The sequence below is a fragment of the Deinococcus aquaedulcis genome (genome assembly GCF_019693445.1).
Taxonomy (GTDB): domain Bacteria; phylum Deinococcota; class Deinococci; order Deinococcales; family Deinococcaceae; genus Deinococcus; species Deinococcus aquaedulcis.
Map to the genome: position 1 here is coordinate 57,672 of NZ_JAHRBL010000013.1, position 49,554 is coordinate 107,225.

General features: G+C 67.4%; 41 protein-coding genes and 1 pseudogene (1 of these 42 cut by a window edge). 26 read left to right on the forward strand and 16 right to left on the reverse strand.

Going from position 1 to position 49,554, the window contains the following annotated elements:
- Positions 1 to 1,018, reverse strand: the 5' portion of a protein-coding gene (locus KMW22_RS14275; protein ID WP_221090720.1) for a phage tail sheath family protein. The gene continues 611 nt to the left of window position 1, outside the view; 1,018 of the gene's 1,629 nt are visible here — the first part of the coding sequence; it begins with the start codon at positions 1,016 to 1,018; its stop codon lies off the left edge, out of view.
- A 283-nt stretch (positions 1,019 to 1,301) separates the two neighbouring features.
- Between KMW22_RS14275 and KMW22_RS14280 the strand changes: the two genes are divergently transcribed.
- The 10 genes from KMW22_RS14280 to KMW22_RS14325 all read left to right on the forward strand — a co-directional run bounded on the left by KMW22_RS14280 (position 1,302) and on the right by KMW22_RS14325 (position 17,768).
- Positions 1,302 to 2,126: a DUF4255 domain-containing protein gene (locus KMW22_RS14280; protein ID WP_221090721.1), complete on the forward strand. Its 825-nt coding sequence runs from the start codon at positions 1,302 to 1,304 to the stop codon at positions 2,124 to 2,126.
- Between the two features lie 52 nt (positions 2,127 to 2,178).
- Complete coding sequence (locus KMW22_RS14285) at positions 2,179 to 2,592, forward strand: GPW/gp25 family protein (protein ID WP_221090722.1); 414 nt, start codon at positions 2,179 to 2,181, stop codon at positions 2,590 to 2,592.
- 31 nt (positions 2,593 to 2,623) lie between these two features.
- The gene (locus KMW22_RS14290) at positions 2,624 to 4,726 is read left to right on the forward strand and encodes a putative baseplate assembly protein (protein WP_221090723.1); all 2,103 of its coding nucleotides are present in this window, start codon (positions 2,624 to 2,626) and stop codon (positions 4,724 to 4,726) included.
- Complete coding sequence (locus tag KMW22_RS14295; protein ID WP_221090724.1) at positions 4,726 to 5,688, forward strand: FHA domain-containing protein; 963 nt, start codon at positions 4,726 to 4,728, stop codon at positions 5,686 to 5,688. Before KMW22_RS14290 ends, KMW22_RS14295 begins: the two co-directional genes overlap by 1 nt.
- Entirely contained in the window at positions 5,685 to 10,541 is a 4,857-nt protein-coding gene (locus tag KMW22_RS14300) for a serine/threonine protein kinase (RefSeq protein WP_221090725.1), read from the forward strand. The genes KMW22_RS14295 and KMW22_RS14300 overlap by 4 nt, the downstream gene beginning before the upstream one ends.
- 21 nt (positions 10,542 to 10,562) lie before the next feature.
- The gene (locus tag KMW22_RS14305; RefSeq protein WP_221090726.1) at positions 10,563 to 11,207 is read left to right on the forward strand and encodes a CIS tube protein; all 645 of its coding nucleotides are present in this window, start codon (positions 10,563 to 10,565) and stop codon (positions 11,205 to 11,207) included.
- 3 nt (positions 11,208 to 11,210) lie between these two features.
- Positions 11,211 to 12,989, forward strand: a complete 1,779-nt coding sequence (locus KMW22_RS14310; RefSeq protein ID WP_221090727.1) for a VgrG-related protein — start codon at positions 11,211 to 11,213, stop codon at positions 12,987 to 12,989.
- Between the two features lie 122 nt (positions 12,990 to 13,111).
- A complete protein-coding gene (locus KMW22_RS14315) occupies positions 13,112 to 15,190 on the forward strand; it encodes a C39 family peptidase (protein WP_221090728.1) in 2,079 nt (692 codons plus the stop codon).
- 8 nt (positions 15,191 to 15,198) lie between these two features.
- Positions 15,199 to 15,810, forward strand: a complete 612-nt coding sequence (locus KMW22_RS14320) for a hypothetical protein (protein WP_221090729.1) — start codon at positions 15,199 to 15,201, stop codon at positions 15,808 to 15,810.
- Positions 15,810 to 17,768, forward strand: a complete 1,959-nt coding sequence (locus KMW22_RS14325; RefSeq protein ID WP_221090730.1) for an ATP-binding protein — start codon at positions 15,810 to 15,812, stop codon at positions 17,766 to 17,768. The genes KMW22_RS14320 and KMW22_RS14325 overlap by 1 nt, the downstream gene beginning before the upstream one ends.
- Before the next feature lie 59 nt (positions 17,769 to 17,827).
- Here KMW22_RS14325 and KMW22_RS14330 read toward each other — a convergent pair whose 3' ends face one another.
- On the reverse strand, positions 17,828 to 19,276 hold the full coding sequence (locus tag KMW22_RS14330) for an NAD-dependent succinate-semialdehyde dehydrogenase (RefSeq protein WP_221090731.1): 1,449 nt from the start codon (positions 19,274 to 19,276) through the stop codon (positions 17,828 to 17,830).
- Positions 19,277 to 19,457: 181 nt separating this feature from the next.
- Between KMW22_RS14330 and KMW22_RS14335 the strand changes: the two genes are divergently transcribed.
- The 10 genes from KMW22_RS14335 to KMW22_RS14380 are packed head-to-tail and all read left to right on the forward strand — an operon-like array spanning position 19,458 to position 26,413.
- Entirely contained in the window at positions 19,458 to 20,234 is a 777-nt protein-coding gene (locus KMW22_RS14335) for an SDR family oxidoreductase (RefSeq protein WP_221090732.1), read from the forward strand.
- A complete protein-coding gene (locus tag KMW22_RS14340) occupies positions 20,231 to 20,680 on the forward strand; it encodes a MaoC family dehydratase (protein ID WP_221090733.1) in 450 nt (149 codons plus the stop codon). The genes KMW22_RS14335 and KMW22_RS14340 overlap by 4 nt, the downstream gene beginning before the upstream one ends.
- The gene (locus KMW22_RS14345; RefSeq protein WP_221090734.1) at positions 20,677 to 21,267 is read left to right on the forward strand and encodes a hypothetical protein; all 591 of its coding nucleotides are present in this window, start codon (positions 20,677 to 20,679) and stop codon (positions 21,265 to 21,267) included. The genes KMW22_RS14340 and KMW22_RS14345 overlap by 4 nt, the downstream gene beginning before the upstream one ends.
- Complete coding sequence (locus KMW22_RS14350) at positions 21,264 to 21,761, forward strand: macro domain-containing protein (protein ID WP_221090735.1); 498 nt, start codon at positions 21,264 to 21,266, stop codon at positions 21,759 to 21,761. The genes KMW22_RS14345 and KMW22_RS14350 overlap by 4 nt, the downstream gene beginning before the upstream one ends.
- 26 nt (positions 21,762 to 21,787) lie before the next feature.
- Positions 21,788 to 22,102: a hypothetical protein gene (locus KMW22_RS14355; protein WP_235692982.1), complete on the forward strand. Its 315-nt coding sequence runs from the start codon at positions 21,788 to 21,790 to the stop codon at positions 22,100 to 22,102.
- 17 nt (positions 22,103 to 22,119) lie between these two features.
- Entirely contained in the window at positions 22,120 to 22,524 is a 405-nt protein-coding gene (locus KMW22_RS14360) for a DUF6210 family protein (RefSeq protein WP_221090737.1), read from the forward strand.
- 60 nt (positions 22,525 to 22,584) lie between these two features.
- Entirely contained in the window at positions 22,585 to 23,820 is a 1,236-nt protein-coding gene (locus KMW22_RS14365) for an acyl-CoA dehydrogenase family protein (protein WP_221090738.1), read from the forward strand.
- A 2-nt stretch (positions 23,821 to 23,822) separates the two neighbouring features.
- Entirely contained in the window at positions 23,823 to 24,590 is a 768-nt protein-coding gene (locus tag KMW22_RS14370) for an SDR family oxidoreductase (RefSeq protein ID WP_221090739.1), read from the forward strand.
- 31 nt (positions 24,591 to 24,621) lie between these two features.
- The gene (locus KMW22_RS14375; protein ID WP_221090740.1) at positions 24,622 to 25,716 is read left to right on the forward strand and encodes a phosphotransferase family protein; all 1,095 of its coding nucleotides are present in this window, start codon (positions 24,622 to 24,624) and stop codon (positions 25,714 to 25,716) included.
- Positions 25,709 to 26,413 carry a histidine phosphatase family protein gene (locus tag KMW22_RS14380; RefSeq protein ID WP_221090741.1) on the forward strand — a complete coding sequence of 235 codons (705 nt, stop codon included), beginning with the start codon at positions 25,709 to 25,711 and terminating at the stop codon, positions 26,411 to 26,413. The genes KMW22_RS14375 and KMW22_RS14380 overlap by 8 nt, the downstream gene beginning before the upstream one ends.
- A 22-nt stretch (positions 26,414 to 26,435) precedes the next feature.
- On the opposite strand, the gene KMW22_RS14385 is transcribed toward KMW22_RS14380, so the two are convergent.
- Positions 26,436 to 28,862, reverse strand: a complete 2,427-nt coding sequence (locus tag KMW22_RS14385) for an EAL domain-containing protein (protein ID WP_221090742.1) — start codon at positions 28,860 to 28,862, stop codon at positions 26,436 to 26,438.
- 195 nt (positions 28,863 to 29,057) lie between these two features.
- Positions 29,058 to 30,329 carry a S8 family serine peptidase gene (locus KMW22_RS14390; RefSeq protein WP_221090743.1) on the reverse strand — a complete coding sequence of 424 codons (1,272 nt, stop codon included), beginning with the start codon at positions 30,327 to 30,329 and terminating at the stop codon, positions 29,058 to 29,060.
- A gap of 315 nt (positions 30,330 to 30,644) precedes the next feature.
- Between KMW22_RS14390 and KMW22_RS14395 the strand changes: the two genes are divergently transcribed.
- Together KMW22_RS14395 and KMW22_RS14400 are read left to right on the forward strand one after the other, a co-directional pair.
- Positions 30,645 to 32,975, forward strand: coding sequence for a putative bifunctional diguanylate cyclase/phosphodiesterase (locus KMW22_RS14395; RefSeq protein WP_221090744.1), 2,331 nt, complete (start codon positions 30,645 to 30,647; stop codon positions 32,973 to 32,975).
- A 427-nt stretch (positions 32,976 to 33,402) separates the two neighbouring features.
- Entirely contained in the window at positions 33,403 to 34,143 is a 741-nt protein-coding gene (locus KMW22_RS14400) for a hypothetical protein (protein ID WP_221090745.1), read from the forward strand.
- Positions 34,144 to 34,403: 260 nt separating this feature from the next.
- Here the strand turns inward: KMW22_RS14400 and KMW22_RS14405 are convergent, their stop codons facing one another.
- The 9 genes and pseudogenes from KMW22_RS14405 to KMW22_RS14445 all read right to left on the reverse strand — a co-directional run bounded on the left by KMW22_RS14405 (position 34,404) and on the right by KMW22_RS14445 (position 41,589).
- Complete coding sequence (locus KMW22_RS14405) at positions 34,404 to 36,530, reverse strand: sensor histidine kinase (RefSeq protein WP_221090746.1); 2,127 nt, start codon at positions 36,528 to 36,530, stop codon at positions 34,404 to 34,406.
- A gap of 261 nt (positions 36,531 to 36,791) precedes the next feature.
- Positions 36,792 to 37,139, reverse strand: coding sequence for a hypothetical protein (locus KMW22_RS14410; RefSeq protein WP_221090747.1), 348 nt, complete (start codon positions 37,137 to 37,139; stop codon positions 36,792 to 36,794).
- Between the two features lie 103 nt (positions 37,140 to 37,242).
- Positions 37,243 to 37,716 (reverse strand): peroxiredoxin, encoded by a 474-nt coding sequence (locus KMW22_RS14415; RefSeq protein ID WP_221090748.1) that lies wholly within the window; start codon positions 37,714 to 37,716, stop codon positions 37,243 to 37,245.
- Between the two features lie 444 nt (positions 37,717 to 38,160).
- Positions 38,161 to 39,156, reverse strand: a complete 996-nt coding sequence (arsN2, locus tag KMW22_RS14420) for an arsenic resistance N-acetyltransferase ArsN2 (protein WP_328774713.1) — start codon at positions 39,154 to 39,156, stop codon at positions 38,161 to 38,163.
- Positions 39,150 to 39,629 (reverse strand): MarR family winged helix-turn-helix transcriptional regulator, encoded by a 480-nt coding sequence (locus KMW22_RS14425; protein WP_221090749.1) that lies wholly within the window; start codon positions 39,627 to 39,629, stop codon positions 39,150 to 39,152. The genes arsN2 and KMW22_RS14425 overlap by 7 nt, the downstream gene beginning before the upstream one ends.
- A 177-nt stretch (positions 39,630 to 39,806) precedes the next feature.
- Positions 39,807 to 39,965 carry a low molecular weight phosphatase family protein gene (locus tag KMW22_RS19400; RefSeq protein WP_235692983.1) on the reverse strand — a complete coding sequence of 53 codons (159 nt, stop codon included), beginning with the start codon at positions 39,963 to 39,965 and terminating at the stop codon, positions 39,807 to 39,809.
- Positions 39,966 to 40,118: 153 nt separating this feature from the next.
- Entirely contained in the window at positions 40,119 to 40,805 is a 687-nt protein-coding gene (locus tag KMW22_RS14435; protein ID WP_328774714.1) for an MIP/aquaporin family protein, read from the reverse strand.
- A gap of 2 nt (positions 40,806 to 40,807) precedes the next feature.
- Positions 40,808 to 41,259, reverse strand: a pseudogene (locus tag KMW22_RS14440) (arsenate reductase ArsC).
- A gap of 9 nt (positions 41,260 to 41,268) precedes the next feature.
- Entirely contained in the window at positions 41,269 to 41,589 is a 321-nt protein-coding gene (locus KMW22_RS14445) for an ArsR/SmtB family transcription factor (RefSeq protein ID WP_221090750.1), read from the reverse strand.
- Between the two features lie 589 nt (positions 41,590 to 42,178).
- Between KMW22_RS14445 and KMW22_RS14450 the strand changes: the two genes are divergently transcribed.
- Entirely contained in the window at positions 42,179 to 43,267 is a 1,089-nt protein-coding gene (locus tag KMW22_RS14450; protein ID WP_221090751.1) for a diguanylate cyclase, read from the forward strand.
- Between the two features lie 732 nt (positions 43,268 to 43,999).
- On the opposite strand, the gene KMW22_RS14455 is transcribed toward KMW22_RS14450, so the two are convergent.
- The gene (locus tag KMW22_RS14455; RefSeq protein ID WP_221090752.1) at positions 44,000 to 45,172 is read right to left on the reverse strand and encodes a PAS domain-containing sensor histidine kinase; all 1,173 of its coding nucleotides are present in this window, start codon (positions 45,170 to 45,172) and stop codon (positions 44,000 to 44,002) included.
- Positions 45,173 to 45,474: 302 nt separating this feature from the next.
- Here KMW22_RS14455 and KMW22_RS14460 point away from each other — a divergent pair, with 302 nt between their 5' ends.
- From KMW22_RS14460 to KMW22_RS19730, 3 genes are all read left to right on the forward strand, one after another.
- Entirely contained in the window at positions 45,475 to 45,939 is a 465-nt protein-coding gene (locus KMW22_RS14460) for a response regulator (RefSeq protein WP_221090753.1), read from the forward strand.
- Between the two features lie 386 nt (positions 45,940 to 46,325).
- Positions 46,326 to 46,538 (forward strand): IS3 family transposase, encoded by a 213-nt coding sequence (locus tag KMW22_RS19725; RefSeq protein ID WP_407928450.1) that lies wholly within the window; start codon positions 46,326 to 46,328, stop codon positions 46,536 to 46,538.
- Positions 46,539 to 46,747: 209 nt separating this feature from the next.
- The gene (locus KMW22_RS19730) at positions 46,748 to 46,873 is read left to right on the forward strand and encodes an integrase core domain-containing protein (protein WP_221090755.1); all 126 of its coding nucleotides are present in this window, start codon (positions 46,748 to 46,750) and stop codon (positions 46,871 to 46,873) included.
- Between the two features lie 160 nt (positions 46,874 to 47,033).
- On the opposite strand, the gene KMW22_RS14475 is transcribed toward KMW22_RS19730, so the two are convergent.
- Both KMW22_RS14475 and KMW22_RS14480 read right to left on the reverse strand, forming a co-directional pair.
- Positions 47,034 to 48,848 carry an ABC transporter ATP-binding protein gene (locus KMW22_RS14475; protein WP_221090756.1) on the reverse strand — a complete coding sequence of 605 codons (1,815 nt, stop codon included), beginning with the start codon at positions 48,846 to 48,848 and terminating at the stop codon, positions 47,034 to 47,036.
- Positions 48,849 to 48,916: 68 nt separating this feature from the next.
- A complete protein-coding gene (locus KMW22_RS14480) occupies positions 48,917 to 49,492 on the reverse strand; it encodes an MBL fold metallo-hydrolase (RefSeq protein ID WP_268906317.1) in 576 nt (191 codons plus the stop codon).
- Positions 49,493 to 49,554 lie beyond the last annotated feature (62 nt).

Sequence of the window (49,554 nt, forward strand, 5' to 3'; positions counted from 1 at the left end):
CGGCGTAGCTGGAGTCGAAGTTGGTGTCCACCGTGCGCCACTTCAGGGCCTGCTGCGGGGTCATGTCCGGCAGGGTATCCAGCAGGGCAATGCGGTTGGCGTTGCGCTCGCAGTGGTCAATCAGGGCGCGCTGCACGGCCTTGACGCCGTCGGCGTTGATCATGCCGGCCTGATAGGCGCTCATCAGGTCGGGCACGGCGATCATGCTCACTTCTTCGGCGATTTCCAGGCTCTCGATCCCGCTGCGGCCGTCCACGCTGCCCACGAAGTCCTGGCCCTTCATCTCGCGGCGCTGCTCGATGACGTTGCTGTCGGCCTGCAGCACGTAGCTGCCGGGCTCGGGGGCGCGCTCCACCAGGGGGCCGGCGCTGCTGGCTTCCTCAATGGTGATCAGGGTGCTTTCCTTGTTCACCACTTCGGCCACGGCGCGCGGGTGCTTCTTGCCGATGGACACGTTGGGGAAGGTTTCGGTGACGTCGTTGCGGGTAACTTTCAGGGTGAACAGGCCGTCCGGGCCCTCTTCGGGGTCCTGGGGGCCCTTGGCGTCCTTGCCCTTGGCAGCGCCGTCCTGGGCCTTGACCGGATCGGGCGCCAGCACTTCAATTTGAATGTCGCTCTGGCGGCCGTCCTTGGCCACGATGCTTAGGCTGGGCACGGCCTTGCTGGCGCGCGAGGGCAGCTGCAGCGGGCGGGCGGCTTCCACCGTGCGCTTGCCAGCGTCCCCCTGTTGGGGCACCAGACGCACCACGTAGCAGCGCGTGCCGCCGTTGTTGAAGAACGCATAGACGCTCTGGGCCAGGTACGCGCCGTCCATGAACGGGTTGCGCGTGCCGCTGGCATCCAGGGTGCCGAACGTTTCTTTGAACTGCTGCCAGTTGGCGATGAACACGGGCGTGTTGGCCGGGCCGTTGGGCGCGAAGCCCACAAAGGCCGCCGTGGTCGTGCTGATGCCCTCAATCGGCCGGGGACCGCTCTGGGACTCTTCGATGTAAACGCCTGGGGACAGATATTCAGCCATGGATTCCTCCGGGAAACATGCAGGGGTCGACAACACCCACGACCCGGGGGGGCCGGCGTGCGCGAAACACTGAGGCTTCCACCATGCCAGATGGAAACGCACATGTAAACCGCAAGTCAGCAGACGTGCGGGCAGAGGGGGGCTTATACTGACCAGTCACTCACGCCGTGCAGGTCACCCAAGCTCCCAGAACTATCGCTTCAGGACGTAAGAACGCCATGACAAACCTCACACGACTGGGGCTCCAAACGGGCCAGAGCTACCAGATGCCAGGAGTTCTGGCATGATTGCTGACGTTCAGCAGGCCCTGAAAGAACTCGTCTACACCGAAGCGGCGCTGCCCCGCGACGCGCTGGACATCCGCTTTGCGGCCCCTACCCCCAGCTGGGTGTCTGGGCTGACGCGGCCGACCCTGAACTTCTTCATGCACGACCTGCGCGAGAACGCGGGGCTGCGCTCCATGGAGTTCACGCAGGCGCCGGTACGCGGCGGCGTGCAGCGCACCCTGGCCCCCCGGCGCATTGACCTGCGTTTTCTAGTCACGGTCTTTTTCAAGGCCCAGCTGGATGAACTGGGCCGCGACGAATGGAACGTGCTGTGGCGGGTGCTGGCCGCGCTCATGCGCCAGAGCGACTGGGACGAGCAGTACTTGCCCGGGGAAGTCCGGCGCCTGAACATGGGCGTGCTGGGCGTGGTGGCTCCCGGCGAGGGCACCCAGAACGTGTTTTCCAGCCTGGGTCAGCCAGTGCGGCCCCACCTGAGCTACACCGTGACGGTGCCGCTGGACCTGAATGTCACGGCCCAGTCGCCGCTGGTGCTGGAGCGCGACCTCGCCTTCCACGACGGCCTGACGCGCGACACCCCGGCCGTCAGCACCCGCGTCCGCTCCAGCTGGCAGCTGCGCGACGAAGCCGGGCTGCCGCTGACCGACGCCCTGGTACGCACCGACAGCGGCGCGCGCGCCTTTACCGATACCCAGGGCGTGGTGCACCTGAACGTGCCGCGCGAGGCGGTGGGACGACTGGACATCCTGACCCTGGATGGCCGGCAGCTGACGCTGGCGCCCCACAGTCCCCAGGCGCAACCTCGCGTTCTGGAGGACGCGTGAGCGGGTACAGTGCGGCCGTGCGTGCCTGCCCCCTTTACCCCGGAGCCCACCCATGACCAAACCGTCTCCTCTGACGCCTGCGGCCGACGTGCTGGGCACGGGCGTGGCCTTTCCTGTGGGCGTGAACGCGCGTGGGCAGCTGAGCATGGTGTCCGGCGAGCGCGCCGTGACCCAGGCCATCCTGACCCTGTTGATGACCGCACGCGGCCAGCGCGTGATGCGCCCGGAGTATGGCTGCCGCATTCACGAACTGGTGTTTGCGCCCGGCGACGCCACCACCCTGGGTCTGGCCTCGTACTACGTGGACGAAGCCCTCAGAATGTGGGAGCCCCGCATCGAAGTGGAAAACGTTCAGGCCCGCCTGGACCCTGCCGACAGCTCCCGCATCATCGTGGACCTGCTCTACCGCCTCAAGGGCACCCCGGAACCGCGCTCACTGGTGTTTCCCTTCTACCGCACCCCCTAAGCCCTTCCCCTGCTTTCCCGGAGACCCTGCCTTGCCCCTACCGACCGTGAACCTGGACGACCGCCGCTTCGACGACATCATGGACGAGGCGCGGCGGCTCATTCCGCAGTTCTGCCCCGAATGGACCGACCACAACGCCTCTGATCCCGGCATGGCGATCCTGGAAGTGTTCGCCTGGATGACGGACTTGCTGCTCTACCGGGTCAATCAGGTCCCGGACAAGCTGCTGATCGCCTTTCTGGAGATGATCGGGGTGCAGCTCGCGCCGCCGCGCGCGGCCGGGGCGCCGGTCACCTTTTACCTCAGCGCGCCGCAGGACACCCCGCTGAGCATCGCGGCGGGCACCGAGATCGCCACCCTGCGCACCGAGGTGAACGAGGCCATCGTGTTCTCCACCGAGCGCGCCGGGCTGATCCGGCCGCCCACGCTGCGCGGGCTGTACACCGCCAACACGCTGGCGCAGGTGCGGCTGGACACCGAAGGGCAGGGCGGCGAGGGCCACAGCGACGCCACCCGCCACGACCTCGCCCACCTGGGGCTGCCGGGCTACCGTTTTCCCATCTTCCAGCCGCAGCCGCGTCCCGGCGACGCCCTGTTCATTCAGCTGGAGGGCGACCACAGCGAGCATGTGGTGGCGCTCACCTTCGGCGTGGAGCTCGCCGGGGGCGCCGGGGTCAACCCCAACCACCCGCCGTACGTGTGGGAAGCGTGGCAGGGCGGGGTCAGCCGCTGGGCCACCTGCGAGGTGGAGTACGACGGCACCCAGGCCTTCAACGTTTCCGGCGAACTGATTCTGCGCCTGCCCACCATGCGCGAGGGCACCTTCTTCGACCAGCACGGCTACTGGCTGCGCTGCCGCCTGACGAACGAGCAGATGCACGCGGGCTACAAGGTGAGCCCTGACCTGGAGACGCTGCTGGTGGACGCCCGGGGCATCACGGTGCCGGCCCGGCACGCCACCATCGTGCAGAACGAGCTGCTGGGGCAGAGCAACGGCACCCCGGGGCAGCGCTTCCGGCTGCTGCACGAGCCAGTGCTCCACCTGGACCCCGAGCGGGACGTGCTGGAAGTGGTGACTGCCGAGGGCGACATTCACCTGTACACCCCGGTGCCGGACTTCTCGACCTCGGCCCCCGAGGACCGGCACTTCACCCTGGACGCCACCACGGGCGAGGTGGCCTTTGGGCCCAGCATCCTGCAGGCCGACGGCAGCGTGTACCGCTTCGGCGCGGTGCCGCCGCAGGGCGCCACCATCCGCATGCGCCGCTACCAGTATGGCGGCGGTGCGGGCGGCAACGTCCCGGCCCGCGCCCTGAGCGTGCTGAAATCCAGCGTACCCTACGTGGCCCGCGTGACCAACCACGCGCCAGCGGCGGGCGGACGCAACGGCCAGTTGCTGGAAGACGCCGTGCAGCGCGTGCCCTACCTGCTGCGCCTGCGCAACCGCGCTGTGACCGCCGACGACTACGAATTGCTGGCCGCCCAGGTGCCCGGCGTGGCGCGCGCGCGCTGCGTGACCCCCAACATGGCGGTGCCCGGCCAGACCTACCCTGGGCAGATCCGCGCCCTGACGGTGCCGGCCGGACAGGTCACGTTGGCCCTGCTGCCGGACGTCTCGTTTGACGACCTGATTGGCCTGGACGACGTGAGCACCGACCCCCTGGCCCCCCTGACCGGCCGCATTGCCCCCGAGCGCCTGACCCTGAGCGCCGAACTGCGCGGCGCGGTGCAAGAAGAGCTGGACCTGCGCCGCCCGGTGGGGACCACCCTGGACCTGCGCGCCCCGCAGTACGTGTGGGTGAGCGTGACCGCCACCCTGCGCGCGGGTGCGGGCGCCAGCCGCCCGGTGCGCGAGGATGTGCGCCGCCGCGCCATGCAGGCGCTGTACGGCTACCTGAACCCCTTCACGGGCGGCCCCGACGGCAAGGGCTGGCCTTTCGGCCGCACCCTCAGCATCAGCGAGCTGTACGGCCTGCTGCGCGCGGTGCCCGGCGTGGAGGTGGCGGAAGACGTGCAGGTGGTCCTCACTGAGCCCGGCCAGCCGGAAACGCGCGAGACCATCACCGGCAGCCTGCCGCTGCCGCCCCAGGCCCTGATCGTGTCCGACGTGCACCACGTGCGGGTGGACCACTGATGGCCCAGCTGCAGGTCCGCGTACGCGGCGAGGTGCTGAGGGTGCTGACCCTCAGCCGTCAGCTGTCCATTGGCCGCACCCCCGACAACGGCCTGCCCCTGCGTGATCCCAGTGTGGCCATCCGCCACGCCGAGATTACCGCCGAAGCGGGCGCCCTGCTGCTAACCGATCTGACGGGCGGCGAGGGCGTGACCTTTGTCAACGGGCACCGCCTCTCGCCCAACCAGCCCCACCGTCTGGAACAGGGCGACGAGATTCAGATTGGCCCTTTTACCCTGGCCTTTCTGGCCGACCCGTCGGTCACCGCCGAGGCCGCGCGTCCCACTGGCCGCGTGGACGTGCAGGGCGAACTGGCCGCGCGCCCGGCCCGCCCGCCGCTGCCCACCTTCACCGCCGAGCGCCCGCCCCGCGACGGGCTGGCGCTGTACACCGAGTTCCTGCCGCCCTTTTTTCAGGAGTCCGAATTCCTGGGCCGCTACCTGAAGATCTTTGAGGCGATGTGGGAACCGCTGCAGCGGCGCCAGGACAGCATTGAGTTGCACTTTGATCCCCGGGTGGCGCCGCCGCAGGTGCTGGGCTGGATGGCCGGCTGGCTGGGGCTGCCCCTGGACCCCCACTGGCCCGAAGGCCGCCAGCGCGCCTGGATGCGCGAGGCCGTAACCCTGTACCGCTGGCGCGGCACCCGCTACGGCCTGAGCCGCGCCCTGGAAACGGTGTACGGCCTGACCCCCGTGCTGCGCGAAGACACCGCCCAGCCCCACACCCTGACCGTGCAGCTGCTGGACTCGCCAGACGGCGAGGACACCGCCAGCCGCGAGGCCATCACGCAGTTCATCTTCACCCATGCCCCGGCCCACGTGCAGGTCACCGTAGAGTTTGTGGAGGCCCCGGCCGTTTCCGCACCCCCCGATGACCCTGGCCGCCTGTCCTTAGAGGCCCCCGACACAGGACCCCGCGCATGACTGAGACCAAGATCTTCCACCACTATCAACTGGGCCGCCTGCTGGGCGGGGGCTGGCTGGGCCCTGTCCATGCCGCCACCGACCTTGACGAGGGCCGCGAAGTCGCGCTGCGCATTCTGGATGACGCCAGCAGTGGCCAGTCGTTCCTGATCATGCAGCTGGAGCGGCTGCTGCTGAAAGTCTCCTCGCTGCGCCACGCGCACATCCTGCCCACGGAAGCGCTGCAGCAGCGCGACCACCGCGCCTTTTACGCCATGGAACTGGGCCGCCAGGGCAGCGCCCGCCAGCTGCTGCAGGGCCAAGCGCGCGCCGCCCAGCCGCTGCCCATCGTGACAGCGGTGGAACTGGTGCGGCAGGCCGCCGCCGGCCTCGCCCACGCCCACGGCCACGGCCTGATGCACGGCAACCTGAAGCCGGAAAACCTGATTCTGCAACCCGGGCGGGCGCTGCTGGGCCACACGGGCTACGTCACGCAGCTCAGCGACTTCGGGCTGGCAGAACTGCGCGCGGGCAGCTACGGCACCCATGACCGCGCGGTGGTGAACGCCCTGGCCTACATGAGCCCCGAGCAGTGCCGGGGTGTGCGCAACGAACTGCGCACCGACCTGTACGCCCTGGGCCTGATTCTGTACGAACTGCTGACCGGCATGGTGCCCTTTGAAATCCGGGACGCCGCTGAGGCCCTGGAAAAGCACCAGCACGTGGCGCCGCGCCAGCCCAGCCGTCTGCGTCCCGACATGCCGGGGGCGCTGGAAGAGATTGTCCTGACCTGTCTGGCCAAGGACCCCGAGGACCGCTACCCGCACGCCCAGGCCCTGGAAGCCGCGCTGCAGGAGGTCCTGAACGCCCTGATGCCCGGCGGCCCCGAGCCCACGCTGCGCCTGTCGGCCCTGCCGGTGCTGCCGCCGCCGCCCCGCCTGGACAGCGTGACGCCCGGCCCCGAACTGCAACTGCTGGTGTTCAGTGAGCGTCACGAACTGGTGCGCGCCCAGCCGATTACCGTGCCCACCCTGACCATTGGCCGCGCGCCGGATAACGCGGTGGTGCTGGAACACGTTGGGGTCAGCCGCCACCACCTGAATGTGGAATTCAGTGGCGGACAGGCGCATGTCACCGAACTGACGGCCACCAACGGCACCGTCATGGACGGGCTGCCCCTGACCCCCATGACCCGGCTGCGCTGGCCCACCCGCACGCCGCTGTACCTGCGGCCCTACTGGCTGGTGCTGCTGGAACCGCAGGCGGCAGCCGTGCGCCCCCGCATCGTGGTGAGCCCCGAGCGCACCAGCATCAAGCTCTCGCCGGGCACGCCGTATGTGCTGGACATTGGGCTGGCGAACACCGGGCGCACGGTGGACCACTTCCGCGTGAGCCTGGAAGGCATTCCGCCCGAGTGGGTGCAGGATGCCCACGGCGAGGTGCAGCTGAACCCGGGCATGCAGGGCCAGACCAGCCTGACGCTGCTGGCCCCGCGTGACAGTCGCAGCCGCGCGGGCACCTACGAGGTCAAGGTGCGCGCCCGCTCGCGCGAGAACCCCGCCGAATACGGCGAGGCGCCCATGACCATCGAGGTCACGCCCTTTCATGACCTGGTTGCCACCCTGCTGCCCCCCGTGCGCCGCACATGGCGCCACACCACCTACACCCTGCGGGTGGAGAACAAAGGCAACACCCGCCAGGACGCGCTGACCAAGCTGCTGGACCACGAAGGGCAGATGCTGGCGGTGCCGCGCCCGCAGGATCTGCTGAACGCCAACATCCCGCAGACGACCATGATGACCGGGCGGGGCATTGACCCCACGCTGATGGCCCAGGAAGCCGCCCGGCAGGCCACCCAGCAGGCCCGCCACGCCGCGCTGATGGCGGCCCAGCGGCTGGTGGGCGGCCAGGGACGTATTCGTCTGGAAGGCCTGCCGGCCCTGCTGGAGCTGGAACCCGGCCAGAGCCAGGAAGAAACGCTGAAAGTGCGCGTGCCCCTGCGCTGGGTGGGGACGTCCTCGCACCACGAGATGCGGGTGGACCTGTACAGCGTGCCGCAGAGCGAGGACGACAGCGGCCACCTGATGACGCAGGCGCGCGCCACACTGCACCACAACCCCCTGATTCCCCTGTGGCTGATTCCCATTCTGCTGCTGCTACTGGGTATTCTGATCTGGTGGCTGACGCGCCCGCCGGTGATTACACAGTTCACATTGAACAGCAGTGATACCGCTGTGCGCCCTGGGCAGCCCTTCACGCTGCGCTGGGATACCAGCAATGCCCGCCGAGTCAGTATTTTGGAACTGGGAGCTGATGGTCAGAACCTGCCGCCCGACGGCACTTTCCAGGTGAAGAAGGGCATCACCAAGGACCAGCGCTACACCCTGGTGGCCCGGTCCCTGATTGGCCGCCGCGCCGAGAAGTTCGAGGTGGTGCAGTCGCGCTTTGACCGCCCGGTGATCGAGAAGTTCGACGTGTCGCCGGCCCGGGTGGCGGGCAACCAGAAGGTCACCGTGACCTGGAAGGTGCGCAACGCCGAAGAAGTGACCATCACCGAACTGGGCAAGGTGCCGGCCGAGGGCAAGCGCTCGTTCATTCCCGACAAGGACCTGAACATCACCCTGAGCGCCAGGAACGGCACCGAGAAGGAAAGCGACAGCCGCAGCGTCAGTGTGCTGGGCCCAGAGGTGGAAACCTTCAAGATTGACCCGCCTGAAATCCAGAAGGGCCAGAGTGCCGTGCTGAGCTGGGATATTCGCAACGCCACAACCGTCACGATTGACGGCTTGGGCACCGTGCCCGCCAAGGGCAAACGCACGGTGACGCCCAAGGACAGCACCACCTACACTGTGACGGCGGTGGGCGGCGGCAACCTCACCAAGAGCGCCAACGCCCGCCTGGAAATCACGCTGCCCAAGCCGGAATTCACCCTGTTCACGGTCTCGCCCAACCCGGTGAAGTCCAACGAGCAGATCACGATTACCTGGAAAACGAAGAATGCCAGCGGCGTGAATGTGAATTATGGCGAAGGGGCCGAAGACAGTGGGCCGGAAGGTAGCACCATCAAGCCTGTGCCTGATAAGTCGAGTGGCTTTACTGTGACGTTAACCGCCCGTAACGAGGCTGGCGATCAGGTGCCGGTGAGCAAGCAGGTTGCCGTCGAGTTCGTTGATGAAAAAGAGAAAGAAGAGGCTGAACAAGCAGAACGAGAGAAAAAAGAGCGAGAGCGCTTAGAGCGAGAAGCGCAGGCACAGGAAAAAGCCAATCTCCAGAAGATCACCTTTACCGCCGAACCCAAAGAAATTCTGGGCGAAGGCGACGTGACACTGACCTGGAACGCTCCAGGCTGGGAAACAGCCACCATCTCACCGTTGAAGGGGCCCATTAATGGCAAATTCGACGCCGAGGGCAGTGAAACCGACGAGAAGTTGAACAAGACACGCGTGTATACCCTTATTCTGCCGCTGCGGAACGGCAAGCTCTACAAGCTGGAGCGCAAGGTCGTGGTCAAGCCCCGTCCAGTGGAAATCCGTAACTTCAGCGTGTCCAGCAATAGCCTGCAGGCGCCAGGGCCCGTGACCCTGAAATGGGAGGTGGCGAACGCTAGCGCCGTGCGCATTGCGGGTGTGGCTGGCCCGCTGGCCGGCAGCAAGTGGCCACCCAAGGGCGAAACCACCGTGAACGTGGCGAAGACCCGCACCTTCGTGCTGAGTGTCGGTGCCCAGCAGAAGACGCAGACAGTGAATGTTCGCTTACCACAAGCCATCATCAGCAGCTTCAGCGTGCAGCCCACCCAGGTCACTGGCTCGGGAACGGCGGTGCTCACCTGGGATGTGAAGAACGCCTCCAGCGTCCGCATTGACGGCGTACGCGGTCCCAACAGCGATGGATCGTGGCCGGCAAGGAGTCGCACCTCGGTGCCGGTCAGTGCTACCCGCACCTTCGTGCTGCGCGCGGGCGAAAGCACGCAAAGCCAGACCATCACCGTGAAACCCGCGCCCCTGCCCCGCATCAACACCTTCAGGCCCTCGGCCACCTCGTTGAGCGCGCCGGGCAAGGTGACCCTCACCTGGGACGTGAGCAATGCCAGCGCCGTGCGTATCACCAATCTGGTGGGCAATCTGCCGGGTGGTCTGTGGAAGCCGCAGGGCAGCGCCACCGTGCAGCTGAACAAGACCACAAACTTCGTGCTGACGGCAGGTAACCAGCAGCGCAGCGTGACGGTGAATGTGACTCCTCGCATCAGCCCGCCTCCTTCAGTGGGTGGGCAGCAGACGAACCCAGGGCCAGGGGCGAATCCACCTCCCCCGCCCCCTGGTGTGTCTCCCCGCGTGACCTCCTTTCTCGCCACTCCCAGGAGCATCAAAGCTGGGTCCTCCACCACCCTCAGCTGGCGCAGTGTGGGTGTGACTAGTGTGCGCATCGAGGGCATTGACGGTACGTTCCGGCCCAATGACAGCGTGCGTGTGACCCCCACCCAGACCACCACCTATAACCTTGTGGCCACCACCAGCAGCGGTACTCTCCCGCGCAGCAGTACGACCGTGACCGTGACGGCCGCGACCAGTCCCTATGCCGATCTGGCCGGGCTGTGGAACCACCCCCTGGGCACCCTGACCATCTCCGGCATTGAGGGCCGTCGGGCCAGCGGGATCTTTGTGGGCGAAAATGACGCTCTGGCCAATGTGCCGCTGGACATTACCTTCACGGGCAACACCCTCACGGCCAGTTCTCCGCAACTCGAAGAGTTCAAACTGATCTTGACGATTAACACGGGACGCAAGACGATGACAGGGACCTACACCTTCCGAGGTGAAAGCGAACGCTGGTGCGCCTACCGTCCCAACACCCCGCCCCCCCAGGACTGCCGCTAATTTCACACCGGAGGTGACCCTATGCCTATCATTCCAACAGGTTCAGGTGGACAGTTTGCCCGTGCACAGATTGTTCCCGTTGAAGGCGACGGCAAGAGCCGCAAGTACGACAAGCCGATTCCGTGCATGTTCAACCCACGCGAATACTCCATTTCCCGCAGCCTGGAATGGAAGACGGCAAGCAACGACAACAGCGATACCGGCAACAAGATTTATGCCGGCGGCACCCCGGCCAAGCTGACGCTGGAACTGTTCTTCGACACCTATGCGTTTCGTGCGCAGCCGGGAGTCGTCGAAGACGTGCGCAAGCACACCGACCGCCTGTGGGCGATGACGCAGATGGACCCCTCTTCAACGGAAACGGCCAAGGGGGCCAGCATGAAAAAGCTGCGGCCGCCCAAGGTGCTGTTTCAGTGGGGCAGCACCTGGCACTTTGAAGCCGTGATCAAGGACATGGAGCAGCAGTTCACGCTGTTTATGCCCGATGGCACGCCCGTACGCTCAATCATCAAGGTGACGTTCGAGCAGGCCGACCGCAGCACCGCTTTTTACAACCCCAACTCTCCAGGCCCCAAGTCCGTTCATGTCAGTCAGGGCATTCGCAATGCTGCGGCCGACCGGGGGTTCTCCGGCGACCTGCGCCGCACAGCTTTCGGGAAGGGCTAAGGCATGACCCGTACTGTGCGCGACCCCCTGGAAGGGTCAGTCAGCAGCCTCTACATGAATGTGGACGGCCGGGACATGGACCGCGAGCTTTTCGAGGTGATTCACGAGATCACCGTGGACAGCAGCCTGCAACTCCCGGATGTGGCGACCATCACCCTGCGCGACATTGAGGGCATGCTGGTGGACGACGAGCGCTTCAAGCTGGGCGCCCGCATCAAGATTATTTCGCAGGTGCAAGACCACAAGGAGACGGTGTTCGACGGCGAGCTGGTGGAGATTGAGCCGCGCTACACCAAGTCCACCCAGCAACTGCGTCTGCGCGCCTTTGACCGGCTGCACCGGCTGGCGCGCGGCACCCACACCCGGTCCTTCCAGAACATCAGCGACCTGGACCTCGTGAAAAAACTGGCCGGCGAGGCGGGCATGACCGCCAAGACCGAAGGCAGCAGCGTGGTCCACCCCTACGTGCTGCAGCACAACCAGACCAATCTGGCCTTCCTGCGCGAGCGGGTCTCGCGCCTGGGCATGATTCTGTACGCCGACGGCACCACCCTGCACTGCGAACCGGTGCGCGGCCAGGACCGCATTGAGCTGACCTGGGGCGACAACCTCTCGGAGTTTCTGCCCCGCCTGACCAGCCTGCAGCAGACCAGCCAGAGCACCGTGCGCTCCTGGGATCCCAAGCAGAAACGCAGTGTGGTGGGGCAGGCCACCAGCGGCAAAGGCAAAGCGGAAGTGGCCGAGAGCACGAAGAGCGAGGGTGTGGCCCAGCAGGCCTTCAACATGAAAGCGCCCGCCACCTCCAGCACCCTGATCGTTCGCGACCAGGGCTACGCGGCGGCCATTGCCCAGGCCCAGCGCAACACGGTGGCTGAACATCTGCTGGAAGCGCGGGGCGTGACCGCTGGCTACCCGCGCCTGACGGCCGGCACCACCCTGGAAATCAAGAACGTGGGCCGGCGCTTTAGCGGCAAGTACATTGCCAGCAACGTGCGCCATGTCTACCGCAACGGCGAGGGCTACAGCACCGAATTCAGTGTGACTGGCAGCCGACCGGATTCCCTGGGCAGTCTGCTGCGTGCTGCCAGCAGTGGCGCGGGCGCCGACGCCCCCTATACCCCGGTGCAGGGCCTGATGATCGGGGTGGTCACCAACAACAACGACCCGGAGAACCAGGGCCGCGTGAAGCTGAAGCTGCCCGCCCTGACCGAGGACGACGAAACCGACTGGGCGCGCGTGGCGGGCCTGGGCAACGGCCCCAACCGGGGCTCGCACCACACCCCGGAAGTGAATGACGAGGTGTTGGTGGGCTTCGAGCACGGCGATATTCACCACCCCTACGTGATTGGGGGCCTGTGGAACGGCAAGGACAGCCCGCCGCGCCCGGTGAACAAGGTGGTCAAGAACGGCAAGGTGATTCAGCGGGTTTACCGCACCCGCCTGGGCCACGAGTTCATTTACGACGACCCCGACGCGCCCGATCCGCCCAAAATTACCCTGCAGAGCAGCAAGAATCACGCCCTGGAGCTGAACGACGACAAGAAAAAACCCTTTGTCGAACTGCGCTCCAAGGACGGCCACCGCCTCACGCTGACCGAGGGCAGCGGCCCCCAGGTGATTCTGCGCGACAAGAACGGCAACGAGGTGCTGCTGAACACCCGCAGCAACACGGTAACGATTACCAGCACGGGCAAGCTGGAGCTGAAAGCCCGCATGGGCATCAGTATTGACGGCGGCGGCGGCAACGTGGACGTGCGCGGCGTGATGATCAACCTGAACTGAGTGGCAGCGTTCAGCCCCCGTGTCCCCTCAATCTCGCTGAATCCTGGCCCCGTGCGCTTCAGCATAGATCGCGACCAAAGAGAAGCCCGCCCCTTCCGGCAGTTGTTTCCTCAGGAGCCCTTATGACACAGGCCAACTTGCAAAAACGTCCGCCCGGTCTTCTGGACACCCTGGAACAGAAAGTCGAGGAACTGGCCGACGGCGTGCTGGACGCCCTGGGCTGGGGCCAGTCCAAAGCGGCGCCCCAACCGGGGGGGCCCCGCCCGGGCGGGCAGACCTGGACGCGCGACTTCCGGCATGACAACGGCCAGCTGACCCTTCACCTGCACCTGAAACGTGCGGCTGACGGGCAGCTGAGCGGCCACTACGCGGTACAGCCCAAGGGCAAGGCGCGCGGGCAGAACTGGCCGCTGTCCGGCCGGGTGCTGGGCGACGACTCGTTTACCCTGCAGGGCACGGAAAATGGTGCCCGGTTTGCCGGGTCGCTGCGCGGCGGCATGCCCCAGGTGAGCGAGTTCAAGAACCGTAAATTCTCGCTGGAGAACTTCGCCTTCACCCGCCTGGCCGCCGCCGTGCCCCGACCCAAACCGGCGGCCAAACCGGTGTCAGCACCCCCGGCGGCAGGGGGCGGTCAGACCGCCAGCGGCCCCCGCACGGACGCCCTGCCTGACCTGCCAGCCCTGCGCGAGCCCGGCTTTCTGCCCCGGCTGCGGCAGGTGGCCGCAGCCGTAAACACCACCCCAGAAATCGTGCTGGCCTTTCTGAATCTGGAAAGCAACCTGGACCCCACCAGCAACAAGAACCGCAAGACGCAGTACAAGGGGCTGGGGCAGATTGGCCGCGACGCGCTGGCCGATATCAACGCGCATATCGCCAAGCGCAAGTTGCCCCTCCGGCCGCTGAACACCACCCAGGACCTGACCGCCCTGAGCGCCACCCAGCAGCTGGCCTACGTGGAAATCCACCTGAAGCTGCACATGCACGGCGTGGACAAGAAGGCCAAGGCCGCTGGGCGCACCACCTCGCTGGAAGAGGTGTACATGGGCCACCTGGGAGGCAGCGCCAAGTACGCCGAGAAGGATGTCTGGGTGAGTGAGGGCAGCGCCGCTTACCGCCAGAACCCCATGGACGCCGATCAAGACGGTCACAACACGCCGGCCGAAGCCGCCGACACGGTGCGCGGCCGTTTCACGGCCAACTTCAAGGCGAACCTGGATGAGCGCAGCCGGCACCTGAAGCCCACGCGGCGCAAGTTCGACGGCAAAACGCAGCTGTTCTACGTCTATGATCCCAACCACGACAACGGCCTGCCGCTGTTCAGCCTGGACCCAGCTGAGCGGACGCCCATTCCTGCGCCCGTGCTGCCCAAACCCCCAGCGGTAGAGATCCGTGAGGAAGAGGAACCGGCCGGCGAACCCGACGCCCTGGACCAGCTGATGAAACTCACCGAGGACACCCCGCAGTACACCTCCCAGCAGATCCGGGTGGCGCGGGAACTGATCAAGTTGCAGCCCCAGTCGCAGCGGGCCGAGCTGTACCTGATCTTGCAGGAAAAGACCCCGCACCACTCGCAGCGCAATAACGAAAGTCTGGGGCGCGCGGTGGACGGTGACCGACCCAACACCCGCATTGGCAACGTGATGTGCAACCTCACCAGCGCGGCGATGGTGCTGGAGCAGCTGGGCATTGAGAACCCCAACCCCGAGGACTTTCCCCAGTTCGAGGACTATCTGGAAGACCTGCGGCGCAAGTACGTGGACGCCCGCTACCAGGAGCTGCTGGCCGCCGGCCTCTCGCCGCAGAAGGCGCGCCAGGGCTCGTACCAGCGCTTTCACCGCACCACCATGGAAGGCTGGGGCAAGGTGCTGGGCCTGATGGGCGCCTCGTACGACACCATTCCGCCCCGCCGCGACCGGAAGTTCTGGGAAAGCACCGTGCGCAAGCACCTCGAAGACGGCGAAGCGGTGATGTTCAGCATTAACGGGCACATCGTGCGCCTGCAGGGCATGAATGAGCAGGGCCTGATCGTAGATGATCCGTATGGCAAGTCGGTGCTGAAGAAAAACACCGGACTGGCTGCCAAGGACAAGGACGGCCAGTACAAGCACGACGGCACCAAGAGCGGCAACGATACCGTCTGGTCCTGGGCCACGGTGGCCGAGCACGACATGCTCTGGATTGCGGCGGTGAAGAAGAAGTGAAGGCGGGCATGCGACGGCGGCTGGCCGGGGGGGTCCTGGCCACCGTGGGACTGGCGGGGGCGGCCACGACGGCGCCGCGTCCGCTGCTGGGGCAGGCCCTGTTCCGGTCCGTGTCCAGCGTGGAAGGGCCGGTGCCTGCCGCCGTGGGCATGGAGGGCGCGGCCTTTTGCCGGGCGTACCAGTGTGTGGGGTCCACCTCGGTGGGCACCACCACCAGCGGCACGCAGGGCTGGTACGTGGTGCCCCCATCCGCCCGGGCGGCCGAGGTGCTGCGGGGCCATGACGCCGGCCGTTTCTTTCCCGAAGCCACCGTGATGTATGAGGGGAATGTCGTCGTGTACACCGATCTGGCCTTTGACACGGCGGTGCGCCAGACCCTGCCGGCCGCCACCCTGAACCTGCTGGGCAACTTTACCCGGCTGGTGCTGGGGGCGCCTATCAGCGGCCAGAAGCTGAGTGCCTGCTACCGCGCCCTGCAGACGGGGGCGCGCTGCACGGTGGGCAGCGGCAAGGTGCGGCTGGCAAGCGGCGCCGTCAGAACCTATCAGGCCGCGTTCCGGATCGTGGATGATGGCGACGGCGACACCCGCGTGAAGTACGCGATTGGGCTGGACGACTGATGCCGCGCACCGCCCCCCGCCCCGCTGCCCAGGATCCCCGCCTACTGCGCGCCGTCTGCGACAGCCTGAGTGCCCAGGTGCTGGACGCCGCACTGAGTGAACAGGGTGACCCCGAAGCCGCCTACGAGGTGGTGCTGCCCGATGAGCTGGAACAGACCCGGTTGGGTGCACTGGCCCGGGGCCTGGAGCTGACCCCCTTTGAAACCGGCGTGGTGGCCCTGGCCCTGGCCACCGAGCTGTACCCCGAGCGCACCCTGGCTGCCTGCGCCACCGCGCTGCAGCTGGAAGGGCCCTACGCCGGCTTCCTGACCCCCTCGCTGTGCCGGCGCTGGCTGCCAGACCCTGCTGGGACAGAGGTGGCGGCTTTTCAGCCCGGCGGCGCGCTGTTCCGCTACCACCTGATCGAATTCGGCCAGAGTGTGAATGCCAGCGTGGTGGAGGCCCTGACCCCGTTGCGCCTGACGGCCGGCGCACTGGCCTACCTGCGCGGCGACGACGGCGCGGCCCTGGAACTGCGCGGCGTGGCGCAGCCGCTGCCCGCCGGGGGGCTGCTCAGCGACTCGCAGGAGGCGGCGCTACAAACCGCCCGCAAGCACCTGTCGCGCGGGGGCAACGAGCGGGCGGTGCTGCTCTACGGCACCCAGACCGCCGCTATGCGCTCGCTGGCCGGGCACCTGCTGGCTGACCCGGTGGGCCCGGCCCTGCTGGTGGACGTGGCGGCCCTGGCCACCCGCCCCGCCGAAGAGCTGAATGTGATTCTTCGGGCCCTGGAGCGCAGTGGGCGCGTGAACAGTACGCCGTTGGTGCTGGATGCCACCGGGGACGCCCCCGAAGGCCAGACTCTGGACGACCTGACCGGGCGCGTGCTGGAGGCGGCTACCGGCCTGTGCGTGATGCTGGCGCCCGATCCGCTGCCGCTGGAGTCGGCGCGCGCCATCCTGCCCCTGGAGGTGCAGGCCCCCACCCCTGCCGAGCAGCGCGAACGCTGGGCCCAGGCGCTGGGCGTGGGCGGCGAGTCCAGTCTGCTGCGCCAGCTGGGTGACCAGTACCAGCTGAGCCTGGACCGCATTGACACCCTGGCGCGCGAGGCGAGGGCCGCCCTGGCGGCCAATGCTTCGCACGCCGCCCGGCTGGAACGCGCCTGGGAAGCGGCCCGCACCGCCAACCGCCGCCTGATGGGCTCGCTGGCCCAGCGCATCGAAACCCGGGCAGGCTGGGACGACCTGATCCTGCCCGCCGCCGACCGCGCCGCCCTGGAACAGATCGCCGCGCATGTGCGCCACCGCTCGCAGGTGTACGAGGACATGGGCATGGCCCGCCCGGGGCGCGGCCGCTCTATTGCCGCCCTTTTCAGCGGCCCCAGCGGCACCGGCAAGACCCTCAGCGCCGAGGTGCTGGCGCGCGACCTGAACCTGGACCTGTACCGGGTGGACCTCAGCAGCACGGTCAGCAAGTACATCGGGGAAACCGAGAAGAACCTCAAGAAGATTTTCGATGCGGCCGACCAGGGCGGCTGCGTGCTGCTGTTCGACGAGGCCGACAGCGTGTTTGGCAAACGCGGTGAGGTGCGCGATTCCAATGACCGCTACGCCAACGTGCAGGTGAACTACCTCCTGCAGCGCCTGGAGAGCTTTAACGGGCTGGCGGTGCTAACCACCAACATGGAAAGCAGCATGGACATCGCCTTTATGCGCCGCCTGCAGTTCGTGATCAACTTCCGTGCGCCGCAGGCCCAGGAACGCGAGCGGCTGTGGCGCGGGGCCTTTCCCAAGACCCTGGACACCAGCGCCCTGGATTTCCCCAAGCTGGCCGCCGCCGATGTGGCCGGGGGCAACATCCGCAGCGTGGTGATGAACGCGGTGTTCATGGCCGTGGCGCGCGGCGTCCCCCTGACCCAGCCACTGGTGGAAGAAGCCTTGCACCTCGAATACCGCAAGCTGGGCCGACTGGTGCTGTAGGGCGAAGTAAGGGGACAGACCAGGGAAGCCTTCCCAGTCCGCCCCCTTCTCTGCCGCTCTTACAGGCCCATTGAGATGAACTTGGTCTCCAGGTACTCGTCCAGGCCCCAGTGCCCGCCCTCGCGGCCCACGCCGCTGTTCTTCATGCCGCCGAAGGGCACATGCGGGGCGCCCGCGCTGGGCACGCCGTCGTTGATGCCCACAATGCCGTACTCCAGGGCCTCGGCCACGCGCCATGCCCGGCCCAGGTCGCGGGTGTAGGCGTAGGCCGCCAGCCCGTATTCCGAGGCGTTGGCGAGCCGTAGGGCCTCTTCTTCGGTGTCAAACGGCACCACTGGCGCCACCGGCCCAAAGGTTTCCTCGCGCAGAATGAGGGACTCTGGGTGCACGTCGGTCAGCACGGTGGGGTGAAAGTACAGCCCCTCTTTCACCGTGCCGCCCACCGTGGCGCGGGCGCCGCGCTGCAGGGCGTCTTGCACCTGGGCCTGAATCTTGTCCAGGCCGGCCTGTTCCACCACCGGGCCCACGCCGGTGCCTTCAAGCAAGGGGTCGCCAAGCACCAGCTTGCCGGTCAGGCGGGTGAGGATGGCCGTAAATTCCTCGGCCACGGCGCGCTGCACGTATACGCGGTTGGTGCTGATGCAGGTTTGCCCGGCGTTGCGGAACTTGCTGCCCACCACCTCGCGGGCGGCCTTTTCCAGATCGGCGTCCTCGAACACCAGGAAAGGCGCGTGGCCGCCCAGTTCCAGCGACACCCGTTTCAGGGTCTGGGCGGCCTGGGTGTACAGCAGGCGGCCCACAGCGGTAGAGCCCGTGAAGGTCAGTTTGCGCACCCGTTCGTCGGCCATGAAGGGCGCGCTGAAGGCCGGGGCGTCGTTAGTGGGCAGCACCTGCAGGGTGTTCGCCGGGCCGCCCGCCTGCAGCCACAATTCGGCCAGATACAGCGCGGTCATGGGGCTCTGCTCGGCGGGCTTGAGGATCATCACGCAGCCGGCGGCCAGGGCGGGCGCGGCCTTGCGGGTGATCATGCCCGCCGGAAAGTTCCAGGGGGTCACGGCGTACACGATGCCCACCGGCTCGGCGTTCGTGAAGCCGCGCTTGCGGTTCTGGCGCATGGAGATCCGCTCGCCGCTGATGCGCCCGGCTTCCTCAGCGCACCACTCGATAAAGCTGGCGGCGTAATGCACCTCGCCGCGCGTCTCGGTGATGGGCTTGCCCATTTCCAGGGTCATCAGGCGGGCCAGCTCTTCCTTGTGCTCGAACATCAGGTCGTGCCAGCGGCGCAGAATCTGGCCGCGCTGGTACGGATTGACCTGCCGCCACGCGCGCAGGGCCTCTTCGGCGGCGTCAATGGCGCGCCGGGCGTCGTCGGCGGTGCAGTCGGCCACCGCGCCAATAGGTTCCAGGGTGCCGGGGTGAATCACCTCGAAAGTGCGGGCGCCGGCGCGCCACTCGCCGTCAAAGTAGGCCTGGGTGCGGGTCACGGGGTCGTTCAGCAGGACAGTCATGGGGCTCCTTGAGGGGGAGGGAAGAGGAAAGCAAACGGGATCACCGCAGCGTAGCGCGCGCTTCGCCCGTCCTGCCCAGCATCACCGGACGGCGGCCTATCTTTTCCGCCCACGTTCAAAATTGACGTGCGCGTAACTTCCGGCCTATGCTGAACCCACATCTCACCCTGGAGGATGGTCCATGCCCCTGAAGCAACTGTTTGACCTGAGTGGCAAGGTGGCCCTGGTGACCGGCGGCAGCCGGGGCCTGGGCCTGCAAATCGCCGAGGCCCTGGGCGAGTACGGCGCCCACGTGGTGCTCACCGCCCGCAAGGCCCACGAACTCGAAGAAGCGGCCGCCCACCTGCGCACGCAGGGCAGCACGGTGCATGTGCTGCCCTGCGACCTCTCGGCCCTGGACACCATTGACGCTGCCGTAGAGGGCCTGCTGGCCGAGGTGGGGCACATTGACATTCTGGTGAACAACGCCGGGGCCACCTGGGGCGCGCCCACCACCGAGCACCCGCTGGAGGCGTGGCAGAAGGTCATGAATGTCAATGTCAACGGCGCCTTTGTGCTGACCCAGAGCGTGCTGCGCCGCTCCATGCTGCCGCGTGGCTGGGGCCGCATCATCAATGTGGCCTCGGTGGCGGGGCTGCAGGGCAACGACCCCCGCATGGTGCCCACCCTGGCCTACAACACCAGCAAGGGGGCCCTGGTGAACTTCACCCGCGCCCTGGCCGCCGAATTCGCCGCGCAGGGCATCACGGTGAACAGCATCTGCCCCGGCTACTTTCCCACCAAGATGACCAAGGGCACCCTGGCCTACGGCGAGGCGGCCATTCTGGAGCACACCCCCATGCGCCGGCTGGGCGGCGACGAGGACCTCAAGGGCCTCGCCCTGTTGCTCGCCAGCGACGCCGGGGCGTACATCACGGGGCAGAACATCGCCGTGGACGGCGGAATCACGGCCGTATGAAGCCCGCCGAACTGGCCGCGCACCTGGGGCAAGAGGTGGCGTGCTCCGGCTGGGTAGAGGTGACGCAGGCCCGCATTGACGCCTTTGCCCACGCCACGGGCGACCACCAGTTCATTCACACCGACCCCGTGCGCGCGGCGGCCGGTCCCTTTGGCACCACCATCGCCCACGGCTTTCTGACCCTGTCGCTGCTGGCCGGTGAATTCATGACCCAGGGCGGGGTGCCTGCCCTTGAAGGCGCCCGGCTGGTCGTGAACTATGGCCTCAACCGCGTGCGGTTTATTACCCCCGTCCGCGCCGGGGCCCGGCTGCGCACCCGCGCCGTGCTGCAGGCTGTACAGGAGGGCAAAGGCCACGTGCAGCTCACCCTGGGCAACACCATTGAGATCGAAGGTGAGGCCCGGCCTGCCTGCACCGCCGAGGTGGTGTACCGGATTTTCCTGTGAGACGCCTGACCAACCGCAAAAAACTGCGCGGCGGCCACACCCAGTTGCGGCGGGTGGCCCGCTGGCGTGCACAGCATCTGGAACCCGATTGGTCTGCCCTGGAGCACTTCGGCGTGACGTACGTCAAGCTCTGGGTGGACCCCTGGTTCCGCTTTCCCTGCCGCGAGCCGCCCGCGTGGGTGCGGCGCGAACTGCTGGCCGGGCTGCTGGACATTCACGCCGCCTGGGCCCGCGCCGCTGCGGGCCGCAACGACGTGGCGTATCTGGCGCTGTGGCTGGGTTGGCCCCACTTCGTGGATTCGCAGGTGGTGATGGCCTCGCCCGAGCGGGCGCAGATGTACCGCACCATGTTCACGCCCGCCGAGCCCCGGCCGCTGCCGCCTGGGCTGGCCCTGCAGGACCCGCGACTGGACACGCTGCAGTGGCAGACCGGTCTGGACGAGGTCTTCCTGAGCAGCGAGGAGGTGGCCGCACGGCTCTCGTGGCTGCGCCGCCCCCACCGTGTCCTGACCCTGGATGTGGGCGAACCGCTGTACGCCCTGCAGCGCGGCCATGTCTGGGTGGGCCGCCAAGGAGGAGAGGCATGACCATCGTGTACGTGACGGGCGACGCCACCCAGCCGCAGGGCGAGGGTCCAAAGCTGCTGGTGCATGTATGTAACGACATCGGTGCCTGGGGCCGGGGGTTTGTGCTGGCGCTCTCCAAGCGTTTCCCCACTCCCGAAGCGGAATTCAAACGCTGGGCCGCTGGAGAGACCGGGCACCCCTACGCCCTGGGCGAGGTGCAGTTTGTGCCGGTGGCGCCGGACCTCGTCGTCGCCAATCTCGTGGGGCAGCACAACATCGCCCGCAAAAGCAGGCCCACCGCCCAGCCCCCGGTGCGCTACGAAGCGATTCGCGCTGGGCTGGCGAGGGTGCGCCTGGAGGCCGGGCGCCTGGGCGCCAGCGTCCACATGCCCCGGATTGGTGCGGGGGTGGCGGGCGGCGACTGGGCGGTGATCGCGCCCATCATCGAAGACGAGCTGACCCGTCACGGCGTGTCTGTGACTGTCTATGACCTGCCGGTCCAGGCCCCCCAGTGAGTCGCGGCGCCGTCTATACCCTGGAAATGACCGGCGTGGTCCTGGGCACCCTGACCGTCACCGACACCGACATGTTCGCTCTTCGTGGCCGCTTCGAGGCCACCCCGGCGTTCGAACCCTACCGCGCCCTCTTCGAAGAGGATGCCCGGTGGGCCGAGCGGGTGGCCGACGACGACTCGCCGGCAGTGCTGGCGCAGGCCGAAGCCAGCCTGGAACGGATTCTGGCCCTGGGGCTGGTGCTGCGCGGCCCACGCGGCACCGGCTACCGCGACATGCTGCTGAGCATTGAGGGCGACCGGGCGGGCTTCCGGCCGCTCCACCCGGAAGAGGAGCCGCTGTGAGTGGGGACAGAGAGGGCGTGCGGGTTGAGCTTGGCCTGCTGCTGGATTTCCCAGCGGTGATCGTCTGTTCGCCCTCTGGGGTCATCTACGCCCAGCAAGCCTGCGGCACCGTGTGTCTTCAGCCGGAGCAGGAAGGGTTCCTGGTGCCTCTCTCCGACGAACTTGGCCGACTCAGAGAAGCCCTGGAGGGTCATTTTGCCGCGCCGCCATACAGAGGTACAGGTTTCGCAGTCATTCAAACGGCGGGAGAGTACTGGCGAGGGATCGCGCCCGAGACAGCCCAGTGGCTCGATACAGACGTGTTGCCTCCCTGGATTCGTGTGGACCGACAGAAACTGCGCGACTCCTACGAGGCGTGGATCTGGGTCGAGGTTCACAGCGAGCAGGACCCCCTGCCTGCTTTCGTCAGCCCCGAGCCTTGATCCGGCGTGCTGGTCTGGGGCAACAGCGATTGAAAGCAGTTCTTGAAGGAGAAACTCCCTATGACCCTGTTTGACCTTTCCCCCCGTACCCGTGATCTGCACGCGCGTCTGCAGCGCTTCATGGACGCCCACATCTACCCCAATGAGGCAGAGGTGAGCCGCCAGATTGATACGGGAGACCGCTGGGCTCCGTTGCCCCTGCTGGAAACCCTGAAAGAGCAGGCGCGCGCCGAGGGCCTGTGGAACCTCTTTCTGCCGCCGGCCAGCGATCCGCAGGGCCAGTTTGGTCCCGGCCTCTCCAACCTGGAGTACGCGCCGCTGTGCGAACTGATGGGCCGGGTGTGGTGGGCGCCGGAGGTCTTTAACTGCTCGGCCCCCGACACCGGCAACATGGAGGTGCTGGCCCGCTATGGCACCCCGGAGCAGCAGGAGGCGTGGCTGTGGCCGCTGCTGCGCGGCGAGATCCGCTCGGCCTTCTCCATGACCGAGCCGGACGTGGCCTCCAGCGACGCCACCAACATCCAGGCCCGCATCGAGCGCGACGGCGACGAGTACGTGCTGAACGGCGAGAAGTGGTGGACCAGTGGCGCCGGTGATCCCCGCTGCGCCGTGTCCATCTTCATGGGCAAGACCGACCCGCAGGCCCCCCGCCACGAGCAGCAGAGCATGATTCTGGTGCCCATGAACGCCCCCGGCGTGACCACCGAGCGCATGCTGACCGTCTTTGGCTACGACGACGCCCCGCACGGCCACGCGCAGATGACCTTCCGCGACGTGCGGGTGCCGGCCACCAACCTGCTGCTGGGCGAGGGCCGGGGCTTCGAGATCGCGCAGGGGCGCCTGGGGCCGGGCCGCATTCACCACTGCATGCGCCTGATCGGGCAGGCCGAGCGCGCCCTGGACCTGATGATCGAGCGCGCCCAGCGGCGGGTGGCCTTTGGCAAGCCTCTGTCCGGCCACCAGCATGTGCGCGAGGCCATCGCCATGTCGCGTATCGAGATTGATCAGGCGCGGCTGCTGACGCTGCAGGCCGCACACCTGATGGACACCGTGGGCAACCGCGCCGCCCGGGGGCAGATTGCCGCCATCAAGGTGGTGGCGCCGAATGTGGCCCTGCGGGTAATCGACCGCGCCATTCAGGTCTTCGGCGGGGCCGGGGTCAGCCAGGACACGCCGCTGGCCCTCATGTATGCCCAGGCCCGCACCCTGCGGCTGGCCGACGGCCCGGACATCGTGCACACCGAGACGGTGGCCAAAGTGGAACTGGGGCGGCACGCGCGCCGCCAGGAGGACTGAAGATGGAGATGCCGGGCAAAATCATCGTGGTCACCGGAGCGGCCTCCGGGATTGGGCTGGCGCTGGCCACGCGCTTTGTGCAGGAGGGGGCCACCGTCGTAGCCGCTGACCGGAACGCGGCGCAGGGTGCCCGGGCCGCCGCCAACATTGGCGCCCGCTTCGTGGCCGCCGACGTGGGCACCGAGGCAGGCGTGCAGGGCCTGATCGAGGGCGTGCTGGCCCATGAAGGGCGCATTGATCTCTTCTGCTCTAACGCCGGTGTGGCGATAGGGGAGGGCCCCGAATCGCCCGATGCCCAGTGGGACCTCAGCCACCGGGTGAACGTCATGAGCCACGTGTGGGCGGCCCGGCACCTGCTGCCGCACATGCTGGCGCGCGGCGAGGGCTACCTGCTGAATACGGCTTCGGCGGCGGGGCTGCTCACTGAACTGCATTCGGCGCCCTACGCCGTCAGCAAGCACGGCGCGCTGGCCCTGGCCGAATGGCTGGCAATCACCTACGGCGACCGGGGCATCCGCGTGGCCTGTCTGTGCCCGGAAGGGGTGTGGACCCCCATGATCGCGCACGCGCCGCTGCTGCAGCAGACCGCTATCACCACCGATGAACTGGTGGACAAGACCCTGGCCGCCCTGCGAGCCGAGGCCTTTCTGATCACCACCCACCCCACCACCCTGAAGGGCTTTGCGCTCAAGGCCGCCGACTACGACGGCTGGATTGCGCGAATGCGCGCCCTGCGCACGAAGGCCATGACCCTGCTGGGGAAGGCGTGAGGGCTGGCCGCTGGGCCCTGGAGTGCCGCCAGTGACCCGCCCTGAGACGACGCCGGTTCGCCCCGGTGAGCAACTTCCCCTGGAGGCCCTGCGCGAAGCCCTGCGGGGCCGCGTGCCGGGCGACGTGGACGCCCTGCAGGTCGAGCAGTTTCCAGGCGGCTTTTCCAACCTCACCTACCTGCTGCGCCTGGGCGGCACCGAATACGTGCTGCGCCGGGCGCCGCTGGGTCCCGTGGCGCCCGGCGCCCACGATATGGCGCGGGAGGCGGCCCTCCTGTCCCGCATTCACCCGGTGCTGCCAGTGGCTCCGCGCCCGGTGCTCGTGGTCGAGGATGAGACGGTGCTGGGCCGCCCCTTCTACCTGATGGAACGCCGCCGGGGCGTGGTGGTGCGCACGGCCCTGCCCCCCGAGTACGTGGCCCGCCCGGAAGCCCCCGCGCAGCTCTCGGCCGCACTGATTGGCACGCTGGCCGACCTGCACGCCGTAGATATTGACGCCGCTGGCCTGCGCGCCATTGGCCGCCCCGAGGGCTTTAACGCGCGGCAGGTGGAAGGATGGTCCGGCCGCTGGCGCCGCGCCCGCACCGCCCTGCAGGGAAGCGGCGACCTGCCTGACACCCTGCCCGACGAAAGGGTCATGGCGTGGCTGCAGGCCCACACCCCCACAGAAAGCGCGCACACCCTGGTGCACAACGATTTCAAGCTGGACAACCTGATGTTCGACCCCCAGGACCCCGGGCGCGTGACGGCCCTGCTGGACTGGGAGATGACCACGGTGGGCGACCCCCTGGTGGACCTGGGCCTGACCCTGACCTACTGGACGCTGCCGGAGCTGCCCGGCGGCGCCCCAAACCGGGTGGGCGCGGCGGCCCCCGGTTTCCTGGGCCGCGACGAACTGGTGGCGCACTACGAAGCCCGCCTTGCTCGTCATGTGACGAGCAGCCTGCCGTGGTACGAGGTGCTGGGGCATTTCAAGCTGGCGGTGATCGTGCTGCAGATCTTCGCCCGTTACCGGGCCGGCCAGACCCAGGACCCCCGCTTCGCCCCCCTGGCCGCCCAGGCCGCGTGGCTGATCACCGAAGCGCAGCGCCGTATTGACCGGGTGGGTCCGCCCGCCCATGGCTGAACTGCTGCTGGTACGCCATGGGCAGGCCACCCCCTTTGAAGCCGACACCGACCAACTTTCCTCACTGGGAGAGGTACAGGCCCGCCGCGTGGGGGCGTGGCTGGCCGCTGAGGGACTGACCCCCACCCATGTGGTGCATGGCCCCCTGGTGCGCCAGCGTCACACTGCCGAGTTGGCCGCCCATGCCGCAGGTCTGCCCTGGCCCATCCCCTCAGTGGACCCCCGCCTGGCCGAATACGACGGTGAAGGGCTGATGCGGGTGCTGGCCCCGCAACTGGCGGCGCAGAGCCCAGAAGTGGCCGCGTGGCTGGCCCAGCTGCGCCAACCTCTGCCTCCCACCGAGCGGCAGCGGGCCTTTCAAGGGGTGCTCGAAGCGGTGGCCCAAGGCTGGCAGGCTGGCACCTTGACTCACCCTACAGTCGAGCCGTGGCCCATGTTCCAGGCGCGAGTGACGGCCGCCCTGCAGGACCTCTGCACCCTGCCCTCCGGGTCCAGGGCCGTGGTGTTCACCAGCGGCGGCGTGATCGCGCTGGTCGTGGCCCACGTACTGCAGGCGCCTCCTGCCAGCGCCCTGGCCCTGAACTGGCGGGTGCGCAACGCTTCGGTTACCCGCCTGAGCTTTGGCCGGGGCCGCGTCAGCCTGGACAGCTTCAACGAAGTGGGCCACCTGCCGCCTGAGGAACGCTCCTGGCGCTGAGGGAGACTGGGCTGCTGAGGTCCTACGGGGCGGGCGGGTGCCAGTTGGCGGTGGGACGCGCAAAGTAGTACCCCTGCATGACATGCACGCCCAGCGTGGCCAGCAGGTCCACCTGCCGCAACGTTTCGACCCCTTCCGCCACCAGTTCCAGGCCCAGGTCACGGCTCAGGCCCACCATCGCCCGCACAATCGCCGCGTCGCGTCCGTCCGGCTGTTCCTGCAGGGCCGTCACAAAGCCCCGGTCAATCTTGATGCCGCTGAGTGGAAAACGCGCCAGATACCCCAGGCTGCTGTACCCGGTGCCGAAATCGTCGAGCATCACCCGCACGCCATCGGCCTGCAATTCGGCCAGCAGCCGGGCGGCACGTTCGGGGGACTGCATCATCAGGCTTTCGGTAATTTCCAGTTCCAGGCACTCGGGCGGGAGGCCAGTGCCCCGCAGCGCCGCGTGGACCACTCCGCGCAGGTCCGCGCGGGCAAACTGCTGCGCCGAGAGGTTCACCGCCACCCGCGTGCCCCCCCAGCGCGCTGCCTGGGCGCAGGCGGCCTGCAGCACCCAGGCCCCCACTTCGACGATCTGGCCGCTGCGTTCCAGGATCGGCATGAAGATCCCCGGGCTTTGCAAGCCATGTTCGGCGCTGCGCCAGCGCAGCAGGGCCTCAGCGCACACCACCTGCCGCGAGCGCACATCAACCATGGGCTGAAAGTGCAGCTCGAACTCGCCGCGCTCCAGCGCGCGGGCCAGCGCGCCTTCCAGGCCCGCGTGGGCGTGGGCGCGGCGGTCATAAGCCACACAGGCCTCGCCTTGGGCCTTGGCGTCGTTCAGCGCCAGTTCCGAGGCCTGGCGCAGCGCCTCGGGTTCGCGGGCGTCGCTGGGCCAGTGCGCCGCGCCCACACTCCAGGACAGCCGCGCGGCGTGCTCGCCCAGGGACACCGGGGTATTGAGGGCCGTCAGCACCTGTTGCAGCCGCTCGTCCAGCGAGCCCTGGCCATGGCCCGCCAACAGCAGCAAGGCAAATTCGTCACCACCCACCCGCGCCACCATCTCGTCGTCCTGCAGCGCCGCGCGCAGCCGACCGGCGACCACCCGCAGCACTTCGTCAGCCGCGTCCTGGCCGTAAGCATCGTTCACCAGCTGAAAGCGGTTGAGGTCCGCCGACACCAGCAGAAATTCAGAGCCCTGGCGCCCGGCGCGCTCCACTTGCTGGTCCAGTTGCGCGCGCAGCATGACCCGGTTGGGCAGGCCAGTTAATGGGTCGTACAGCCGCCCGCGTTCCAGTTCCTGCAGCTGGCGCTGCACCGTTTCCTCGGCCTGCAGGCGCAGCGCCTGCTCGTAGGCGGCACGCCGCTGGGCACTGTCCAGGGCAGCCTGTGCTGTCAGCTCGCGCAGGTGCTGGTCCTGAGAGGCCGCGTTCAGTTCGCTCTGCAGGGCCAGTACCTGCCGCAGGTAGGCCACCGCCTGCGCGGGGTGCTCAGTTTCCGTCAGCTCGGCCAGGATGTTCAGCGCGTCCAGCTCCACCTGCTTGCGGCGGTCCGTTGTCGCCAGTTCCAGGGTCCGGGCAGCGGCGGCGCGGGCCAGATCGTGCTCGCCGGCCCCCTGGTAGATGCGCGCCAGCAGCAGCTGGGTGGCCATCACCCCGTCGGGGTCATGCACCCCCTCAAAGGTGGCCTGGGCCTGCTCGGCGTAGGCCCGCGCCTCCGGGTGCTCCAGGTGAAACAGGGCCTGCGCCAGATTCAGCTGCACATACGCCTGCATGTCCGGCAGACTGGGCAGTTCGGGTTCCTGCATCAGAGGTTCAAGCAGGGCCACGCACTCGGCGTAGCGCTCCCTTTGCAGGTACACGTCCCCCAGGTTGATTGCCGCCAGAAACAGCGCACTGGTGGCCCCGGCGCCCCGCGCCCGTTCCAGGCAGCGCCGGTACTGGTGGGCCGCCTCGTCCAGCTTCCCCTGCGAGGTCAGGGCCCGGGCCAGCGTGTTCAGAAAATGCAGTTCGGCCCTCAGGGGAATCTCGCTGGCCGGCATCTGGTTCAGGGCAGTCTGCGCTTCCTGCAGCGCCAGCATGGCCTGATAGTCATCGTTCAGCGTGATGCAGATGCCGGCCATGTTACACAGCACGTTCACCCGGCCCACCGTATCCCCCAGCCGCCCGCGCAACTGGGCCGCTTCCTGCAACAGGCGCAGCGCTTCCGGACTGTCCAGCTGCAGGTGGTGGAGGTGGGCCAGCTGCACGAGGCTGCGCGCCTGGGCTGCGAGGTCGCCACGCAGGGTCGCGGTCTCGCGGGCCTGTTCAAAGTCCTGCTGGGCCTGCGCCAGATCGCCGGCCGCCTTGTGGTACTCACCCCTGGCATAGGGCAGATCGGCAGCAGAAAGCGAGGCCAACGCGGTATGCGCGGCCTCCAACTCGCCTCTGTCCAGCAAATTCAGGACTTCCTGCAGCGTGTCTGGCATCAGGTGGGGGGGCGCGGTGCGTAAGGACGGAATTGCGGCTGAACCCAGTCAAGGAGCACGAGAGCGTCACTTCGTCCACTGGGCCTCGCGACAAGACAAGGCGAGGGGGGCAAGGGCTCCGCTGGCCGGGCGTCGGCCCAGGCCAGTGGACCCCCCTCAGCCCGCCAGATCGGCTGGTCTGGGCCGGACTTCCAATCAATCATCGAGCTCGTCGAGAAAGTCGCTGAGGTTCACGCGCCCGGCACCCAGCTGCCCCTGGTAGGCACTGTTGCCGGGCAGTGGGTCCAGGCGCACCGCCTCGTCTTGGAGAGTCTCCAGAGCCTCTTCCGGACTGGCCCCCTGCGACAGCCCCAGTGCCAGGGCGCCGGCCACCACAGGCGTGCTCATGGAGGTGCCGCTGAACTGCCCGGCCCGCGCACCGGGGTACGGCGCGGCCACCTGCTCACCGGGGGCCATCAGACCCACGGCGGTGCCGTACGACGAGAACGAGCTTTTCAGGTCGTTGCTGTCCACGCTGCCCACGGCCACGTTCAGTGCTTGCCCTGCAAAGTCAGCGGCCGGGTGGTCCAGTTCGGGGCGGTTGCTGTTGCCTGCCGCCGCCACCACCAGCACCTGCCGGCTGTTGGCATAGGCAATCGCCTGCTGCAGAACGTCAAAGGTCTCGGCGGTGCCCAGACTGAGGTTGATCACGTCGGCGCCGTGGTCCACTGCCCACACGATGGCTGACGCCACGCTCAGGGCGTCGCCCCGGCCGGTGTGGTCCAGCACTCGCAGCGGCATGATCTTGGCACGAGGAGCCACCTGCGCGGCGATACCCGCCACCACGGTGCCGTGCCCAGAGGCGCCCTCGCCCGCCCTTCCCTCATCCTGGGGCCGCGCGTCGCCGTCGACAAAATCGCGCCACGTGGCGGGGTCGCTCAGGAGGTGGGTGAACATGGGGTGCTGCAGGTCCAGACCACTGTCAATCACGGCAATCACGCGCCCCGCCCCCAGGCGACTGTCGGCATAGGCATCGTCCAGGCCAATGCGCCGCCACGCAGCCGTATTGGTGGGCAAACCCTGGTAGATGCCCCCCGACCACAGCTGCTGGGCAGCCGCACTCCAGTCGGTCACGGTACTGGACCACAGGTCGCCAGTACTGCGCTCCCAGGATATTTTGCTGGCGCTGCTCCAAAAGCTGGGCGGCGTATCGGAGGGCACGGACAGCACGTCCTGGTTGGGTTCCGGTTGCGTGCCGCCGCTCTGTGCTTGCAGGGGCGCGCGGGTGGGGTTCCCCAGCACGGCAAAGGTCTCGGTGCGCAGAGCCACCTTGCCGCCGTAGCGCTGTTCCAGGGTCTCGTTGCTGACCGCTGGCGTTGTGGCCACCGTCAGAATGCTGGTGGGCCGCTGCACCTCTGGAGCAGGCAGACGGTTGCAAGCGGGGAGCAGGAGGGCGGTCAGAAGGACGCAGGGGAGAGTGCGACGCATGAAGGGCTCCTTAAGGGGGAAGAAGTAGGGAAATGCGGGCCAAAGCACCAGGAGACCACACTGTGGGCGGCGTCTAAGTGTAGTGCTTTCATGATGAGCTCACCTGAGGGCGCTGCTGCAGTCGTCTTAAGACGACTACCTCGGGCCGCTTACCCTATGTTACTGCGGGAGGGACAGAACTCTGCCGTGGCAAACTTCTCATGATCTAGGGTGATCTGTATCTGTGATCCTTATGTAAAGGGGCCTTCTCAAGAATAGAGGTGGGTGCCCGCTGACCTGTGAGTCGCCTGCAGTCAAGGAAGTGAGGAGAGTCCCGTGAACCGCTGGCGCCAGCCACATCTGCTGTTCGGAGCGCTGATGGCCTCGGCGCTGCTGCATGCTGGATGGGTGGCGACCGGTGCCCAGCCAGCGGCGCTGCGGCCGGTGCTGGGCAATCTGATCTTCTTTGCCCCCTGCCTGCTGGCAGCGGCCCTGAGCTGGACCCTCTCGCGCCGCGTCGCGGGCCAGACCCGCCGCGCCTGGGTCTTGTTTACAGCGGGGCTGCTGTGCTGGGCGGCGGGGCAGGTGGCGTACGCGTGGCTGGACCTCTCGGGGGCCTCGCCGTTCCCTTCCCTGGCCGACGTGGGGTACCTGCTCCTGGCACCCTGCTTTTTCCTGGGGGCGCTGCACATCTGGCAACCTCTGCCCTCGCGCCTGCTGGCCCTGGGCTTCGTGCTGGACGTGGCCCTGATCGTGCTGGCGCTGGGCACGGCCCTCTGGGCGTCTTCGGTGGCGCCGGTGCTCACGCTGTATGCCGGACAGCCCTTTGCCCTGGCCGTGGCCATGGCCTACCCGCTGTCGGACCTGGTGGTGGTGGCGCTGGCACTGGTCGCGGCGGTGTGGCAGCCCCGGGGCCTGGGCCAGATGCAACTGGTACTGCTGGGCAGCGGCCTGGCGGTGCTGTGCGTGGCCCACACGGTGTACGCCCAGCAGGCCGCGCGCGGCGCCTACCTGCTGGGCGCGCCGCTGGACCTGTTGTGGCCGCTGGCCTTTGTGGCGTTCGGCAGCGCTGCCTACGTGCATCTGGTTGCCCGGGACCCGCAGGCCCTGTCCAGCATGCCCCTCCCCCTGTCGGCCGCGCGGCGCCACCGCCTGAATGTGCTGCCGTCTCTGGCGCTCACCCTGCCTTACGCCGTGTTTTTTCTGGGGCCCGGCCTGCAGGGCGGGCACGCGCTGTGGCGGGCCGCGCCGCTGCTGCTGGCGCTGCTGTTTGTTCGTCAGGTGCTGGCACTGGTGGATACTGGGCGCCTGCACCGCACCCTGGAGCGGCAGGCCCGGCACGACGCCCTGACGGGGCTGCTCAACCGCAGCGCCGTGCACGAGGCCCTGACCCACTGTATTCAGGCCGCGCAGGCGCAGGGCCAGGTGGTGGGCGTCATGTTTCTGGATCTGGACCGCCTGAAGCACATCAATGACGCCTGGGGCCACGCGGCCGGCGACCAGATGCTGCGGCAGTTCGCCCAGCGGCTGCGCGCCAGCACCCGCGCGGCCGACATCGTGGGGCGTTTCGGGGGCGACGAGTTTGTGGTGGTGGCCATTGCCCAGGACCAGCAGCGTCTGCAGGCCCTGGCCCAGCGGTTGCTGCGTGGGGTGCGGCAGCCAGTAGAGCTGATGGGCCAGCACCTGGAACTGACCGCCAGTGTGGGGGTTGCGGTGTGTCCTAGCGACGCGGTGGACGCCGCCACCGCGCTGCATCAGGCGGACCTCGCCATGTACCGCGCCAAGGCCATGGGCCGCAACGCCCTGGCCTTTTACGACGCGCGCGACCACGCCGCCCAGTTGCAGCAGATTCAGCTGGAAGAGGAATTGCGCGCCGCCCTGGCCAGCGGCGCCCTGGAATTGCATTATCAGCCGATTGTGGCGCTGCCGGGCGGTGAGCTGCGGGGAGTGGAAGCCCTGCTGCGCTGGACCTCGCCGTCCCTGGGCCCCGTATCCCCGCTGAAGACCGTGCAGCTGGCCGAAGAACGTGGCCTGATGCCGCAGCTGGGCGCCTGGGTACTCGCCGAGGCCGTGCGGCAGGTGGGGGAGTGGCGCCGGGACGCCGCGCCGACCCTGACGGTGTCGGTGAATGTATCGGCCTCGCAGTTCGGGCTGGGCGATTTTGTGGATGGCGTGGTGCAGACCCTGGCGCGCCACGGGGTGCCGGGCGAGGCGGTCATGCTGGAACTGACAGAGAGCACCCTGATTCAGGACGCCCAGGCCTCGGCCCAGAAGATGCGGGCCCTGCGCGAACTGGGCGTGCGCATTGCGCTGGACGATTTTGGCACCGGGTACTCCAGCCTCAGTTACCTGCGGCAGTTGCCAGTGGACGTGCTGAAAATTGACCGCTCATTCGTCCATACCCTGAACGAGGGCAACGACGCTTTTGTGCGGGCCATCGTGACCCTGGGGCAGGCCCAGGGGGCGCAGGTGGTCATCGAGGGCATTGAGGCCCCGGCCCAGGCCGCCGCCGCTGCAGCACTGGGCTGCGAGTTGGGCCAGGGTTACCACTTTGCCCGGCCGCTCAGCGCCGCACAACTGGAGGCCCGGTTGTCGGCGCCGCAGTGGCCGCCTGCTGAACCGCCAGCCCAGGGCGAGGAAGGGGCCCAGGTTCCGGCATCATCCTGAGTGGACGTCGTTCGCTGCGTTTACGGGGTCAGTGCCCGGCAGGTGTGAATGCCCATCTCACACCAACGCTCTGTTCGAGTAGACAGGCACAGAGGCCACGCAGAGTGAGCAGACAAAGGCCGCGCCTGAAAACGTAAGGTTCGTCTTGATTGCTGATGGCAGACGACCTCCAGGCGGCCACGCCTGAAGCCAGCCCCTGTCTGCAATGGCACACCGAGCAGCCTGGGCCGCGTTGTTCCGGCGCTGGGGTCATCATGCTCCAGACACAAAGCGAAAAACGCTCCCAGGCGTGAGGGCCTGACTACACGATTGGCGTAGAATTGTACGCTAAGGGAAAATCGTCGTTCCACACAGTGTTCTCCATAGGGCAGAAGCTAGAATACTGATGCAGTCGATCTTCACAGCGCTCCGATCGCTATGGTGAATCGTGGACGATCCCTTCTTATCTTTGAGCTGGTCGGCCGTACTGGTTGGTTGGCCCACCATGTTCCTGTCCGTGGCGGACGTGCGAGCATTGGCGGAGGCGCGACTGCTCACGGCGTCTGATGCAGCGCTGGTGCCCATGTCCGATCTCGCCTGTCTGCACGACGACGATGCTCGTCAGGAAGCGAAGGACGCGCTCAAGCGCCTGGCCGCTCTAGAAGATTTGCCCGCATTCTTCGTGCGGCGTGAGTGGCAGGTGTACATGCTGGAGCAGGAACTTGACCGCCTCCCAACCATTCACGACAAGGAAGAACCAGAGCTCACGCCCTACTGGCAGATGCAGGCCCTTGAACGATGGTGGGAGGTCAATGACCACCCGCTCGATCTGCCCGTTCTCAATCCATTGATCCGGTCGTACGTCGGCTTGGACGAAGAGCCGGGCGGCATACAACTCACGATGGACGACCTGCGTTTGTGGATTCGAGAGCAGCGAGCGTTGCTGCAGGTCATCTCCGGGCTCATCCAAGCCGGTCTGCAGGGTGATGCCCGCGTGATTGCCCAGGCGTTCGAAGCCGCGCAGCGGAATGCTGCAGCGCACCTCGAAGTGTTCAGGAAAGAACTATCCATCCACCAGCATCTAGCGACTGGACGCCATCACGCGACGTTCTGGGAGAAGGTCAAGGAGGCCAACACAGCCACGCTGCGGGACCGGCAAGACCGAGGAAATCAGCGCCGTCCTGAATAAAGCGAATGTCCATCAGAGGATCTCAGGACAGACGCACATCATCAAAGTCGCCACAACTGCAGAGCGGGTGGTTGGCGGCAGACCGACCCTGGCCTGACGCCTCGCTTGGCTGATGGTCACACCGTATACCCTTTCTTCAATTCCCATCTGAAAATGCTGTTCAAAACGACTATTTTCGTTTGGCGTACAATTTTGCGCTAATTGTGTAGTCAGGCCGTGAGGGACTCAAATAAGTTGTGATCACTGCGTAGAAGCGCCGATCAGTTCGCTGGTCGGGGCAGCGTAAAGCTGAAGGTGGCGCCCTGGCCCGGCTGCCCCTGGGCCGACCAGGTGCCGCCGTGGCGCTGAAGGATGCGGCGCACGTTCGCCAGCCCCACGCCACTGCCACCAAATTCCTCCGCGCGGTGCAGACGCTGAAACACGCCGAAGAGCTTGTGACTGTAGCGCGGGTCAAAGCCCACGCCGTTGTCGCGCACATGGACGGTCCAGCCGGGCGCCCTCTCCTCGGCCCAGACTTCTATCCGGGCGTGCTCGCAGCGGGCGGTGTACTTCACCGCGTTGCCCAGCAGGTTGGCCAGCACCTGCCGCAGTAGCGCCGGGTCGGCATACACGGTGGGCAGCGCGCCCACTTCAAAGGCCACCTGCCGCCCCTGCACTTCGGGCTGCAGCTCGGCCAGGATGCTCCGGGTCAGGGCGCCCAGGTCCACCTGGGCCAGCCGCAGTTCCTGGCGCCCGGCGCGCGAAAGGTTCAGCATGGCGTCGATCAGCGCGTTCATCTGGGTGGCAGCGTCGGTGATCACCTGCAGGGCGCGCGCCACCTTGGGCTGGGCGCGGGTGTCGTCGTCCAGCGCCCGCGACAGCAGATCGGCGAAGCCCGCAATGTGCCGCACCGGCGCGCGCAGGTCGTGGCTGACCGAGTACGCGAAGGCTTCCAGTTCCTCGTTGGCCGCCTGCAGGGCCTGGTTACTGCGCTCCAGTTCGGCGGCAGACTGCTGCAACTGCTGCACGCTGCGCGCCCGCCCCAGCGCCAGGGTGAGGCTCTGGGTGACGGCCAGCAGCAGGGTGCGTTCGCCCGCCGTCCAGGGCTGCGCCTCGAACTGGCCCACCGTGAACACGCCCAGACGCTCCTCGCCCACCTGCAGCGGCAGGCTGGCCAGTGCGCCCGGCGCTTCCGGCAGGCTCAGGCCATCGGCCTGCGGGTCGTAAGCCGCCTGATAGTAGGGCTCGCCGCTGTCCCAGGGCAGCCGCAGGCTCTGCGCATCTGGAGCCAGCCCAGCGTCCAGCGCGGCCTGCAGCGCTGGGCTGCGCACCTGCCCCACCTGCGAGCGCACCTGCCAGTGGTCCCCCTGCAGCTCGTAGTAGGCCGCAAAGCCCCGGGGCATCAGCGAGAGAATGACCTCCTGGGCGCGGCGAATCAGGGCCAGGCGCTGGTCCTGGGTGCCCAGATCGGCGCTCAGCTGCGCAAAGGCCTCCAGCGCGCGGGCCTGGGCGTGCAGGGCGGCGTTTTCCTCGCGCAGGCCTGCGTCCTGCAGGGCGCGGTCCAGCGCCAGGGCCAGGCTGCGTCCTACCGCACTGAACACGCTGCGTTCGCGCTCGGTCCAGGTGTCGGCCTGCGCGGTGCCCATGGCCAGCAGGCCCACCACCGTGCCCCCCTGGTGCATGGGCCGCAGCGCCACCGCCCGGAACGCCTGCACACCCGGCAGGCTGGGCGCCGTCCAGTGCGGTACGAACAGGAGATCGCGCGAGGCCAGGGCCGCTTCCACACTTTCGCCGCGCAGGGGCAGCCCGGCGCGCAACTGGTCGGCCAGCACCTGCGGCACCCCGCCCGAGATCACCGCCGCGCGCCACACCCGTCCGTGCGGCACCAGATACGCGGCGGCCACCGATCCCAGGGTGGCCCGCAGCACCGCCACCGCCCGCTGGGTCAGGGCGGCCACGTCGGTGCTGCGCAGGGCCTGTTCGCTGAACCCGGCAAAGGCCGCCAGCGCCGCACGCTCAGCCGCCAGTTGCTCCGCCTGGGTGGCCCGGTCCAGCGCGCGGCCCACCACGAGCATTGCCGCCCGCAACTGGGCCCTCTCGGCCGCTGTCCAGGGCTCGCCAGGACGCTGGATGAGCAATACGGACGCTTCCCCCACCTGCCCAAAGGCCTGCGCGGCCCAGGCTGGCTGGGCACCCCCACCGCCTACAGAGAGCCGTTCCAGATCATTCGCTTCGCCGGGCAGGTCGGCAGCTGTGCTCCACTGCACCGTCACACCCGAGCCCAGGAAGGCGAAGGCGTTCACCGCGCGCGCCTGCACTTCAGCCGGCGTGGTCGCGTCCGCCAGAGCCGCTTCGGCCACGTCCAGCGCCTGCAGCAGCGGGTCAGTTTCCGGTGGCACCGGGGTCATGCTTGGGCCCCCATCGCGCCCCGACCCACAGGCCCCGTCCGCGCCCCAGAGGGAACGGGAACGGAGCGCCAGAGGACCAGGGGGCAGTTCATCGCCGCGCAGCATAACGCCGCCCTGAGCGCGCGCCGCCGAAGATCAGGAAATGCTCAGGGTGGGGGTGAAGGCATGGAAAAGCGGGGCAGCTGGTCCTCTCCCAAAGAGGAAGCTGGGCAGGGGCCGCTTGCCTCCTCCCAGCTTCCTGGTTTCTGCTTATCGTCTGGCCTACGACACCGCCTCGCCAGGGCTGAGATACTCCGCACCTGTCATATCCACAAAGCAGGCCGCCAGCACCACGGGCGGCGTGAGGGCCAGTTGCGCCAGCGCGGCGTGAACCACGCTGATGGGAAAGGTCAGGGCCACCCGGTCTTCCGGGTGCAGAATGGCGGGCAGAGGCTGGGTGCTCGTCAGCCCACTGGCCGGGTCCAGGGTCAGGCTCTGGCCCCCGGGCAGGCGCAGCAGCACGCGGTGCACCACCTTGATCGCCTCGTCGGACGTGTTCAGGGCCGACAGCACCAGGGTGGTTCCCGTGGCGCTGGCCTGAACAGTCAACCGCGCGCGCAGGGCCGTCACGGGTTTGCCTCGTGGAGGCTCAGCCAGTCAGCCGGGCCCGCTGCCGGGTATCGATGCCGCCAGCCTGCCGCTCGCCTGAGAAAGGGGCGCACGCCTGACTGCCTTACACCAGCGCGGTTTCGAGCCGCTCTCGAACGCGCGCCAGCACGGTGGCGGCGTCCTCACCGGGGCTCACTTCTGTCCAGTGGTCGGTAACCACGCCGTCCGGGGCCACCAGAAAGGTTTCCCGGCGCGCCCGGCGCACGTCCTCGCCCGGCCAGGGCTCGTCCAGCACGCCAAACGCCGCGCTGATCGTCTGATCGCGGTCTGTGATCAAGGGGTAATCCAGTTTGCACAGATCCCGGAACTTGGCCTGGTCCTGCTTGGGGTCGCCGTTGATCCCCACCACGTCCACGCCCAGCGCCTGATAGGCGTCTACCAGCGCCTGATAGCGGCGCGCCTGCAGCTGACAGTGCGTGGTGGCGGTTTTGGGGAAAAAGAACAGCACCCGCCAGCGGCCCGGCGTGGCGGTGTAAGGCCGGCCATTGTCCTGAACAGCCGTCAGCTCGGGGACCCGGTCACCAATTGACAACGACATAGCCAGAAGGGTAACGGATCTGGCCTCACCAGACCGTCACAAGCACTGCCCTTGAGGTTCTGCCAATGGAGCTAGAGCGTGCTGGCCGTGCTTTTCAGGGGGCTAGAGGCCGGGGTGATTCGGCCGTTTGCCCCTGACGAGCTGGGCATGACCCCCGGTTGCAGTCGCATTGGCACGCCCAACGGCTGCTTGCGTCAAGCGACGTTGACCAGGCGCCTCTAGTGCTGGTGTATCGAACTGGCCCGGTGGGCGCTGGGATTGACCAGTGGTGCGGAATCCTGGCACCGGGCGGCTTTCTGTCGCCTGCGCCCTGGGGGTGTTTTAAGGAAGCTGCTCCCAAGCGCAAAGTGAGGTGATTCACGACCTATAAGGCATGTCGGCCTTGAAGCTGCGCATTGACGTCACGGGGCCTGAAAGGCCCCGTGACGCCGCTTCGCTTCGGCCCTAACTCAGGGTCATGGGCTGCTGTGGACCACAGCACCCCAACGCAGGCGCACATTCATCGTTGACCCCTTCTCCTGAGGGGCCGCAGGCGTCCCCTGCTTTGCACTGCACCCCAGGGGTCCGCAGGTGAATGATGACCCGCTCTGGCTGGGCGTCGACGTGCGTGACGTGATACTGCATTGCCGGTGTGCTCGCGTTCCCGTACTCGAACCGCACCTCCGCCTCATCCCGCACAGGAATATGCTTCACCACGCGGTCATAGATGGCCAGAAACTTGCGGTTCGTCATGAAGCCCCCCTGGGCGTCTGCCGTACTCCCGTCCATCAGTTGAATCACCGTCTCGCGCCAGGCGGCGGCGTTGCCGCCGCAGTCCATCGCTTCAATCGTCACAGCCTTGACTTCCGTGACGTGGTAGCCCGCCGGCACCAGGACGTGCCCGTGCAGGTGAAATTCAAGGGGGCGCTGTGGCAGCACCCGCAGCGCCGAGGTCAGCGCGGCAGTGGTGGTCGGCTCGGTGAGGCCGGGGATCGTCTGGGGCAGGGTCTGGGTCATGGCAACACTCCTGGGCAAGAGGGCGAGGTGCATCAACGTGGCCGACGCGGGACAGACCCCCTGAACCTCACGGGAGGCGTGCAACATGGCGGGGGCTACGTCCCTGGGAACAGGCTGGAATCCAAAGCGCGGAAAGTAGGCTGCAGCCGTCGTGGTCAGCAGATAGAGGTCGGTCAAGCCGAGTGCGCTGGCGCGCTCGATCACCCCTTGCACCAGGTGCTGTGCCAGCCCCTGGCCTCGCCGCTCGGGCGCCACCGCGACGGAACGCAGGAGCCCCACCGAACCGTGGACTTCCAGCGCCGCCAGCGCGTGGGGGCCACCCTCACCGTCCACCACGACACTGTGCGCCAGGTGCTCGTCCAGACCCGCCACCGGCAACCCCAGCCTGTGCAGGAAGGTGTGCAACTGAGGAAGGTCCGCCGTCGTCGCCACCCGGGTCAGCACGCGCCCCCCTCCTCCCCGTCGAGTTCCGCTTGCAGCGCCTGGGTCAACCCAGCGAGCACGCGCAGCACCTGGGCCCGTTCGCTCACCGGAAAGCGGGCCAGCACCCGGGCGGCCTGGGCGTTGAGCTGGGTGTCCAAGTCTTCGGCCGCCTGGACCCCGGTGGCGGTGAGGTGAAGGTGCAGGGCACGGCGGTCGGTGGGATGCGGCACTTTCAGCAGGTACCCCTGGGCCACCAGGTCGTCGGTGCTGCGGCTCAGCCACGCTTTATCCAGATTGAGACGGCGCGCCAGCGACGTCAGGGTCTGCTCGCCTTCGCGCACCAGCGTGGTCAGAATCACGCACTGAGTCGCGGAATTTACGTCACAGCAGGCAAAGTTCCGCCCCTGCAATTCCCCGAACAGCCGGGTCGCCGCGCGCAAGAGTTCACCGGGGGAAGAATCCACTCCTACTTCGTTGTCATTGGCAACAGTCATGACCGAAGTGTAGATCCGTACTATATTGTTGTCAAGAGCAACGATAGAGGAATAAGCTGGTCAGCGACGTTCGGTCACCCACGCCTGGATGCGCCCGTCGGTCTCGTCGCGCACCCGCCGGAAGACCGATTGGCGGCCTTCCTCGCTGCCGGTGACTGCCGCCGGGTCGTCAAGGGCTCAGCCCCAGCGGTAGGTGGCATTGGGGAAAATAGAACAGTTCGCTTCCACCCTGTCGCACACGGTGATGACGAAGGCGAAATGCTCGGCAATCGGCGGCTTGACCCCTTTGGCCTGAAGATGTGCGGTGGGCAGGCCTACCTCTTCCAACACCTGCACGGTCCATGGGTTGACCTCGCCGGGCTCAGGACAGCCGACGTGACCGCAGAGCGGTTACCGCCGTGGTGTTCCAGCAGCACCTGGGCCATCTGGAGCGCGCCGTGTTGCTGGTGCAGAGGAACAGGACACGGAGGGGTCGAGCAGGGGTGTCGGTCATGTCGAATCCCCTTCAGGACGAAACTCCTGGGCGCGCTGAGGCTGTGCTTCGAGCGGTTCGGTGGGGGCCAGAAAGCGGTTGACACCCACGGCCAAGGCGGCCCCGAGCACTGGAGCCAGCCAGTACAGCCAGTGGGCCGTCCAGACGCCGGCCACCAGGGCGGGGCCGAACGAGCGGGCGGGATTCATGCTGGCCCCGGTGAGGGGGCCGCCCATGGTGGCCTCCAGGGCAACCACCCCGCCCATAACCCAGGGCAGCCCCGAGCGCAGCGCCACCAGCAGCAAGAAGAAGGTCAGCACCAGTTCCAGGACGAAGGCTTGCGTGACGCTGCCCGCCGGCAGCGTCACGCCGAGGGTGCCCTCCATCCCGAACAGCGCCAGCAACAAAAGGGCCGCCAGCGTCGCCCCCACCAGCTGCGCCAGGACATAGGGCAGCACCCGCGCCCGGGGAAATTGCCCGGACAGGAACAGCGCCAGGGTCGCGGCCGGGTTGATGTGCGCGCCACTGATGGGGGCCAGCGCGGCAATCACGGCCGTGACCGTCAACCCGAACACGGCGGCCACCCCCAGATGACCCAGCAGGCCTGTCTGGGCCTGCACCACGGCGGCCCCTGGCCCGAAGAACACCAGTGCCCCCGTTCCCAGGAGTTCTGCGGTGAGCGCGCGGGACAGCGGCACGCTCACTTTCAGGCCACCAGCACAGCAGGACTGTCGCGGTAGGTCGCCGGCACGTCCCGACCATCCTTCAGGGCCTGCACGAACGCATCTTCTGCTGGTCGCGCACCGCGCGCCAGCGGTCGAGGGTGCCGCTACTGGGGTCCATGAAGGGGTAATGCCGCCGCGTGGTCTGCCCGGGATACACCGGGCAGGCTTCGGCGGCACTGTCGCATACGGTGATCACGTAGTCGAAGTTCTGGGGGTCGGGGACGTCCCAGAGCGTCTTGCTGGTGTGGCCCGAGAGATCAAGCCCCAGTTCCGCCATCACCGTCTTGGCGTCGTCCTTGACGCGGGTGGCCTCAGTGCCGGCTGAATGAACCTCCAAAGGCACCTCGAGACGCCGCGCGGCGTCTCGGGTCAGGGCTTCGGCCATCTGGGAGCGGGCGGAGTTGTGGGTGCAGAGAATCAGGACACGGGGCACCCGGTCACGTTAACACACCGATTTGGTTTGATGTATCAGGCCGGGATGGTCGGGGAACAGGTCGGTGAGGAGTTGACCACCCAGCAGAAACAGGGGCGCCGTATTCAGCCGGTAGTACATGTTTTTGCCGCGCTGCTGGGCGCTGACCAGACCCGCCTCCTTGAGAACGTTCAAGTGGTACGACACCTTGGATTGCGGCAGACCCAGCAGGGTTTCCAGGTCGCAGACACAGTGTTCCCCCTGGGCGAGATGGCGCACCAGTTCATATCGGGTGTCCTGTGCGAGCGCTTTGAGCTGGTCGAGCACCGTGGGCGCAGTCAAGGTCGTCACCCATCCAGTCTATTCGGTCACCGCAGCGGTCCCAGACCGCTGCGCCCCACCCCGACGCTCCTCTCCCAGGGCCAGTGCACCTGGGGTAGACCTCTATCCCAGGAAGTGCCGGGTTGGTACCTGGCAGTGTCACTTCCCCTGGCTTGCAGCCCGGGGGCCGCTGGGGCTGTTCCTGAAACACGGCCTCAGCCTTTGGTTTGTCGCCAAAAAGTGCCGATACGCTGCAAACCCGGCACTTGCCCACTGTCTGGCTTGTGAGATCATTTCACTTTGCGCTTAACAGCAGCTTCCTTAAAACATCCCCGTCCTGGGCGACAGAGAGGCTGAACAGCGCCCGTTTGTCAGCGAATCGGCCAACTCGATTAATTCACTGTCCATCTCGGATTGGCGAACGGTCTACCCCCACTTTCAAGTACCACTCGTGATAAGACCGAACGGTTCCACATGGGTCAGAACAAAAGTATGGATGTCGCGCGATGGCCAATCCAATAAAAAGCACTGGATAGAGGACCAGCAGGCCCCAGCCACATCTTCAGCCAGGTGGCTGTCAGGCGGTGGTGAGGGGGGGGCTGGTAGCGTACCGGCCGACATGCTGCTCAACGCCCTGCTGATCAATCTCGCGCTGCTGGTGGCGGGACTGTTCGTGGTCAGCCTGACCTATGTGCGGGTACGGGTGGCTGAAGGCTGGGCCTGGGTGGTGGCGCGGTACCTGATGGCCGTCGCCACGGGCTTTTTGCTGATCGTGAACACCATTCCTCTGGCGCCGGGGCTGCTGTATGACTTCCGCACGGTACCGGTGGCGCTCGCCAGTCGCCGCAATGGCTGGGTGGCCGGGCTGCTGGTGGCGCTCCCTCTGGGCCTGTACCGCTGGTTGCTGGGGGGGCCGGGCAAGGTGCCCGCCTGTATCAATCTGGTGCTGGTCGCCCTGCTGGCCGGCTGGGGACGCCCTGCGTTTACCCGCGCGCCCGACACCCGGGGGGTGCCCCTGTACCGCCGCTGGTGGGAAGCGCTGCAGATTTTCGCTCTGGCGAACATCACCACGTTTGCCGCCTTTACCCTGGCGGGCAAATCGGTTCTTGAAGCCATGGGGGTGTACACGCTCTACACGCTGCTGAGCACCGTCGGCATGGTGGCCGGGCACCTCGTGGTACAGACCCGCCTCAGCGCCCTGCACAGCGCCGCCACCCTGGGGCAGCTGGCCTTCACCGACGGTCTGACCGGTGCCCTGAACCGCCGCCAGTTCGATCTGGATCTGCCGCAGGCGGGGCCGGCGTCGTACCTGTTGCTGCTGGACCTGGACCACTTCAAACGGGTGAATGACGTTCATGGGCACGAGGCCGGGGACCGGGTGCTCGCGGCGCTGACGGGTGTGGTGCGCCGGAGCGTGCGGCCCTCGGACCGGGTATACCGGCTGGGCGGAGAGGAATTTGCGGTGCTGCTGCACGACTGCCAGCCCGACGCCGCGCCGCTGGTGGCCGAACGGGTGCGGGCCAACATTCAGGCGCACTTGGCTGGGCTGGCCCAGGTGCCGGACAGTCTCACCGTATCGGGCGGTCTGGTCCCGGCGCGAGGAACGGCGCCGCTGGTGGCCGCCGACGCCCAGCTGTATGCCGCCAAGGCTGCCGGCCGCAACCGGATCTGTTCGTGGCTGGGAGCAGGTGAAGCCATCCCTGTGTGATGGGAGGGACCTGGGTCGCCCTGGGCCCAAAAAATGGCCTTTCAATGTTGTGCCTACCACTTTCTCTGTCTGGGAGGCCCTCTTATTGATTCCTGCTCATCTCAACCATACCTCCTACTTTCCAGACGTGATTTCGATTTGGCCCCCTCACATTCAGTTGCCAAAGAGAACGGACACAGGTCCTCAGTGGCGCTGCGGGGTCTGCAACTCATTCCGGTACCTGCGGCTTTTCTCCCGGCATGAATGCACCAACACGGAAGCTGCGCGCCTGATGGGGCTGTGCGTGGATACCCTGCTCTACAGATGGGTCAGCTCACCGGCTGCGGCTCCTGGAAGTGGCCAGCATGGACGAGCGCTGGAGACGGCGTACCCACTGCTGCCGCGCCGTCTCTGACGGTTCCGTATGGCCTTTCCGCCATAAAGGCCTAACCGCTGCTGGCACCTCTTCTTGAAACGAGCTGCCGTGCCGGACGACTGGCAGCTGGAAGACGTGCTCATACGCTGGACCTCATGCTCTAAAGCGCCAAGGCGACGACCCACCTAGCTGACCTGGACGCTAAAACCCTGCAGTGGGCCCTGCTGGCCACCGGCGCCTGGGACGCCCAGCGCGCCCATCCCGGGTCTACTACTTACGAGGTCTCACGCCGGCGCAGCGCGAGCTGAGGGTGAGGCGGTGGGTGCTGGCGCCAGGCGCTCAGCAGTCCCAGAGCCGCTCAGGTCAGGGCCACCCGATCAGGGCGCCGCCGGTTTCGGAAACCGCAGGAAGAAGGTCGCGCCGTCCCCCGGATGACTCTGCGCCCAGATCGCCCCGCCATGACGCTCAATGATGCGCTTGACATTGACCAGCCCCAGGCCAATGCCCTGAAACTCCTGCTCCGAATGCAGCCGCTGGAACGCGCCGAACAGCCGGGGCGTGTACCTGGGATCAAACCCCACGCCGTCGTCCTGTACAAAGACCACCCAGCTGCCCTGCTCTTCATGCGCCCCCACCTCGATGCGCGCGGTCGCCCGGCCCCCGGTGTACTTGATGGCGTTGCTCAGCAGGTTTTCAAACGCCAGACGCAGCAGCTCGGCGTCCCCCTGCACCACCGGCAGGTCACCGGCCACCCAGTCAATCTCCCGGCCCTGGGTCTCGGGCGCCATGTTCGCCCAGGCCCGCAGCACCACCTGGGCCAGATTCACCGGCCGAATCTGCAAGGCGCGCTGCGAGACCCGCGACAGGCCCAGCAACTCGTCGATCATGTGGCCCAGTCGGGAAGCAGAGGCGTCAAGCACATCCAGCATCTGCCGGTCGTCGGCGTTCAGCCGCTCCGCGCCTCGCCGGCGCAGGATGCCCAGAAAACCCTGCAGGTGGCGCACTGGCGCCCGCAGATCGTGCGACACCGCGCCGATGAAGGCGTCCAGTTCACTGTTCTCCTGGCGCAGGTCGGCGGTCTGGGTGCGGACGCCCTGGGCCACCTCGGCGTCCAGGTCACTGGCGCGGATCGCCATCAGCTTGCGTTCGGTGACATTCTCGTGCAGCACGGTGGCGTACCGCTGCTCATCATTGCGGAAAGCCTTGATATGCACGCAGTACCACCGCTGCTCCTGGGGGCTGTGACAGGGGTATTCGAGCGAGAACGTAGGGACGTCGCCGGCCAGCACCGCCCGCAGGCCAATGGCCACAGGCGGTCCCTCATCCGAACAGGGGCCCTGCGCCCGGTCACACGCATGCAGGTAGTTGGCCCCAACGCCGCAGGTCTCGGGCTCGCCGCCATTGGCCTGCATGAAGGCCTGCCAGGCCGCATTAACCGCCCGGATGACGCCCTGCTCATCGACCACAGCAATGGTGTCAGGCAACGCGTCCAGAGCCGCCTGCACCGCCTGGACGGGCAGACTGATGGTGGGTGGGGTGGATCTGGTCACGGGCGCCCTTGCCTAACAGTTCAGCAGAAACAGGCGCTCCCTGCCTTGAGTCCGTGTTGACCAATGGATCAGCTTGCGGGGCCGCGCTGGCTGAGTTGCGGGGAGGGGTGGGCCGCACCCCCCGTGCTGCAGCCCAGGGTTGAGCTGTCGGGAGGCGCGGCCAAGAGGAGCTGGCGGCGCCCCCAGCACGTGAACATTCGCTGAAGCGGCCAAGCTCTACAGTACGGGGATGCCCGCTCCTGTCCTCTACGCCCTTCAGCGGCGACCTGGTGTGACTTGGCCGAAGAGCCCCGCCGTGCGCCGTGCGCTTTAATCGCCTGCGGCTTCTGCTGGTCGAGGATAACCCGGCCGACGTCTTCCTGCTGCAGGCCGCCGCCGAGCTGGCCGACCTTCCGCTGGACCTGACCGTGGCCGCCGACGGCGCCGCCGCCTTGGCCCTCCTGACCCGGCTGGACGCTGAAGGGGCGTGGCCACAGCTGGTGCTTCTTGACCTCAACATGCCGCGCATGAACGGCTTTGAGGTGTTGCAGGCTCTTCAGGCCTCAGCCTTTCCACCGCTGCCGGTCGTGATGTTCACCACGTCGTCGGCTCCGGCCGATCTGCAGCGCGCTGCTGCGTTGGGGGCCGCCTCCTTCGTCACTAAACCGGCCGAGCTGGCGGCACTCGTGACTCTCCTGCAACAGCTTCCCCTGGCCGTCGCGGGCGAGATCCCTTTTCCCCACAGCGCCGCCTGGAGCGGGCGTCCGTTTCGCCCACCTGTAAAGTGATCGCTCGGCCATTCCCTTGCAACTGGAGCAGAGGGCGACTTCCTTGATGCGCTCTGAAAATATTTGGACTCTACCGAGGTAATGCTGGGGCCTGGCAGAGACGGAATTTAGGTGCCGCATCCATCGGCGGAGGCCCGGCGCACGCCCAGACAGACCCGCGCTCACCAGTGGCGCCCTGTCTGGGCTGAGTAGGCGTTGAGAGGTTGGCCTTCACGTGGAGGCGGGGGCAGGTATATGCAGAACAATCTCGGGGGCGGCGAGGGTGACGCCCTGGGGGCCCAGTTCATCTGGGAGGTGCGGCTTGTGTTCGGGATCAGTGGACGGCGAGCCTGCCCTGTCCTCGGTGTTCATCGTTCCGCGCAGCGTCATCGCAGCTTGAAAGACGATTGCGACTTGGCGGACAAGCTCCGGCCGCGTGCGAGCGTCCTCAGTTTGGATACCGGTGCCTCTATGTCTTGCTGCGTCGTCAGGGCGAGAGCGTGAACCACAAGCGGATGTATCGCGTGTACCGGAGGGAAGGCTTGACTCTCCGCAAAAAGGCCTGCAGAAAGGGTGCCGCTCGCGTTGTCAGGCCTGGGCCAACGAGCACTGGAGCCTAGACTTCGTCCGCGACCAGCCGGTGAATGGACAGCGTTTCCGTATCCTCAACATCGTGGACGACGGCATCCTAGAGGGCGTACCGGGCATGCGTTGACGTCAATCCCCGGCAGCACTAGCAGACACGATTTGAGAACACGGCAAGCCCAAGGTCCTGCTGACCGACCACGGGCTAAAGTTGACGGGGCGGACACTGGATCAATGGGCGCACATGCAGGGCATCACTCACCAAGTCGCTAATCCTGGAACGCCTGCTCAGAACGCCTATATCGAGAGTTTTAACGGTCAGATACGCGACGAACTTCTGAACGCCCTCTGGTTTCTGAGCGTGCCGTAGGCGAGGCTCCGGCTCGGAATCTAGCGGCGGGACTAGAACGTGCTGCAACCGCACAGCTCGCTCGGAAACCTCACGCCATAGAAGTGCGCCCGCCAAGTGGCGGGCTGAGAGACGCTGGACTCATTCGAGCTGAACCGATCAATGGGTGAAGGTCACTGTTTCAGGCATAGCCTCGGGCCTGTAGCTCATAGAGGGCCGCGTAGCGTCCGCCGCGCGCCATCAGGTCATGGTGGCTGCCGGCTTCGGCCACCTCGCCGCCCGCGAGCACCAGAATCAGGTCGGCCAGGCGCACAGTGGAAAAGCGGTGCGAGATCAGCAGGGTAATGCGCTCGCGGGTTTCCTCGCGCAGCGCCTGAATGGTCTCGAACTCGGCGCGGGCGTCCAGGGCGGCGGTGGGTTCATCGAACACCAGCACCGAGGCGTCGCGGAAATACAGCCGCGCCAGCGCCAGCCGCTGCCACTGCCCGCCCGACAGCTGGCGCCCACCCTGAAACAGCCGGCCCAGCGGGGTATCCAGGCCTTCGGGCAGCGTGTCCACAAAGTCAGCCCCGGCCCGCTCCACGGCGCGCGCCACGCCCCCGTCCTGCGCCGAATCGGGTGTGGTGGCCAGGGCCACGTTGGCCCGCGCCGTCAGCTGGTACTGACCGAAATCCTGGAAGATCACGCTCATTTCCCGCTGCACGCTGCGCGGGCTAAAGCGCGCGGCGTCCTGGCCGTTCAGCAGAATCTGACCGCTGGTGGGTGAAAACAGCAGTGTCAGCAGCTTGACCACGGTGGTCTTGCCCGCGCCGTTCTCGCCCACCAGGGCCAGGGCCTGCCCCCGGCGCACGGTGAAACTCACGTCCCGGAGCACGTCGCGTTCGGTGAGGGGATAGCGGAACCCCACGTTGCGGAATTCGATGGTGTGGATGGGCCCTTCCCAGGTTTCCCCAGCGTCCAGATCGCGGCTGGGCAGTTCCAGAAAGGCGAAAAGGTTACGCATGTACAGCAGGTTCTGGTACACCGCGCTGCCGCCGCCCAGCAGGCCGCTGACCGTGCTCTGCACCTGGGCGATGCCCAGCACGAAGATGCTGAATTCGCCCGCACTGATCTCGCCCGCTGCCGCCCGGCGCAGAATCAGGGCGCTGGCCAGCCCGATCAGCAGGGCGCTCAGCAGCGCCGCCGCAAAGCCCCAGCCCGCGCGGCGGCGCACCAGGGCCACCAGCTGCCGGCGAAAGCCCAGGTAGTATTCCCGCCAGCGCGACAGCAGTTCGGCCTCGAAGCCAAACAGGCGCACCTCCTTGACCTGCGCGTCCGAGGTGAGCAGGCTGCCCAGGTAGTTCTGCACCCGGGCGTCGTGGGTCTGGCGGCGCAGCATGCGGTAGCCTTCCACGCCAAAGCGGTTGTTCACGATTACCCCGGGCAGGGTGGCCAGAATCACCAGCGGCAGCACCCACGGCCCCAGCGTGAGCATCAGCGCCCCCACCGAGCCCAGCGTGACCAGCCCACCCGCCAGCGAGACGAGCTGCGTGGCCACCCCCAGCGGGCGCGAGCCCACCTCGCGGTAGGCCTGTTGCAGGCGGTCATAGGTTTCGGCGTGCTCGAAGCTCTCGACGCTCAGGGCCGCCGCCTTGGTCAGAATGCGGCGGCTCACGGCGTGCTGCAGGCTGTCGCCCAGCAGTTGCTGCGCCGCCGTCTGCAGCGTCGAGAGCAGGTTGCCCAGCACCACCAGCCCCACCTGAACCGCCAGCAGGGTCAGCAGGGCGCGGTAGGTCACGCCGCCCTGGGCCGCGCGCGCCACCTCGTCCAGCAGCAGCTTGCTCACGTACAGGTTAGCGGCAGGCAGGGCGCTGCTGGCCAGCGTGGTGGCCACGTACACGAGGCTGTGCCGGGGACTGGCCGCCCACACCAGCCCTAGCGTGGCGCGCAGGTCGTGCAGGCGCTCGCGCAGGGTCAGGGTCTCGGCGGGCAGGGTGGGCGGGCGCGGCGCAGTCATCAGAGGCCCAGCATGCCGCATGGGCCGGGGCACTGACCGTGGCGGCCGGTGGCTCTTGCCGGGGGCGCCTAGCGCCGGGTCAGCCACCACAGGGCGGCCAGCGCGCCCAGCGGGCGGGTCAGCGGCCCCAGGCCCCGGGGCACCGGGCCCCCCACCGGCACCGGGCGGCGGGTGTACCAGCTGCGAAAGGGTCGGCTGCGCTCATCGAAGTTGCGGGCCAGTCGCAGCAGATCGGCCGCCACGTGGGGCCCCTGCACCGGGTGACCGTGCCCCGGGGCCAGCAGGTCCGGCGCCAGTTCGGCCAGCGCCTGCACCGAGGCGCGCGCTGCTGTCCAGTTGGGCGTGTAATAGGCGGGGGGCCCCTGAACCGAGACCGGATGCAGGGTCACGGCGCCGCGCACGGTCGCCTGGTGGGTGGTGATCACGGCGTCGCCCGAGAGCAGGGTGCGGTCGGCTTCGCGCCACAGCGCTACGTGGCCGCTGCTGTGCCCAGGGGTGTGCAGCCAGCGCCAGCCCGGCAGCGCTGGCACGTCGCCCCCGGCGGGCAGGGGCTGCACTGCCGGGCCAGCATTGAAGGGCCCCGGCCTCAGTAGCCGACAACTTCGCATAATTGCCGTCCCAGACAACACATCTCCCTCCAGCATGTCAAGGGACTCGACGGGAACGCGAAAAGGCGGTGTTTTGAAGGTGTGCAGCCACCAAAACC

Bases quoted from the DNA above. Each gene is read 5' to 3' on its own strand.
- KMW22_RS14280 (WP_221090721.1), top strand. From the start codon at position 1,302: ATGATTGCTGACGTTCAGCAGGCCCTGAAAGAACTCGTCTACACCGAA.
- KMW22_RS14285 (WP_221090722.1), top strand. From the start codon at position 2,179: ATGACCAAACCGTCTCCTCTGACGCCTGCGGCCGACGTGCTGGGCACG.
- KMW22_RS14295 (WP_221090724.1), top strand. From the start codon at position 4,726: ATGGCCCAGCTGCAGGTCCGCGTACGCGGCGAGGTGCTGAGGGTGCTG.
- KMW22_RS14300 (WP_221090725.1), top strand. From the start codon at position 5,685: ATGACTGAGACCAAGATCTTCCACCACTATCAACTGGGCCGCCTGCTG.
- KMW22_RS14305 (WP_221090726.1), top strand. From the start codon at position 10,563: ATGCCTATCATTCCAACAGGTTCAGGTGGACAGTTTGCCCGTGCACAG.
- KMW22_RS14310 (WP_221090727.1), top strand. From the start codon at position 11,211: ATGACCCGTACTGTGCGCGACCCCCTGGAAGGGTCAGTCAGCAGCCTC.
- KMW22_RS14315 (WP_221090728.1), top strand. From the start codon at position 13,112: ATGACACAGGCCAACTTGCAAAAACGTCCGCCCGGTCTTCTGGACACC.
- KMW22_RS14320 (WP_221090729.1), top strand. From the start codon at position 15,199: ATGCGACGGCGGCTGGCCGGGGGGGTCCTGGCCACCGTGGGACTGGCG.
- KMW22_RS14325 (WP_221090730.1), top strand. From the start codon at position 15,810: ATGCCGCGCACCGCCCCCCGCCCCGCTGCCCAGGATCCCCGCCTACTG.
- KMW22_RS14330 (WP_221090731.1), bottom strand. From the start codon at position 19,276: ATGACTGTCCTGCTGAACGACCCCGTGACCCGCACCCAGGCCTACTTT.
- KMW22_RS14335 (WP_221090732.1), top strand. From the start codon at position 19,458: ATGCCCCTGAAGCAACTGTTTGACCTGAGTGGCAAGGTGGCCCTGGTG.
- KMW22_RS14340 (WP_221090733.1), top strand. From the start codon at position 20,231: ATGAAGCCCGCCGAACTGGCCGCGCACCTGGGGCAAGAGGTGGCGTGC.
- KMW22_RS14350 (WP_221090735.1), top strand. From the start codon at position 21,264: ATGACCATCGTGTACGTGACGGGCGACGCCACCCAGCCGCAGGGCGAG.
- KMW22_RS14355 (WP_235692982.1), top strand. From the start codon at position 21,788: ATGACCGGCGTGGTCCTGGGCACCCTGACCGTCACCGACACCGACATG.
- KMW22_RS14365 (WP_221090738.1), top strand. From the start codon at position 22,585: ATGACCCTGTTTGACCTTTCCCCCCGTACCCGTGATCTGCACGCGCGT.
- KMW22_RS14370 (WP_221090739.1), top strand. From the start codon at position 23,823: ATGGAGATGCCGGGCAAAATCATCGTGGTCACCGGAGCGGCCTCCGGG.
- KMW22_RS14380 (WP_221090741.1), top strand. From the start codon at position 25,709: ATGGCTGAACTGCTGCTGGTACGCCATGGGCAGGCCACCCCCTTTGAA.
- KMW22_RS14385 (WP_221090742.1), bottom strand. From the start codon at position 28,862: ATGCCAGACACGCTGCAGGAAGTCCTGAATTTGCTGGACAGAGGCGAG.
- KMW22_RS14390 (WP_221090743.1), bottom strand. From the start codon at position 30,329: ATGCGTCGCACTCTCCCCTGCGTCCTTCTGACCGCCCTCCTGCTCCCC.
- KMW22_RS14405 (WP_221090746.1), bottom strand. From the start codon at position 36,530: ATGACCCCGGTGCCACCGGAAACTGACCCGCTGCTGCAGGCGCTGGAC.
- KMW22_RS14415 (WP_221090748.1), bottom strand. From the start codon at position 37,716: ATGTCGTTGTCAATTGGTGACCGGGTCCCCGAGCTGACGGCTGTTCAG.
- KMW22_RS14425 (WP_221090749.1), bottom strand. From the start codon at position 39,629: ATGACTGTTGCCAATGACAACGAAGTAGGAGTGGATTCTTCCCCCGGT.
- KMW22_RS14450 (WP_221090751.1), top strand. From the start codon at position 42,179: ATGCTGCTCAACGCCCTGCTGATCAATCTCGCGCTGCTGGTGGCGGGA.
- KMW22_RS19730 (WP_221090755.1), top strand. From the start codon at position 46,748: ATGCAGGGCATCACTCACCAAGTCGCTAATCCTGGAACGCCTGCTCAG.
- KMW22_RS14475 (WP_221090756.1), bottom strand. From the start codon at position 48,848: ATGACTGCGCCGCGCCCGCCCACCCTGCCCGCCGAGACCCTGACCCTG.
- KMW22_RS14480 (WP_268906317.1), bottom strand. From the start codon at position 49,492: ATGCTGGAGGGAGATGTGTTGTCTGGGACGGCAATTATGCGAAGTTGT.